Origin of the sequence: Anabaena sp. CCY 0017, assembly GCF_963920885.1 — a bacterium.
GTDB lineage: Bacteria > Cyanobacteriota > Cyanobacteriia > Cyanobacteriales > Nostocaceae > Nodularia.
Map to the genome: position 1 here is coordinate 403,700 of NZ_CAWUDG010000001.1, position 57,671 is coordinate 461,370.

Annotated in this window: 44 protein-coding genes and 1 pseudogene; 21 read left to right on the forward strand and 24 right to left on the reverse strand. The window is 40.8% G+C overall.

What is annotated here, in order from left to right; translation table 11 throughout:
* Window positions 1-565 precede the first annotated feature (565 nt).
* From ACM0OW_RS01745 to ACM0OW_RS01760, 4 genes are all read left to right on the forward strand, one after another.
* On the forward strand, window positions 566-3,148 hold the full coding sequence (locus ACM0OW_RS01745) for an ATP-binding protein (protein WP_414548299.1): 2,583 nt from the start codon (window positions 566-568) through the stop codon (window positions 3,146-3,148).
* A complete protein-coding gene (locus ACM0OW_RS01750; protein WP_414548300.1) occupies window positions 3,145-4,980 on the forward strand; it encodes an EAL domain-containing protein in 1,836 nt (611 codons plus the stop codon). The genes ACM0OW_RS01745 and ACM0OW_RS01750 overlap by 4 nt, the downstream gene beginning before the upstream one ends.
* A gap of 228 nt (window positions 4,981-5,208) precedes the next feature.
* The gene (gene ldpA, locus ACM0OW_RS01755; protein ID WP_414548301.1) at window positions 5,209-6,354 is read left to right on the forward strand and encodes a circadian clock protein LdpA; all 1,146 of its coding nucleotides are present in this window, start codon (window positions 5,209-5,211) and stop codon (window positions 6,352-6,354) included.
* 64 nt (window positions 6,355-6,418) lie between these two features.
* A complete protein-coding gene (locus tag ACM0OW_RS01760; RefSeq protein WP_414548302.1) occupies window positions 6,419-8,155 on the forward strand; it encodes a R3H domain-containing nucleic acid-binding protein in 1,737 nt (578 codons plus the stop codon).
* A gap of 130 nt (window positions 8,156-8,285) precedes the next feature.
* Here the strand turns inward: ACM0OW_RS01760 and grpE are convergent, their stop codons facing one another.
* The 3 genes from grpE to ACM0OW_RS01775 all read right to left on the reverse strand — a co-directional run bounded on the left by grpE (window position 8,286) and on the right by ACM0OW_RS01775 (window position 9,909).
* Window positions 8,286-8,954 (reverse strand): nucleotide exchange factor GrpE, encoded by a 669-nt coding sequence (gene grpE / locus ACM0OW_RS01765; RefSeq protein ID WP_414548303.1) that lies wholly within the window; start codon window positions 8,952-8,954, stop codon window positions 8,286-8,288.
* 143 nt (window positions 8,955-9,097) lie between these two features.
* Window positions 9,098-9,589, reverse strand: a complete 492-nt coding sequence (locus ACM0OW_RS01770; protein ID WP_414548304.1) for a Dps family protein — start codon at window positions 9,587-9,589, stop codon at window positions 9,098-9,100.
* 56 nt (window positions 9,590-9,645) lie between these two features.
* Window positions 9,646-9,909 carry a ParB N-terminal domain-containing protein gene (locus tag ACM0OW_RS01775; protein ID WP_414548437.1) on the reverse strand — a complete coding sequence of 88 codons (264 nt, stop codon included), beginning with the start codon at window positions 9,907-9,909 and terminating at the stop codon, window positions 9,646-9,648.
* Window positions 9,910-10,146: 237 nt separating this feature from the next.
* Here ACM0OW_RS01775 and ACM0OW_RS01780 point away from each other — a divergent pair, with 237 nt between their 5' ends.
* From ACM0OW_RS01780 to ACM0OW_RS01790, 3 genes are all read left to right on the forward strand, one after another.
* The gene (locus ACM0OW_RS01780; RefSeq protein WP_414548305.1) at window positions 10,147-11,367 is read left to right on the forward strand and encodes a DNA cytosine methyltransferase; all 1,221 of its coding nucleotides are present in this window, start codon (window positions 10,147-10,149) and stop codon (window positions 11,365-11,367) included.
* Entirely contained in the window at window positions 11,358-12,335 is a 978-nt protein-coding gene (locus ACM0OW_RS01785; protein WP_414548306.1) for a Bpu10I family restriction endonuclease, read from the forward strand. Before ACM0OW_RS01780 ends, ACM0OW_RS01785 begins: the two co-directional genes overlap by 10 nt.
* A 94-nt stretch (window positions 12,336-12,429) precedes the next feature.
* A complete protein-coding gene (locus ACM0OW_RS01790) occupies window positions 12,430-13,182 on the forward strand; it encodes a TspO/MBR family protein (RefSeq protein ID WP_414548307.1) in 753 nt (250 codons plus the stop codon).
* A 444-nt stretch (window positions 13,183-13,626) separates the two neighbouring features.
* Here ACM0OW_RS01790 and ACM0OW_RS01795 read toward each other — a convergent pair whose 3' ends face one another.
* The 3 genes from ACM0OW_RS01795 to rimI form a co-directional block, all read right to left on the reverse strand.
* Entirely contained in the window at window positions 13,627-13,830 is a 204-nt protein-coding gene (locus ACM0OW_RS01795) for a hypothetical protein (protein WP_414548308.1), read from the reverse strand.
* Window positions 13,831-13,977: 147 nt separating this feature from the next.
* A complete protein-coding gene (locus tag ACM0OW_RS01800) occupies window positions 13,978-16,449 on the reverse strand; it encodes an ATP-dependent Clp protease ATP-binding subunit (protein WP_414548309.1) in 2,472 nt (823 codons plus the stop codon).
* 428 nt (window positions 16,450-16,877) lie between these two features.
* A complete protein-coding gene (gene rimI / locus ACM0OW_RS01805; protein ID WP_414548310.1) occupies window positions 16,878-17,423 on the reverse strand; it encodes a ribosomal protein S18-alanine N-acetyltransferase in 546 nt (181 codons plus the stop codon).
* A 297-nt stretch (window positions 17,424-17,720) separates the two neighbouring features.
* On the opposite strand from rimI, the gene lysA reads away from it, so the two are divergent.
* From lysA to ACM0OW_RS01820, 3 genes are all read left to right on the forward strand, one after another.
* Window positions 17,721-19,136, forward strand: coding sequence for a diaminopimelate decarboxylase (gene lysA / locus ACM0OW_RS01810; RefSeq protein ID WP_414548311.1), 1,416 nt, complete (start codon window positions 17,721-17,723; stop codon window positions 19,134-19,136).
* Window positions 19,137-19,362: 226 nt separating this feature from the next.
* Window positions 19,363-20,286, forward strand: a complete 924-nt coding sequence (cdaA, locus tag ACM0OW_RS01815) for a diadenylate cyclase CdaA (protein ID WP_414548312.1) — start codon at window positions 19,363-19,365, stop codon at window positions 20,284-20,286.
* On the forward strand, window positions 20,283-21,032 hold the full coding sequence (locus tag ACM0OW_RS01820; protein ID WP_414548313.1) for an isoprenyl transferase: 750 nt from the start codon (window positions 20,283-20,285) through the stop codon (window positions 21,030-21,032). The genes cdaA and ACM0OW_RS01820 overlap by 4 nt, the downstream gene beginning before the upstream one ends.
* A gap of 352 nt (window positions 21,033-21,384) precedes the next feature.
* Here ACM0OW_RS01820 and ACM0OW_RS01825 read toward each other — a convergent pair whose 3' ends face one another.
* The 7 genes from ACM0OW_RS01825 to ACM0OW_RS01855 form a co-directional block, all read right to left on the reverse strand.
* On the reverse strand, window positions 21,385-23,277 hold the full coding sequence (locus ACM0OW_RS01825; RefSeq protein ID WP_414548314.1) for a response regulator: 1,893 nt from the start codon (window positions 23,275-23,277) through the stop codon (window positions 21,385-21,387).
* Complete coding sequence (locus tag ACM0OW_RS01830; RefSeq protein WP_414548315.1) at window positions 23,274-23,663, reverse strand: response regulator; 390 nt, start codon at window positions 23,661-23,663, stop codon at window positions 23,274-23,276. The genes ACM0OW_RS01825 and ACM0OW_RS01830 overlap by 4 nt, the downstream gene beginning before the upstream one ends.
* Window positions 23,664-24,323: 660 nt before the next feature.
* A complete protein-coding gene (locus ACM0OW_RS01835; protein WP_414548316.1) occupies window positions 24,324-27,320 on the reverse strand; it encodes a PAS domain-containing protein in 2,997 nt (998 codons plus the stop codon).
* 271 nt (window positions 27,321-27,591) lie between these two features.
* Window positions 27,592-29,241 (reverse strand): ATP-binding protein, encoded by a 1,650-nt coding sequence (locus ACM0OW_RS01840; protein ID WP_414548317.1) that lies wholly within the window; start codon window positions 29,239-29,241, stop codon window positions 27,592-27,594.
* Between the two features lie 457 nt (window positions 29,242-29,698).
* A complete protein-coding gene (pyrR, locus tag ACM0OW_RS01845; protein ID WP_414548318.1) occupies window positions 29,699-30,241 on the reverse strand; it encodes a bifunctional pyr operon transcriptional regulator/uracil phosphoribosyltransferase PyrR in 543 nt (180 codons plus the stop codon).
* A gap of 86 nt (window positions 30,242-30,327) precedes the next feature.
* Entirely contained in the window at window positions 30,328-31,293 is a 966-nt protein-coding gene (gene cbiB, locus ACM0OW_RS01850; protein ID WP_414548319.1) for an adenosylcobinamide-phosphate synthase CbiB, read from the reverse strand.
* 39 nt (window positions 31,294-31,332) lie between these two features.
* A complete protein-coding gene (locus ACM0OW_RS01855; protein WP_414548320.1) occupies window positions 31,333-31,776 on the reverse strand; it encodes an Rrf2 family transcriptional regulator in 444 nt (147 codons plus the stop codon).
* Window positions 31,777-32,398: 622 nt separating this feature from the next.
* Here ACM0OW_RS01855 and ACM0OW_RS01860 point away from each other — a divergent pair.
* Window positions 32,399-32,812, forward strand: coding sequence for an AbrB family transcriptional regulator (locus tag ACM0OW_RS01860; RefSeq protein WP_414548321.1), 414 nt, complete (start codon window positions 32,399-32,401; stop codon window positions 32,810-32,812).
* Between the two features lie 114 nt (window positions 32,813-32,926).
* On the opposite strand, the gene ACM0OW_RS01865 is transcribed toward ACM0OW_RS01860, so the two are convergent.
* Window positions 32,927-34,798: a chloride channel protein gene (locus ACM0OW_RS01865; protein WP_414548322.1), complete on the reverse strand. Its 1,872-nt coding sequence runs from the start codon at window positions 34,796-34,798 to the stop codon at window positions 32,927-32,929.
* Window positions 34,799-35,416: 618 nt separating this feature from the next.
* Between ACM0OW_RS01865 and ACM0OW_RS01870 the strand changes: the two genes are divergently transcribed.
* Window positions 35,417-35,794 (forward strand): hypothetical protein, encoded by a 378-nt coding sequence (locus tag ACM0OW_RS01870; protein WP_414548323.1) that lies wholly within the window; start codon window positions 35,417-35,419, stop codon window positions 35,792-35,794.
* A 114-nt stretch (window positions 35,795-35,908) separates the two neighbouring features.
* On the opposite strand, the pseudogene ACM0OW_RS01875 reads toward ACM0OW_RS01870, so the two are convergent.
* Window positions 35,909-37,228: pseudogene (locus ACM0OW_RS01875) on the reverse strand (ArnT family glycosyltransferase); the annotation flags it as partial.
* 397 nt (window positions 37,229-37,625) lie between these two features.
* On the opposite strand from ACM0OW_RS01875, the gene ACM0OW_RS01880 reads away from it, so the two are divergent.
* Both ACM0OW_RS01880 and ACM0OW_RS01885 read left to right on the forward strand, forming a co-directional pair.
* Entirely contained in the window at window positions 37,626-39,221 is a 1,596-nt protein-coding gene (locus ACM0OW_RS01880; protein WP_414548324.1) for a hypothetical protein, read from the forward strand.
* Window positions 39,222-39,392: 171 nt separating this feature from the next.
* The gene (locus ACM0OW_RS01885) at window positions 39,393-39,680 is read left to right on the forward strand and encodes a PTPA-CTERM sorting domain-containing protein (RefSeq protein WP_414548325.1); all 288 of its coding nucleotides are present in this window, start codon (window positions 39,393-39,395) and stop codon (window positions 39,678-39,680) included.
* A 13-nt stretch (window positions 39,681-39,693) separates the two neighbouring features.
* Here the strand turns inward: ACM0OW_RS01885 and ACM0OW_RS01890 are convergent, their stop codons facing one another.
* Both ACM0OW_RS01890 and ACM0OW_RS01895 read right to left on the reverse strand, forming a co-directional pair.
* Window positions 39,694-40,986, reverse strand: a complete 1,293-nt coding sequence (locus tag ACM0OW_RS01890) for a recombinase family protein (protein WP_414548326.1) — start codon at window positions 40,984-40,986, stop codon at window positions 39,694-39,696.
* Window positions 40,983-41,342 carry a VOC family protein gene (locus ACM0OW_RS01895; RefSeq protein WP_414548327.1) on the reverse strand — a complete coding sequence of 120 codons (360 nt, stop codon included), beginning with the start codon at window positions 41,340-41,342 and terminating at the stop codon, window positions 40,983-40,985. Before ACM0OW_RS01895 ends, ACM0OW_RS01890 begins: the two co-directional genes overlap by 4 nt.
* A 477-nt stretch (window positions 41,343-41,819) precedes the next feature.
* On the opposite strand from ACM0OW_RS01895, the gene ACM0OW_RS01900 reads away from it, so the two are divergent.
* From ACM0OW_RS01900 to ACM0OW_RS01920, 5 genes are all read left to right on the forward strand, one after another.
* On the forward strand, window positions 41,820-42,299 hold the full coding sequence (locus tag ACM0OW_RS01900) for a DUF4383 domain-containing protein (protein WP_414548438.1): 480 nt from the start codon (window positions 41,820-41,822) through the stop codon (window positions 42,297-42,299).
* 259 nt (window positions 42,300-42,558) lie between these two features.
* The gene (locus tag ACM0OW_RS01905) at window positions 42,559-42,804 is read left to right on the forward strand and encodes a hypothetical protein (RefSeq protein ID WP_414548328.1); all 246 of its coding nucleotides are present in this window, start codon (window positions 42,559-42,561) and stop codon (window positions 42,802-42,804) included.
* Complete coding sequence (locus ACM0OW_RS01910; RefSeq protein WP_414548329.1) at window positions 42,785-43,003, forward strand: hypothetical protein; 219 nt, start codon at window positions 42,785-42,787, stop codon at window positions 43,001-43,003. The genes ACM0OW_RS01905 and ACM0OW_RS01910 overlap by 20 nt, the downstream gene beginning before the upstream one ends.
* 340 nt (window positions 43,004-43,343) lie before the next feature.
* Window positions 43,344-44,063 carry a rhomboid family intramembrane serine protease gene (locus ACM0OW_RS01915; protein WP_414548330.1) on the forward strand — a complete coding sequence of 240 codons (720 nt, stop codon included), beginning with the start codon at window positions 43,344-43,346 and terminating at the stop codon, window positions 44,061-44,063.
* Between the two features lie 113 nt (window positions 44,064-44,176).
* A complete protein-coding gene (locus tag ACM0OW_RS01920; RefSeq protein WP_414548331.1) occupies window positions 44,177-44,848 on the forward strand; it encodes a rhomboid family intramembrane serine protease in 672 nt (223 codons plus the stop codon).
* Between the two features lie 40 nt (window positions 44,849-44,888).
* On the opposite strand, the gene ACM0OW_RS01925 is transcribed toward ACM0OW_RS01920, so the two are convergent.
* The 5 genes from ACM0OW_RS01925 to ACM0OW_RS01945 all read right to left on the reverse strand — a co-directional run bounded on the left by ACM0OW_RS01925 (window position 44,889) and on the right by ACM0OW_RS01945 (window position 51,913).
* Window positions 44,889-47,051, reverse strand: a complete 2,163-nt coding sequence (locus ACM0OW_RS01925; RefSeq protein ID WP_414548332.1) for a GumC family protein — start codon at window positions 47,049-47,051, stop codon at window positions 44,889-44,891.
* A gap of 293 nt (window positions 47,052-47,344) precedes the next feature.
* On the reverse strand, window positions 47,345-48,721 hold the full coding sequence (locus tag ACM0OW_RS01930) for a polysaccharide biosynthesis/export family protein (RefSeq protein ID WP_414548333.1): 1,377 nt from the start codon (window positions 48,719-48,721) through the stop codon (window positions 47,345-47,347).
* Between the two features lie 150 nt (window positions 48,722-48,871).
* Entirely contained in the window at window positions 48,872-49,594 is a 723-nt protein-coding gene (locus ACM0OW_RS01935) for a cyanoexosortase B system-associated protein (RefSeq protein ID WP_414548334.1), read from the reverse strand.
* A 213-nt stretch (window positions 49,595-49,807) separates the two neighbouring features.
* The gene (gene crtB / locus ACM0OW_RS01940; protein WP_414548335.1) at window positions 49,808-50,707 is read right to left on the reverse strand and encodes a cyanoexosortase B; all 900 of its coding nucleotides are present in this window, start codon (window positions 50,705-50,707) and stop codon (window positions 49,808-49,810) included.
* A gap of 48 nt (window positions 50,708-50,755) precedes the next feature.
* Window positions 50,756-51,913: a DegT/DnrJ/EryC1/StrS family aminotransferase gene (locus ACM0OW_RS01945; protein WP_414548336.1), complete on the reverse strand. Its 1,158-nt coding sequence runs from the start codon at window positions 51,911-51,913 to the stop codon at window positions 50,756-50,758.
* 770 nt (window positions 51,914-52,683) lie between these two features.
* On the opposite strand from ACM0OW_RS01945, the gene ACM0OW_RS01950 reads away from it, so the two are divergent.
* Both ACM0OW_RS01950 and ACM0OW_RS01955 read left to right on the forward strand, forming a co-directional pair.
* Window positions 52,684-54,237: a histidine kinase dimerization/phospho-acceptor domain-containing protein gene (locus ACM0OW_RS01950; RefSeq protein ID WP_414548337.1), complete on the forward strand. Its 1,554-nt coding sequence runs from the start codon at window positions 52,684-52,686 to the stop codon at window positions 54,235-54,237.
* A 337-nt stretch (window positions 54,238-54,574) separates the two neighbouring features.
* Window positions 54,575-55,996, forward strand: coding sequence for an IctB family putative bicarbonate transporter (locus tag ACM0OW_RS01955; RefSeq protein ID WP_414548338.1), 1,422 nt, complete (start codon window positions 54,575-54,577; stop codon window positions 55,994-55,996).
* Between the two features lie 241 nt (window positions 55,997-56,237).
* Here ACM0OW_RS01955 and ACM0OW_RS01960 read toward each other — a convergent pair whose 3' ends face one another.
* Both ACM0OW_RS01960 and smpB read right to left on the reverse strand, forming a co-directional pair.
* Window positions 56,238-56,513 (reverse strand): WGxxGxxG family protein, encoded by a 276-nt coding sequence (locus ACM0OW_RS01960; protein ID WP_414548339.1) that lies wholly within the window; start codon window positions 56,511-56,513, stop codon window positions 56,238-56,240.
* Window positions 56,514-56,646: 133 nt separating this feature from the next.
* The gene (gene smpB / locus ACM0OW_RS01965) at window positions 56,647-57,114 is read right to left on the reverse strand and encodes an SsrA-binding protein SmpB (protein WP_414548340.1); all 468 of its coding nucleotides are present in this window, start codon (window positions 57,112-57,114) and stop codon (window positions 56,647-56,649) included.
* Between the last annotated feature and the right edge of the window lie 557 nt (window positions 57,115-57,671).

Sequence of the window (57,671 nt, forward strand, 5' to 3'; positions counted from 1 at the left end):
TGGGAGATTCCAAAGGACGTAAAGAGTTGGGTTACTTAAATTAACCATATTGCAATTTAACACCCCAGCCCCTCCCCACAAGTGAGGCTACGGTATACGCAAAAATGGTTAAATTACGTAAAAATTTTTATACAAGTTTTTGTAGTTTTACTGCTGAGTAGAAACCAAGTAGGGGTGGGTATGGCTACGCCACGCAAGCTATAGCAAAGTGCTGAGTGCTGAGTAGAAACCAAGTTAGCTTAAGGCTTTCAGCAATCAACAATGTCCTAACCTCCTTGGCAGTTGCTGTAAATGATAGAAGTTTAAAAAGTCAAAGTCAAAAATGTATATATATTAATTGCTCATACTCGCTTATACTAGTATCAGTTATTTGCTGGTTATTTGGCAAAACTGAATCCAGTAATATCACTGAAAAAGACAGTAATACAAACAGAGCTAATTTTGCTCAATTTTAGCGTTGGGGAAAAATTAAACCACAATGTTGTCTAAACTTCAGTCGGTTAAATTGTTTAACTGCTTAATTAGCAGATTCTCTGCGAAGGTGCAACTCAGATCGGTTCTGATTGTGCCTCCTGTCTTGCAAATTTGTGGATTAATGGTGTTTGCCTGCTACCTGTTATTGCAGAACGGAGAGCAAGCGGTAAAAAAGCAGGCTATTCAATTACAAAATGAAATTGGCGATCGCATCGAACAAAACCTCAATAGCTACTTAACGAGTTTTAAACAAACTAATCAAATCAATGGCGTGATGGCTGTTGATTTAATGTTGCCACAAATCAATAAATTCTTAAGTAATTTAAAAATTGGACATTTGGGAAAAGCTTTTATTGTAGACCGTTATGGGCGAATGATCGCTACTTCTAAAACAGAGGCAAAATACAACTTTACTGATGGTCAAAAACAACGCCGTTTAGGATCACAGAGCCAAGATTCTTTAATTCTACTCACAAATCGGCATTTAATTCAACGCTTTGGTAGCTGGAAATTTTTGCTAGGTAATCAAGAATTCCAATTTACTGAAGCCGGAGCGCGTTATTTTGTACAGATCAAGAATTGGCAAGATGAAATTGGTTTTGATTGGCTAGTTGTTGTAGTGATTCCTGAAGCTGAATTTATCGAAAAAATTCATCAAAATCTTCTTATTACTATTCTTTTAAGCGTAGCTGCATTACTAGTGGCTATAGAAATTGGCTTTTTAATTGAGCGATGGATCATTAAACCAATTGTGCAATTAAACATAGTCAGCAAAAAAATTGCTTCAGGGGAATGTCCCCAGATCACAGCCATGCAAAGATGTGCCGAATTAGGAGAAATAGGTAATTCATTTAACATCATATCATGGCAATTACAAAAGTCTTTAATGCTATTGGAATCACAACGTGCTGAAATGAACGTTTTAAATGAGGCGTTATCTACAAGTCAGAGTCAATTAACTCAATTACAAAGTACTCAAGAAAAACTGATTCAATCTCAACACATCTCCCAGCAGCAAAACCACGCCAAAAGCGAATTCCTCGCCAACATGAGCCATGAACTGCGTACCCCACTCAACGCTATTCTCGGCTTTACTCAAATTATGAGTTATGACAATTCTTTATCCTGCGAAAATAAACGAAATTTGGATATCATCAATCATGCTGGTGGACATCTCCTCAACTTAATTAACGATATTCTGGAATTGTCGAAAGTTGAAGCCGGTAAAAGTACATTGAATATGAGCAATTTTGACTTAGTTCGTCTTTTGGATGGACTAGAAGATATGTTTCATTTTCGTGCTATTTCTCAAGGAATAAAACTAATATTTGAATATACACCTGATATCCCGCAATATGTGCAAACTGATGAAAGCAAACTACGTCAAGTCTTAGTCAACCTTTTAGAAAATGCTTTCAAATTCACCAAAATAGGAAGTGTAACATTACGTGTTTCAATGGAGACTGAGGAGCAGGAGATCAGAGGACAAGAAGAGAATGGTGGTATAAATTTTAGCCAATCCCTGATTTTTGAGGTAGCAGACACGGGTTCTGGTATTTCTCCCCAAGAAATTAACCTGCTTTTTGAAGCTTTTCAGCAAACCGACAGTGGAATCAAATCTCAGGGGGGTACAGGACTTGGTTTAGCAATTAGCCGTAAATATGTGCAACTAATGGGTGGTAATATTAGTGTCAGTAGTATACTGGAGATAGGAAGTAAATTTACTTTTAATATTCAAATCACTCCAGTTTCAGCTAGTCAAATTACCATCCAGCAACCTCCACAACAAGTAATTGCTTTAGCCCCAGGACAGCAAGTATACCGAATACTAGTAGTAGACGATGTATTAGAAAGTCGTTTAGTTGTAGTTAAACTACTATCATCTATTGGCTTTATTGTCCGAGAAGCGGATAATGGTCAAGAAGCGATCGCCCAATGGAGGAAATGGCAACCACACCTGATTTTTATGGATATGCGGATGCCTGTAATGGATGGTTACGAAGCCACAAAAATCATTAAAGCTAGTGTGGTGGGTCAACGAGTCAAGAAAACTCTCAAGACTGATAATGACAGGCTAGAAAAAATTTACCTACAGCTTGCTGCTCAAGCAGATACCGACACCGGATATAAGTGTTTGTCAAACCAAGCACTTCACCCTCATGGCAATTCTTCAGATATTTATGAGTCGGCAAAACTAAATACTATTCCATCGATGAAGGAAACCCAACAGCAGCAATGTGTTCCCCCGGCTGATACAGTGATTATCGCTCTAACTGCTAGTGCTTTTGAGGAAGAACATCAGAAAGTTTTATCAGCTGGTGGCGATGATTTTATTCGCAAGCCATTTACACGGGAAGTATTACTAGATAAGGTGAAGCAACATCTCAGTGTAAAATATATCAGCCAGGGAGAAATTACTAAAACAGCAGATGTTCATCAAGAAAGACAGATATTATCCCAAGCACCCGAAATTCTCAGGGAGTTGTCACAAATGTCACCTACTTGGCTAGAGAATATCCACCATGCCGCAGCCATTTGTAGCGATGACTTGATTTTTGAATTACTCCAGGAAGTACCGCCAGCTAAAAGTCAACTTTTCCAATTGTTCAGGGATTTAGCCAGCGAATATCAGTTTGAGAAAATTATGGAATTGACCAGAACAAAGGCAGAATGAATTACAAGCCATTAAATCCTGATAAAAAAGATATTTTGATCATTGACGATACGGCAAACAACCTGCGCGTATTGTCCTCTATCCTCACAAAAGAAGGATATAACGTTCGTAAAGCTTTAAATTGGCAAATGGCTTTGACTGCTTGCCAATCAGCGTTACCGGATCTGATCTTACTTGATATTATGATGCCGGATGTAGATGGTTATGAAGTTTGCCAACGTTTAAAAGCGTGGGATTTAACAGCAGAAATTCCGGTTATATTTATTAGTGCTTTAGATGATATTTTCGACAAAGTGAAGGCTTTTCAGGTTGGGGGAGTTGACTATATCTCCAAACCCTTTGATTTTCAAGAAGTTTTAGTCCGTGTCCAAAATCAATTGGCGTTAAGGACAGCAAAATTAGAAATATTAACACTAAATAATGAACTAGAGAACAGAGTAAAACAGCGCACCTTGGAACTGGAGAAAACTTTAGAAATATTGCAAAAAGAAATTGCTTCTCGTCAGCAATTGCAAGGTAAACTGTTGGATATGGTATTACATGATTCTCTCACTGGTTTACCAAACAGATTTATGTTTAGTAAGCGACTTGAGAAAACTTTAAACCTCTCTAAGCAAGAATCAAATTATAAATTTGCTGTATTATTTTTAGATTGCGATCGCTTTAAAGTTGTCAATGATTCTTTAGGGCATTTAGTAGGAGATGAATTACTCATCGCCATTGCTCGTCGGCTACAATTATGTCTGAGAGCAAATGAGACTTTAGCAAGATTGGGTGGTGATGAATTTGGCATTATTTTGGAAAATGTACCAGATATTGATGCCGCAATCCAAGTCGCTGAACGCATCTTAGAACAGTTATCACTTAGTTTTAAACTTTCCAGATACGAAGTTTTTATGAATGCTAGTATTGGCATTAACTGGGGGAGTAAAGACTACGAGCAGCCAGAGTATTTACTGCGGGATGCTGATACGGCAATGTATCGTGCTAAAGCTTTAGGAAGAGCTAGATACCATCTTTTTGACCCAGCCATGTATCAAGAAGCTATTCAGCTTTTAGATTTGGAAAATGATTTGCGTCGAGCTGTAGAACGGCAAGAATTTGTTGTCTATTATCAACCCATTATTTCTTTAGCTACAGGGAAAGTGTCTGGATTTGAAGCACTTGTACGTTGGAAACATCCAGTTCGTGGTCTAATTTATCCCACAGAGTTTATTCCCATAGCCGAAGAAACAGGTTTGATTAATTTTATTGATAAATGGGTACTGCGGTCAGCTTGTAATCAATTACGTATTTGGCAAGCTTACCCTGCTACACCAAAAAACTTAACTATTAGTGCTAATTTGAGTGCGCGGTTATTTTCACAACCCAACTTAATATTTGAAATCGATAAAATTATTAATGAAACACAAATCAATCCAATTTATTTAGAATTGGAAATCACAGAAAGTGTGATCATGGAAAATAATCATGCTGTGAAGCAGATTATTCAGCAGTTAAGAGATAGAAATATTAAATTAATTATGGATGACTTCGGTACTGGTTATTCTTCTTTAAGCTATCTACATAATTTTCCTTTAACTAAACTAAAGATTGACCAATCATTTGTAAAAATCATGGGAGAACATCCCGAAAATATGGGACTATTACCAGCTATCATTAGTATCGCTGAATCAATGGGAATGATTGTGATTGCTGAAGGGGTTGAAACGAGAGAACAGTTAGAAAAACTCAGAACTTTAAATTGTGGTTTTGCTCAAGGATATCTATTTTCTAGACCAATAGAAGCAGATTTAGTCCTCAATTTTCTCAATGCAGCACCTCAATGGTAATCACAAAATCTCAACAATATCTAGTGATAGCTTGCGTGGCGTAGTCATAGCAGCCTCTACTTAGACTTTTTGTGGTATATAACCTAGCAGTAGAATCTCTGACTATAGGGGGTTGACAGACGATTCCTAGAGTGAGACTCTAACCAGTAAGAACTCAGGATGAGAAAATCAAGACTTTTTCTATATTAGAGACTACTATTTTTAGTTTCGTAAACGCATAATAGAAATGTGACTGATTTGTTCGCCCCTTTACAATCCTTGAAAGAAGGACACTGGTTCAAACTGATCTGCGGAGCCAGCTTCCAACATCTGCCAGCTGTCAGAAGTTTAACATTGGCCTATACATTGGCAGGTGCTGACTGTATAGATGTGGCAGCTGATCCGGCAGTAATAGCAGCAGCGCAGGAAGGGATAGAAGTAGCCAGGCATTTGGTGCAGGATGCCAACGCGCGGGGTTATGCCTATCAAGGCAATTTACCTTTTTTGATGGTCAGCCTCAACGATGGCGAAGACCCCCACTTTCGCAAAGCCGAGTTTAACGCTAGTGAATGCCCCACAGATTGCCCTAGACCCTGTGAAAGCATTTGCCCAGCCCAGGCGATCGCATTTAACCGGATAGATGACATTTCGACTGCGTTCACTTCGACTCCGCTCAATGTAAACACTTCGGGAGTCGAAGCCCAAAAGTGCTACGGCTGTGGACGTTGCATACCCGTTTGCCCTTATGGTAAAATTTATACAAAATCATATATGTCCACTGCGACAGCGATCGCGCCATTGGTAATGTCAAAGGTCGTAGATGCCGTAGAAATTCACACAAAAGTCGGACATTTGGCAAAATTTCGCCAATTATGGCAAACAATCTCCCCGTGGGCTGACCACCTCAAGGTATTAGCCATTAGCTGTCCCGATGGCGAGGGCATGATTGACTACCTACAAGCAATTACTGAAATCATTAGTCCATTACGTGGGTGCTTAATTTGGCAGACAGACGGCCGTCCTATGAGTGGTGATATTGGAGATGGCACCACTTTAGCAACGGTGAAACTAGGGCAGAAAGTTTTGACAGCCAAGTTACCGGGATATGTGCAGTTAGCAGGTGGCACTAATAGCTACACCATTGTTAAGTTAAAGGCAATGGGACTGTTGAAAAGTGCAGAGTCTTATCCTCAGCCCCATGTATCTGGAATCGCTTACGGTAGCTACGCCCGTGTGTTGCTGTCACCAATTCTGGAACAATTAGAAAATAAGGAGGTGAATTCAACCAGTGTCAAGGCGAAAATTCGCCTCGAAGCAGAACCCGAATTACTCTGGCCAGCAGTAAAGCTTGCCCATTCCCTGGTTTCTCAAATCAAGTCACAGCAGGAGCGCTAATTGCTCGTTCACTCCGGCTGCGCTCAGTGTAAACGTTATCTCTAAAAACGTCACCATAGAAAGCATGACGATTAACGAAGACCTTCAAAAGTTATTAGACATTTTGCCCCAAGACCTGCGACAAGTCCTGGAGAGTCATCCGCAACGAGATAGTTTAGTTGAAGTGGTCTTGGATCTAGGTCGTTCCCCAGAGGCTCGCTTTCCTAATCAAGCTGAGTATCTGAGCGAAACACCCGTCACTCAAGCCCAAATCGATGATTGCATTCAGCGAATTGGAACCTTTAGCGGAGATAATCGAGCCGGAATTGAGCTAACTTTGCATCGCATCAGCGCTATCCGTAACCGTAGTGGTAGAATTATTGGCTTGACCTGTCGTGTAGGTCGGGCAGTGTTCGGCACTATTGGCATGATCCGCGATTTAGTAGAAACTGGTAAATCAATTCTCATGCTGGGACGGCCAGGTGTGGGTAAAACTACTGCTTTAAGAGAAATTGCCCGTGTTTTAGCAGATGATTTCCATAAGCGGGTAGTCATCATTGACACCTCCAACGAAATCGCTGGGGATGGTGATGTACCTCATCCGGCTATTGGTCGCGCCAGAAGGATGCAAGTTGCACAACCTGAATTACAGCATCAGGTAATGATTGAGGCTGTGGAAAACCATATGCCAGAAGTCATCGTGATTGATGAAATTGGTACGGAATTAGAAGCTTTAGCGGCGCGTACCATTGCTGAACGGGGTGTGCAATTGGTTGGTACTGCCCACGGGAACCAAATTGAAAACCTGATTAAAAACCCCACGTTGTCTGATTTAGTTGGGGGTATTCAGGCTGTGACTTTAGGGGACGACGAAGCTAGAAGGCGGGGTAGTCAAAAGACGGTTTTGGAACGCAAAGCCCCCCCAACTTTTGAAATTGCTGTGGAAATGTTGGAACGGCAACGCTGGGTAGTACACGAAAGTGTGGCGGATACGGTAGATACTTTGCTCAGAGGTCGTCAGCCTAGTCCACAAACTAGAACTGTGGATGAGCAAGGGAAGGTGGCTGTTACACGGCAGTTATCAGTGGTTAATGGTCGAGGTGGGCAAGTTTCCCCCAGAGCGGAATCGTTTCCACCAGCGCGACCGACTAATGGCTGGCGTTCATCAGGACAAATGGTAGCATTGCCACCTTTGTCTTTAGAACGGGAGCGCACGACTGGACGTAGTGAGTTTGATCGCTTGCTGGATGAATCCTTCAACTATCCAGAAAGTATTGAGGTCAAGACGAGTAGACACGCAGGGCCAAATGGCGAAGATTTGCCATTACACATTTATCCTTATGGTGTGAGTCGCCATCAATTGGAACAGGTGATTGGTGTACTAACTTTGCCAGTGGTCTTGACAAAAGACATTGATACTGCTGATGCAATTTTAGCATTGCGATCGCACGTCAAAAACCACGCCAAGTTACGGCAAATGGCTAAAGTTCGTCATGTGCCAATTCATATCATTAAGTCCAGTACAATTCCACAGATTACCCGTGGTTTGCGGCGGCTATTGAACATTGAAGATCCGGAAATGACCGATGACCGGGAACTGCAATTGTTTCTGCACGGTGGCTCAGATGATGAAATGGATGCTCTGGAAGAAGCCAGACTAGCTGTAGAGCAGATTGTAATTCCCAAAGGTCAGCCAGTGGAGTTATTACCCCGTTCTTCCAAAGTCCGCAAAATGCAGCATGAGTTGGTAGAACACTATCGACTCAAGTCTGATAGTTTTGGCGAGGAACCAAATCGCCGTTTGCGGATTTATCCAGCGTAAAAGAGGCGGAGGGGCAGGGGGGAGGGTGCAGGGGAGAAGAGGAAAGGTTGTTAAGTAACCGGAAGTTTAAAGTAATTTCTCACTCCCCCTTGCTCCCGTACCCTTTGGGAAGCTTCGCTAACGGCTACGCTCACGGCAAGCCGGCTCCCTGCGCCCCTGCTTCTTCAACTGGACTAACTTTGGCTCGATACAGTAGCTTGTCGCCTTGTAGATAGCCTGTGTAACGTACTTTCACTGTTTCACCGGGTTGGGCTGTTCCTGCTATTAATTGGTGCATTTGGGGATTATATGGTACTTCTGCTCCCACTTGTGCGATCGCTTGTATTTCCCACTCCTGTAATAATCTTTCTAAGGGCTTCTGCACCAAAGGCACAATTTTAATAGCAGCTAACTGGGGATTTTCCTGAGCTTTCTGGGCTGCTGTCGGCCATTGTAATAATAAAGATTCCAGCAATTGTAAACTCGACTGCTGGAATTCTTGTTTTAATATTTCTCGCTGTTGTGCTAGTTGCAGTTGCGATCGCTGGTACTCTATTTTTAAATCCGCAATCTCTTTTTCGCTAGGGAGTGGGGAATGGGGAGTAGGGAGTGCTGAAAAAGTTTCGAGTAATTCACTCAATGAAATCTGGAAAACTTGGCATAACTTCAGCAGCACATCCACCCGCATCTGTTCTAGTTTGCCTTGTCGCAGTCGCAAAATTTGCCGTTCTGAGACACCAGCATCTCGACTCAACGCTTTAAAACTAGAAATATTTACACGTTGCATCAAATTTTGCAACTTCTGGGAGTCATTAGCCATTAGTCATTAGGGGTAGGGTGGGTTAGACGGCTAAAAAACTTTACAAAACACTAAAAATGTATTTTCGTCGTAACCCACCTTTACAGCTATAAATGTTTGCACAACAAGAAAAATGTATTTCCGTCGTAACTCACCGAAACATCCTATTCTTCCAGTAAACTTCTCAACATCCAAGCGGTTTTTTCGTGGACTTGCATCCGTTGAGTTAATAAATCGGCGGTGGGTTCGTCGTTGACTTCTTCCAATAGAGGAAAAATAGAACGTGCAGTTCTGACTACGGCTTCTTGTCCTTCCACCAGCAAGCCAATCATTTCTTTTGCTTTGGGAACTCCTGGAGTTTCTGGAATTGAACTCAGTTTGACATATTCGCTGTAGGTTCCTGGCGCAGGGTGTCCCAATGCTCTGATTCTTTCGGCTATCAAATCAACGGCTAAAGCTAATTCTGTATACTGAGTCTCAAACATTAAATGCAAAGTTTGGAACATCGGCCCTGTAACGTTCCAATGAAAGTTATGAGTTTTGAGATACAGTGTATAGGTGTCAGCCAATAGGCGAGATAGCCCTTCGGCAATTTTAGCCCTACTTGCGTCATCAATACCGATATTTACATTTTTGGCTGTTGCTTGAGGTGACATATTTTTCTCCTAATTGGTTATATGTTTGAGAAATTTAACATCTAACATCTATTAACTCATGCTAAGTGCATCTTGAGGACGCTACGTGGCGCTTTTCGGACTCTGGCGATAATTGTTTCTTTGCCTAAGCGCTGACAAGCTTCATAACGGTGACAACCAGAAAAGCCATAATACTCTCCTTCCACTTCTAGAACATCAATGGGTTCTTGCTGACCAATAGCTGCAATGGATTCCATTAAGGCTTGAACTTTATTGGGATCGTTTGCACGGGGTAAAGGCCGCTTAATTTGATTTAAGGAAATTTCTTGAACTCTCATGATCAAAAGTTTACTTAACTCGTTTGTTTTGTATCCTTTCTTAAATCATAGTCGTTATGACTTTAGTTTGCAAGGTACATTTGGTTAGAAGTTGATGAATAGGGAATTGAGATGCGATCGCTTTCACAAAAATTAACTTGACAATTTCCATAAAGCATAGGCGTGTTAAATTTAGACTTACGTTAACTAAAAATAGAAAATTTTATACTAATGTTCAACATTTCTGGTAACTAAGATTCTATGAAAACAGAAAAATTTGTGGCTATTGATTTATTTGCTGGTGCTGGAGGCTTTAGTTTAGGTTTTGAGATGGCAGGTTTTTCTATACCTCTATCTGTGGAAATTGATGCTTGGGCTTGTGACACGCTGCGTTATAACCACCCAGAAATGACAGTGATTCAAAATGATATTCGTGAATTTAATACTTTAAGTAGTGTTAAAAAAATCTGTCTCTACAAGCCCGATGTTATTATTGGTGGTCCACCATGTCAAGGTTTTAGTATTGCTGGACCAGCACAAAAAGATCCAAATGATCCAAGAAATACTTTATTCATTAACTTTGCTCAGTGGATCGATTTTATTCAACCAAAAGCATTTGTGATGGAGAATGTTAAAGGTTTGCTATCACGTAAAAACAGTGAAAGTATAAAAGTCATAGATATTCTCAAAAGAACTTTTGAGGAAATGGGATATTGCATAGAAATATGGTTACTTAATTCTGCTGAATATGGCGTACCTCAAATTAGAGAGCGTGTCTTTATTGTCGGAAACAAACTAGGTAAAAAATTAGGTATTCCGCCAAAAACGCACTCTCTAAATTTATTAACTAGTAATAGTTATCAATTATCATTTGGAGACATAGATTTAATTCCTGCAATTAAATTATGGGATGCTATTTCAGATTTACCTCCACTTAATGCGCGAGAAGGACAAGAGGAGCAACCCTTGATATTAGACTCTCAAAATCACTATCAGCACTGGATCAGAAATTGTAGTAAAATTATCTATAATCATGTAGCAATGGAACATTCACAGAGGTTGGTAGAACGTTTTAAACAAATCAAATGGGGACAATCTAGTTCAGATGTACCAAAAGAATATGGTGCTAAACTCCGTAGTGGAAATGGTGAATTATCAAATAAAACTTACGACCAAAATAACAGGCGTTTAAATCCTCATAAACCAGCTCACACCATAGCAGCTTCTTTTTATGCAAATTTTATCCATCCTTTCCAGCACCGTAATTTAACCGCTCGTGAAGGTGCACGTATTCAATCTTTCCCTGATACTTATCGTTTTTTAGGGAAAAAAACCGTTGTATCTCATAAATTATTACAAAGAGAAAATAGATTAAATGAGAAGTTTCTTTGTCAATACAATCAAATAGGTAATGCTGTACCACCTCTTCTTGCTAAAGCAATTGCAGTTCATCTTAAAGAGAAATTAGAACTATGTCCGTAACTGAGAGAAACCCTTTAGTTCACGGTTCAAATTTGGAACAAAAGGAGAATCATCGTAAAAAATATAGAGATGCTGAAAGTAAAAAATATCTCCAAGAAATTAGAGTTCAATATAATATATGGCATTTAGCTAATGTTCAATTAGTCGGACCTACATCAATACCTACTGATAATGATGCTGAAACTATTAACAAGCGAGTAGAACTTTTCTCAACATATAAGGATTTTTTAGATCAACAACATTTTGCTGAGAAGTTTGACTCTCGCTCAAATCTTCACTCCAGTGTATTGGAAGAATTTCTTTATTATTTATTTCGAGATTTAGCAAAAGATTTCGGAAAAAATGCTCTTATTGGAAAATCTCATACTTTCAAAGATATTTTCTTTGTTCCTCCAAAATATGCTGAGATGCTTAAACGCCCCTATGCGCGTATTGAAAAGAAAGACCATGATTTTGTGATTGGTGCAACTATTGAAGCATCGTTTGAAGCAGTTACACCACCGGAAGAAGAAGAAAATCCTGGGGAAACGATTACAATTATGAAAGAAGAACCAGAAAACTACTCAGAAGTTACAATCACAGGTAATACGGAAACTCATATTTTTGATATTCCAGTTATTGTTATTGAATGTAAAACATATCTGGATAAAACTATGCTGGAAGGTTCATCACGAGCAGCAGAGGACTTAAAAGCAAGAAATCCAAATAGTTTATATATTGTACTAATGGAGTGGATCAAGTTAACCAGTGATGTCAATCTTCGGAAGTACAAAGTTGATCAGATTTATGTACTACGTCAGCAAAAAAACACTGACCGAGAATTTAGATATGAAGACACTTATGTTAAAAATGCAATTAATCCAACTGTTGTTCAGCATTTATTTCATAAAGTGCGAAAGCATTTAATAATGGATTGGACTGGAGGAATTGAATATGGGATAAAGCGCGGTTGGTTAATTGAAGAATAGTTATATGTTTGATAAATTGCTGCAATATTATAAATAATACAATGTATAAATAATACAATGTTAATAGTTACAAACTACTCACAACCTCTTCATTATGAACCAATCCAACAATACGGGAATACTGGAAAAGTTTGTCAATACAGTAATGGGGTTGAAACCTGGTAAAGAACAGCTTCCCAATGCATCAGTAGCTACTACACAAGAACTCGATATCAACGCAGTTTTAGTTTATAAACTAGGAACTATCCTGCAAATAGGAGTGATGATTCTTGTGTTGATGGGAATGGAAAAATTGATCATGTTCATTGATAACAATTCTTCCTTTCCTAGTTGGTTTAGCACTGTATTGACTGCATTATTTTTTGCGGTGTTAAGTATCCGTTCCCGAATTTTTTCCCTTTTAGATAATACCCGTTCTCGCACAACTTATGACCAGGTAATTAGGCCAAGATGGTCTCCTCCACCTTTAGCATTTCCCATAGTTTGGATGATAATTGCAGTGTTACGGGTAATTTCTTCTGTATTAGTTTGGCAAGAAATGAATCACCAATTTTTAGTATTACCTTTAATTCTGTTTGTGGTACATCTGGCTTTAGGCGATACTTGGAATACGATTTATAGTGTAGAACGGAGATTAGGTGCTGCTGTTCCTGTAGTAATTTTAGGCCCTTGGTTATCTGCTCTGGTGGTGACAGCAGTGTATTGGCAAACAGTTCCTTTAGCGGGAATGATTTTATCTGTTTCCTGTGTCTGGATAACTGTAGCTGCTGCATTGGTATTTAGAATTTGGCAATTAAATGGCGCTGAACCATTGTATCCTTTAAAGCTGACACCTGGGGAAAACTAAATAATTAAAATTCACAATCAAAAACGGTAGAGAAAATACATCCTCTACCGCTTGTCATCAGCATATATGAAGTATATAATATTGAATCTATTGATTGTTCCGTAAAGTCGAATTATTCTTGAGTAGGTTTGATGAGGAGGATAATATTATATTGGTTGTCTGCATTAATTTTTTCCTAATAAACTTCATCATGACTACCAATATCTACAAATACAGCACCTCCATCATCAGTGAAGTAAAATATCACCCTTGCATCATAATCTATGCTAAAACTCCAGGAATTTTGCAAATTTCCTGATAATTTGTGAGTTTTTAAAATTGGTTCAAAAGGATCTGCTGTAAACTGCTCTAACTTTTGCCAAAACCGTGCTTCTAAATCTACGTTACCTTTAATACGTTTTTTAAATGCACGTTAAAATGCAGAACTAAAACTTACGACTATCATCACTCTTCTATCAGTTGTTTCAGTTCATCAATATTTGCAGAAAATCGAAGTTCACCATTTTCTTCTTGCTTCGCTGCTTGCAAATTTTGAGAAATTTCCTCCCGACCTTCCTCCCTTAAATATTGCTGCAATAACAATTGAATATGTAACTTTTCTTCAGTTGAAAAACATTTTATCGCTTCAACTACATCACTAAACATCATAACTGTCAATACCTATGATTACTATACTTAACATTTTATCCTAGACTAAAACCCCTCTTCCTCCTCTGGTGCGCCTGGTGCGTGACACAAAAAAAACGGTAGAGAACCAAAATTCCCCACCGCTTATTTAAACTTTACAAATTTTAACTAAGACTCAACGCCTTGGGGTAATAACTCCCGTGTTTGTTGAGAACTAACTTGGACAATGCCATTTTCATCAACATCGACTAAGGCTGTATCGCCATCCTTGATGCGACCAGACAGAATCTCTTCTGCTAGACTGTCCTCTAACAAGCGCATAATCGCGCGACGTAACGGCCTTGCACCGTAACTGGGACTGTAACCTTCCTCAATCAGGCGATCTTTAAAGCGATCGGTAACTTCTAAGACGATACCCTTCTCAGTTAGACGACCAAATACTTCCTTGAGCATGATTTCGGCAATTTCTGTCACCTCTGGCTTACTCAACTGACGGAAGACGATAATCTCATCTAGACGGTTGAGGAACTCTGGACGGAAGTATTGCTTCAGTTCTTCGTTCACCAAAGAGCGAATGCGGTTGTATTGAGTTTCGGTAGCATCATCGGCGAATTCAAAGCCGATACCGCCGCCGCCTTTCTCAATGACCTTAGAACCAATGTTGGAAGTCAAGATCAGCAAGGTGTTCTTGAAGTCTACCGTGCGACCTTTGGCATCGGTTAACCGACCATCTTCCAAAATTTGCAACAGCATATTGAAGACATCGGGGTGGGCTTTTTCGATTTCGTCGAATAGCACCACTGTATAAGGTCGCCGTCTGACAGCTTCAGTTAATTGACCGCCTTCGTTATATCCAACATAACCAGGAGGCGAACCAATCAGCTTACTAACTGTATGGCGTTCCATATATTCCGACATATCCAGGCGGATCATTGCTTCTTCGGAACCAAAGAAGTAAGAAGCCAAGGACTTGGCTAACTCGGTTTTACCTACACCAGTTGGACCGGAGAAGACAAAACTCGCGATGGGTCGATTAGGATTCTTCAAACCGACACGAGCTCGGCGAATGGCTCTTGACACTGCTTTCACCGCATCTTCTTGACCGATTAAGCGCTGATGCAAGGTGTCTTCCATGTGCAGCAACTTCTCGGATTCCGATTCGGTGAGTTTGTTCACCGGTACGCCTGTCCAGGAAGCGACGATGTGAGCAATGTCCTCTTCGCCAACTACAGGTTCGTCACCTTCAGTCCCGGTGGCGCTGGTTTTACTTTGAGCGATCGCCCGGATTTCACCTTTGATTTCCATTTCGCGATCGCGCAGTTCGCCGGCTTTGTCAAAGTCTTGTCCGCGAACAGCGTCGTCTTTTTCTTTTAAGATTTGACGTAGTTCTTTGTCTAACTCTTTGGCTGCTGGGGGCAATTGGGAGTTCATCAAACGTACCCTAGAACCAGCTTCATCGATTAAATCGATGGCTTTGTCTGGAAGGTAGCGATCGCTGATGTAACGGTCTGATAATTTAGCCGCCGCAACAAGAGCTTCATCGGAGATTTTCAACTTGTGGTGTTGCTCGTAGCGTTCGCGCAACCCGTGCAAGATTTCAATAGTTTCATCAACTGACGGTTCACCTACCATTACTGGCTGGAAGCGTCGCTCTAAGGCTGCATCTCGCTCGATGTGCTTGCGGTACTCATCTAGGGTTGTGGCTCCAATACACTGCAATTCGCCTCTAGCCAAAGCTGGCTTGAGGATGTTTGCTGCATCAATGGCTCCTTCCGCCGCACCTGCACCAATTAGGGTGTGTACCTCGTCAATCACCAGAATGACGTTACCCGCAGAACGGATTTCATCCATGATTTTCTTGAGGCGTTCTTCAAATTCACCCCGGTACTTGGTTCCTGCTACTAGCAAGCCAATATCTAGAGTGACTACGCGCTTATCTTCCAGGATATCGGGGATATCTTTGTTGGCAATTCGCGATGCTAAACCTTCAGCGATCGCTGTTTTACCAACCCCTGGTTCACCAATCAATACTGGATTATTTTTAGTCCGGCGACCCAGAATTTGGATCACTCGTTCAATTTCTTTGGCGCGTCCTACAACTGGGTCTAGCTTGTTGTCTACGGCCATTTGGGTCAGGTTCGAGCCAAATTCATCCAAGGTTGGAGTTTTGGTGCGTCCCGATGGACCAGTGGCTGAAACCTCTGCTGTTTCTCCCAGCATTCGGATAACTTGGGTTCGTACTTTCGATAAATCTACCCCTAGATTTTCTAGCACCCTGGCTGCCACACCTTCCCCTTCCCGGATCAGGCCCAACAGCAGATGCTCGGTGCCAATGTAGTTATGCCCTAATTGGCGCGCTTCTTCCAAGGATAGTTCTAAAACACGCTTTGCCCGTGGCGTAAACGGAATTTCCACAGCCACAAAGCCCGAACCCCGGCCTATGATTTTTTCTACCTCAATGCGGGCATCTTTAAGATTGACACCCATTGATTTCAACACTTTGGCTGCAACTCCCGTTCCTTCCCCAATCAGACCCAAGAGGATCTGTTCGGTTCCGACGAAGTTGTGACCTAAGCGGCGGGCCTCTTCTTGGGCCAGCATGATTACCTTAATGGCTTTTTCTGTGAAGCGTTCAAACATACATTTTTCCCATCACCTGCGTCGTGCCGGTATGCTGATTTTAGCACAGGCTCGGCTTTTGGATGCCTGTATAAAGATTATAGGCGACCAAAAAGTTTCGCCGGAGATGATGGCGTAATTGTTAGTTCTTTATTACTTTTTCTGTGGTTGCTATACTGAGGGGCTTGAGTCTACCAGTGTTTCTGGGCTTAACTCCTATGCAACAGGCCACAATGATTGAGGATCTGTTCAACCATTTACAAACATTCACTTGTATCATATTCATCATCATTTAGTCAAGAATATCGCCGACATATATATTCTTCTTAACTAAAATTATTTATTGATTAAATATTTTAATGAATATTTTCCCCGGAAACCTGAATTTTTTCTCGTTAATGTGATCCTGATCGCGGTTTGCTGATTTTCCGCGACAAATTACCAATGACTCAAAGCATCTGCCAATCAGACTGGCGCAAGCGATCGCTCACGGTAATATACCAATTGTCCAAAGTTTCTGTAAACTGCGGATATTGTAAATCTGACAGCCATAGCACCAAAGCATCTTCGCCGTTATCTTGGTAGTAACCTTTGCGCCGCCCCGCTATTTTAAAGCCAAATTTTTGATATAAGCATATAGCCGCTGCATTAGAAGCTCGAACTTCGAGGGTAGATCGCTCTAAGCCGCGATCGCAAGCAGCCTTCAACAAAGAATATAGTAAAACCTGTCCCAAACCTTGGCGGTGATATTGGGGATGAATCGCCAAAATTGTAATGTGTGCTTCGTCTAAAATTGCCCAAAAACAGCCCAGACCTAGGAGTTTGGACGGAGCAAGGGGGAAAAACAAACCCAATAATTCACTGTTAGGACTGTCTAACTCTCTTTGATAGCCTTCCATAGTCCACAAACCGCCGAAACAGGCTTGATCTAATTCCAGAATTGCACTCAGATCGTCTGAAGTCAGTGTTTTAAGCTTTAATTCTAATGAAGTCACGTTTATGGGGAGTGGGGAATGGGTAGGGGCGGGTTGAAGCAGTGAGTCTGTGGTATGTCGAAATTTTTAATAAACCCGCCCGGACACCGAATGGGGAATGGGGAATGGGTAGGGGCGGGTTTACTAATATCCTCGTTGATATTGAATGATATCTATGAACCCGCCCCTACTTTTGACTTTTGACTTTTGGCATATCTTCTGTTGTCGCGATATTTTCGGTAAACTGAGGATCGGGACACTTTATTACGCCACGCCCAAAACACTTTGAACTTTGAGCAAGGAAAATTTATAAAAACTATGGTATCGACTCACCCCACAGAGGTTCAATATACTGGTAGTCAGTATTTACCTCAAAGGCGCAGCCAAAACGCAAATGTTTCGCCCAATCAAGAACTTTTGCCTTTGACCGCCAAAGTTAATAGTCAAGACATCCTGGAAATTGGTGGGTGTGATGTCACAACCCTAGTGGAGCAGTTTGGTTCGCCTTTGTACATTTTAGATGAAGAAACGCTGCGTTTAGCTTGTCAGCAATATCGGGATACATTTAAGCAATATTACCAGGGGGAATCTCAGGTATTATACGCCTCAAAAGCCTGGAATTGTTTAGCTGTTTGCGCGATCGCAGCCTCTGAAGGTTTGGGAATAGATATAGTTTCAGGCGGCGAACTCTACACAGCCCTGAATGCTGGTGTTAGTCCTGACAAACTCTACCTCCACGGTAATAATAAATCTCGTGAAGAACTCGTTTTAGCCATCGACTCTGGTTCCACTATTGTGGCGGATAACTGGCAAGAATTGCGGACTTTGGTGGAGATGGCAGCAGCAGCACCGAGTACATCTGCCCCCATTCGCATCATGTTGCGGTTAACACCAGGGATTGAATGCCATACTCACGAATATATTCGTACTGGACATTTAGATAGTAAATTTGGTTTTGACCCCAATGATTTGGATGAAGTATTTACCTTTGTTAGTCAACAACCTTCCTTGAACTGCGTAGGGTTACACGCTCACATTGGTTCCCAAATTTTTGAACGTCAACCCCATCGCGATTTAGCGGCTGTGATGGTGCAGTGGTTAGAGAAAGCCGCAAATTACGGTTTAAACGTCACAGAATTAAATGTTGGCGGTGGTTTAGGAATTAGATACACCGAATCTGATGATCCCCCCAGTATTGAAGAATGGGTGAAGGCAATTTGTGAAGTCGTTCAATCAGCTTGTACAGCCGCAAATCTGCCTTTGCCAAAACTGCTGTGTGAACCAGGGCGATCGCTTATTGCCACAGCCTGCATCACGGCCTATACTATTGGATCATCGAAAGTCGTACCCGAAATTCGTACCTACATCTCCGTTGATGGCGGTATGTCTGATAATCCTCGACCTATTACTTATCAATCAGTTTATCGTGCAGTCGTTGCCAACAAGGTATCTGCTCCACTCACCCAAACAGTGACAATTGCGGGTAAGCATTGTGAATCAGGGGATATTCTGATTAAAAATGCCCAACTGCCAAAAACTGAACCTGGGGATATTCTGGTCATTATGGGAACTGGTGCGTACAATTACAGTATGGCATCTAACTATAATCGCTTACCCCGGCCAGCAGCCGTTGTAGTAGCCAATGGCGAAGCCAATTTAATATTGCGCCGCGAAAGTTATCAGGACTTGATTCGACAAGATTGTTTACCAGACAGACTAAACGCGCAGAAGTAACCAGTTGAAATCAGTTAACAGTTAACAGGCGTATGTAAGGAATTGAAACCCGCCACCAAAGCTTTTCACTAATTGGTGTGGTCTTTCACTAGTTATAAAACTGATAACTGATAACTGTTAACTGATAACCGATAACTGTTAATGCCTCAAGCGTCAACCTTTGGGGCATGAAAATGACAGCGAAATGACAGAACATTGAGGGAGAACAAAGAGTAATCCAGATGTCATGAGAGATTCGTGGAAGCAATGGCTGACAAACCTAGGATGGTCGCAGTCCTTGCTGCTTGGGACTCTGGATATCTTGTTAGTGTTAGCGCTGACTTATATGATACTAGTTATTATTAGTGAGCGCCGAACACTTTGGATGGTGCGGGGTTTTATTATCTTAATGCTAGCGTCAGCAATTAGCGGCAGAATGGGTCTACCACTGCTAAATTTTGTTCTAGAAAAGTTGGTGATTGGCTGCGCTGTGGCGATGGCAGTTGCTCTCCAATCAGAGTTTCGCAGATTTTTGGAACAAGTGGGACGTGGTGAATTCCAACAGTTATTTAAGCCATCCAGTTTAACAATCCCTAAGTCTGATAGTGTGATTGATGAAATTGTGGATGCGGTTAAAGAACTTTCCAAAAACCGCATAGGAGCTTTGCTGATTTTGGAAACAACTGGTCCGATTCACGAGCGAGATTTTTCTGTACCTGGAGTCAAGCTGAATGCTGATGTTTCTAAGGAACTTATCCAAACAATTTTTCAACCAAAAACTTTACTGCACGATGGGGCAACCTTGATCCGTGGCTCGCGGATTGTTTCATCAGGTATAATTTTACCACTTTCGGGACGCACAGCCTCGCGCCAGTTGGGAACACGCCATCGGGCGGCGATGGGAATTACTGAGCGAGTCGAAAATTGTATCTGTGTCGTTGTATCAGAAGAAACGGGTTCTATTTCCTTAGCGGAACGAGGAAATCTCAATCGACCACTGACCATTAGGACACTCAAAGAGTCTTTAGAGGTTCGATTATCTCCTACTGTAGACCGGGAAGCTGTGGCTCCTAGTCTGTTAGGTTTGGGTTCTCAGGTGAGTCGTAAGGCAATAGGATTAGTTTCACGTGTACTCGGATTACCATCGACCGCTTCTCGAAATAAAAAATGACAGCACAACAAACTCAATTGCAAAATTTACCCTCTGACTTAAAACGAGAACTACTGCCAAAACACGTCGCAGTGATTATGGATGGCAATGGTCGATGGGCTAAACGTCAAGGTCTACCCAGAATTATGGGACATAAGCGCGGAGTGGATGCTCTCAAGGATCTGCTGCGCTGTTGCAAAGATTGGGGTATTCAGGCACTCACGGCTTATGCTTTTTCTACTGAAAACTGGAAAAGACCCCAGGAAGAGGTAGATTTTTTAATGACTTTGTTTCAAAGGGTTCTCCGCCAAGAACTGCGGGAAATGGTTGAGGAGAATGTGCAGATTCAGTTTGTGGGCAATTTGGAGGCTCTGCCGCGATCGCTACAAGCAGAAATCTCGCGTTCAATGGCAGAAACAAGCCATAATCGTGCGATTCGCTTTACGGTCGCTACTAATTATGGCGGACGGCAGGAAATTTTACAAGCTTGCCGAGCGATCGCTCAAAAAGTCCAGCAAGGTATCATTCAACCTGATGAAATTGATGAGCAGTTATTTGAGCGTCACCTGTACACAGCCGGAATTACTGACCCCGACTTATTAATCCGTACCAGTGGCGAAATGCGGCTTTCCAATTTCCTCCTCTGGCAAATGGCTTATGGGGAAATTTATATTACTGATGCTCTCTGGCCAGATTTTGACCGGACTGAGTTTTACCGCGCCTTGTGCGCCTATCAAAAACGAGAGCGTAGATTTGGCAAAGTCTAGAACAAGAGGTTGAAAACGAATTGAAAGCTTTTTGGACTTATCCATTCCCCCTCTCCTTGGTAAGGAGAGGGACAAGTTTTGCACCGCAAAACCAGGGTGAGGTTCCTGCTGCTTTAAATTTACTGAGACAAAAAGCCAGTAATTATCAACGGTAAGAGAATTAAAGCCGACACAATTAAAACAAGTGTTGCCGGATCTATTTTAATATGATTTTTCTGTGGATCTCGCATTTGCTACCATCTCCAACAAGTTAAATATATATATCCAGCCTATAAGATATTTGCTCAATATTCCCAGTGTCTCTAGATTGAGAACTTAAATTATTTGGCTGATTATCTTCCTGACACTGGCACTAATCCTGACTTTGAACAGCATTAATAGTTTGCAATAACTGATTAGCTGTGTAAGGTTTGGCTAAAAAGGCTTTGACACCAGCATCACGAGCCGCATTAACTTTATTAGTAGTCGCCAGTCCACTCACAGCAATAATTTTTACCTTGGGGTTAATCTTTTGCAATGTCCTAATAGTTGTCATCCCATCCATAGACGGCATCACCATATCAGTTAAAACAAGAGATATTTTATCTTGATTTTCTACATATAAAGCTAGAGCCTCAATCCCATCACAGGCAGTGATAGCTTGGTAATTATGGCTTTCTAAAGATGTTTTAGTAATATCTCGAATAGTAGGTTCATCATCTACAACTAATATTAATTCTCCATTCCCTTGAGGCAAAGTCTGTTCTACTGCTTCTATAGTTGCTGTTATCTCTTGTGCTGGTAAATAAACCTGGAATTTACTGCCGTTTCCTGGTTTGCTGTCTACCTTGATAAAACCATTATGGCTTTTAATAATCCCCATGACTGTAGAAAGACCCAGCCCAGTCCCTTTCCCGGTTTCTTTAGTTGTAAAAAATGGTTCAAATATTCGATCTAATATTTCTGCGGTGATTCCCATACCTGTATCGATGACAGTAATAATTATATAGGAACCGACTTCAGCATCAATGTTCATCTTGGCGTAATTTTCATCTATGAACAGATTTTCCGCCAATATTTTTAACTTCCCGCCATCGGGCATGGCATCACGAGCATTAACACACAAATTCATCAACACTTGATGTAGTTGTGTCGCATCACCAGAGACAGTCCAAAGATTAGAGGAAATTTGACTACTAACTTCTATTGATTTGGGAAAAGTTTCTTTAATAACTTGCTGAATTTCTATAATTAAATGTCTGATTTGTAAAAGGGTACGCTCTCCCTCTAAACCACGAGTAAATGATAATACTTGATTAACTAAACTGGCTCCACGTTTAGCATTGGATATTAAAATAGGCAACAACCTCCGCGATCGCTCATCATGCATTTGCGACTCTAACAGTTGGGCTGTCATCATAATTGGAGCGAGAACATTGTTGAGGTCGTGGGCGATACCGCTTGACAAAGTACCAATACTTTCTAATCTTTGCGCCCTGAGAAACTGAGCTTCTAATTGTTTTTTTTGTGTAATATCGGTATTGACAACTAGGATAGATTGTGTTGTATTACCGAAGTTTTGAACTAATGTCCAACGGCTTTCAACAATGATTTCTTGGCCGGATTTGGTTCTTTGATGTAATTCTCCTTCCCATGAACCATGTTCCATCAGATGCTGAAATGCTATTTGTAATAGCGGTTCATTGTTTTCATGCCAAAGCTCTTGTGTTTTCTTGCCAATGGCTTCTGCTTTTGTCCAACCGTATAGGCTTTCAGCAGCTTTGTTCCAAAATAAAACAGGGTCGTCTATATCATGCACAAAAATGGCATCGGTAGCAATATCGAGTAAAGCAGCTTGTTGGCGAATTTTCTGCTCTGTTTGTTGACGTTCCATAGCGTAACGAATGGAACGCTCTAGTAGAGGGGCGTTTAACTGGTTTTTTTCTAGATAATCTGCTGCGCCTGCTTTCATCGCTTCTAGGTCTATTTCTCTGTCTCCCTGACCAGTTAATAAAATGATCGGAGATGAGCAACCGTTAGCGATCGCTTCACGCAATAGCTCTAATCCATTGTTAATTCCTAAACGATAGTCTACCAGATAAACGTCATGATGATGATGAGCGATCGCATCTTTTCCCGCTTCATAACTAGCTATCCATGACAACTCGCAGCCAGCCACCTGAAATTCTCCAAACCATTCACGAGTCAAGATATAATCATCTTCATCATCATCCACTAATAAAACTCTGATCGGCTTGTCGTTCATTGATTCCTCGCCATGCCTTCTGTTGGCAGTTGCACTATTTCAAACCAGTATTTTCCAATACTTTTCATCATCTCAACTAAACCAACAAAAGTTACTGGCTTGGTAATGAAGGAATTTGCACCTAAATTGTAAGTATGGTATATATCTTCTTTGCCATCAGAAGTAGACAGTACGATCACGGGAATATTCCGCAGGATGGGATCTGTTTTAATATCTTGAAGGACTTCAAGACCATTCTTTGTGGGCATATTTAAGTCTAATAAAATTAACCCTGGACTAGGGGCTTGGTTTTTGTCAGCATATACACCACGATTATACAGATAATCTAGCAACTCTTCACCATTGTTCACAATATGTAGATTGATTGGTAATTGGCTTTCTGCCAATGCTGCACGAACTAATATGTGATCATCTTCGTCATCTGAAGGGGTGACAACTTAGGCTCAAACCCTTATCGAATAAGGATTATGAAAGAGTCAGCCTTGAAAAGATTAAAACAAATGGGGAACCTATTCCAACATAAAAATTAGACTTGTGGGGTTTAGTTATTGACAATAGAATCAATAAAGCCAGAAAATGATGTTTACTTTTTCAAGGCGCAAACCTTCAAAACCCTTGCTGCGTATGTAATTCCAAGGTTTTTGTCACCCCGTCAGCTTCGTCATCATCTGCCATTAATATTGTGACAGTTTTTTGGTCATCCTTCACCCTGAATTATCTCCTCTCAATTAATTTAAAAAAGCCTTAATTTGTAGGTTGGGTTGTTCGCGGTAGCGTTGCGGAGCAATCAGCATCAAACCCAACAAATGCTTTGGGTTGCGCTGTCGCTTAACCCAACCTACAAAAAATTGCTAAAGTATTGTAAATAAGAACATATTTTCACATATAGCTAGACTATTTTCTCAAAATCATCTTTTTCCGGCTTTGCGCCCTCTGTGGTCAGTGCCTTGATCTCAAACACTAAGTTGACAGAATAGTAATCATATCTATTAAGTTAGAAGATGCCATTTTGGAATATTTTAGTAATCCCTCTCTAGGAAGAATAATTATAAGTTGTAATGTATCGGTAATGTAACCATAAATTTTGCACCTTCCCCTGGTTTACTTTCTACTGTAATTATCCCATGATGTCGTTCAATAATTTTGCGGCAGATGGCTAAACCCACACCAGTACCCGGATATTCCTGACGACCATGCAAACGTTGAAAAACGTTAAAAATGCGGTCAACATATTTTTGGTCAAAACCAATTCCATCATCCTCAACAGTGATTTGGCAAGTGTCATAAACTACAGAAACTTGATCGGATTGACTCTGCAACATTTGACTGTAAACTTTAACCACAGGCGGTATTTGGGGACGGTGAAATTTTAGGGAATTACCAATAAGATTTTGCAGTAATTGGCGCATTTGTAAAGGGTCAGCTTTAATAGTGGGTAAATCACCTACCTCTACACGTCCATTGCTTTGCTGAATAGTTATTTCTAAATCAGACAATACCTCTTGGATTATTTGTGTCAAATTCACCTCCACAAAAGGCTGCGCCCTAGTAGTAACGCGTGAAAGTGTCAATAAGTCTTTAATCAACGTCTGCATCCTCATAGCAGCGTTCTGCATTCGTTCTAAATAATCGCGTCCTGGTTCGCTTAAGTCGTTCTCGCAGGTAGTTTTGAGTCGCTCGCCAAAGGTGAGAATTTTACGTAGTGGTTCTTGTAAATCATGGGAAGCAATAAAGGCAAATTGTTGTAATTCTTCATTAGAACGGGCAAGTTCTTGGCGTTGACGAGTTTCTTTTTCTAAGATTAAACTCTGATCTAGAGCGATACCTATTTGATCTGCTAGTTGTCTCAACAGTTCTATTTCCCATTTATTCCATTCACGGGGACGGTAACACTGATGAGTAATGAGTAAACCCCAAAGTTTATTTTCACGGAATATCGGAACAATTAAGTTAGCCTTAACGGCAAATTCTTGTAACCATTTCACATAGCTAGGTTGGAGTCCAGCCTGTTCTATATCAGAAATCGCACTAATTTTTCCCTGGCGATATTGGTCTATGTAACCTTTTCCTAAAGAAGGTTCGTCAATATGCTTTCCTAAGACAACACGTAAACCGGGTAATACTGCTTCTTGGCGTACTTTGTAAGCACCATCGCCACATATTCGCAAAATTAATACCCGGTCGGCCTGTAGTAGCTTTTGGACTTCTGTCACGCTGGTTTGCAGAATTGTGTCAATTTGTAACGACTGGCGAACTTTTAGGGTGATATCGGCGAATAATTGCGATGCGGAAGCCGCCGCAAGGCTTTGCAAGTTTTGGCGTTTTAATTCTGTTTGTACCTGTTCGAGTTCGCATAATGCGGCGCGTCGTTGGCTAATGTCCATCATGCCGCCAATCATCCGCACTACATAACCATCTTCATCCCACACAGCCTGACCACGAGCCAAAATCCACTTATAAGAGCCATCCTGACACCGAATTTGATGCTCGCTAATAAAGAATGGAGTTTTTTTCACGCTGTGGTTAGCAATTGCTTGTTGCACAGCATCAATCTGTTCTAGATGTATCCTAGAAAACCATTCATGAACATTATGGGAAATTTCGTGATCTTCATAACCAAGCATTTCCTTCCAGCGTTGCGAAAAAAATACTTCATTAGTTTTCAGGTTCCAGTCCCAAATGCCATCATTGGTACTCCGTACAGCTAAATACCAACGTTCTTCACTCTTTTTTAGTGCATCCTCAAATCTTTGACGCTCAATAGTTGTTGCTAAGATATTAGCTACAGATTGGATAAAATAAATATCATCTTTAGTAAAAGTACGCTCCTTGGTTGTATGTGCGCCCAATACGCCAAAAGGAGATTCTTGTCCATCAATTACCACACTGATGCCACTGATCACTTGATGCTCATTTAGTAGTGGTGGGCTGTGGAATCGCGTTTCTTGATCAAGGTTAGTCACAATTACTGGTGACTGAGAAAGTAAAGTATAACCAGCTTGGGAATTTACATCAGTGCTGACTCTTGCTTGTCCCACTAGACCAGATTGCCAACCGACTCCCGCCCGCAGTAGTAACGCGTCACCATCTGGTAACAATTCTAAAATCTTGCAATATTCCACCTTTAGCAGTTGGGCAACAAGAGTTACACAGGAATCCATCAGTATATTCAACTCTGTACCAGCTAAAGCCTGTTGACTCAGTTCGGCCACAGCCGCTTGTTGATTAGCACGAGTTTCCAGTGATATCCCGACTTCCTTTGATTGGGTAATATCGATTTCTACCCCAGTCATCCGCACAGCCAAACCAGCATCATCAGAAAAAACTGCTCCTTTGCTAGCTAACCAGCGAATGTTGCCATTCGGCAGAACTACACGAAATTCAATATCATAATCTAACCCTTCGTTAATCGCTCGCTGATCCGTTTCCCTGACAAAATCCTGGTCTTCAGGATGAATGCAATTAAAAAAAGTTTCATAATTACCATCAAAAGTGCCTTTCTCCATGCCAAAGATAGTTTCCAGGGTATCAGACCAAGTAACTTGGTTGGTCAAGAGGTTCCAGTTCCAAATACCCATCTGAGCCGCCTCCAATACCATCGCCATTTCTTGCTCTCGCAATAGCGCTGACTTGGTTTGCCGTCGTAATTCCTGTATGGCATAATTAGCTTCCAAGAGACGGTATAATCTTTGAGATAAGACTGCCCATTGAATTGGCTTGGTAATGAAATCAGTTGCACCCACAGCAAAAGCTTTTTCCACAGATGCTTGATCATAAAGAGCAGTCATGATTAACACAGATGTGTTTTCAGCACCTGCAAGTTTTTGTAATTCAGCGCAACAAGTAAATCCATCCATGACCGGCATCACGGCATCCAGCAAAACTATATCTGGGCGTAGATTAGTATAGGTAGCAAGTGCCTCTAAACCATTACTCGCTTCTGCTAACTGATATCCAGCTTGTTTGATTAGATGGCACAGCTGCATTCGGGTAAAAGCATCATCATCTACAACTAAAATCAGGGCAGAATCTTTCTTTAACATACAGTTATTGAGTGCTGAGTGCTGAGTAAATAGACCACGGGATAGGGGCGCAAGGCCTTGCGCCCCTACAGACAGCGACTTTCGCCCCTACGTACAAATGTGGTTCAAATATATGAGAACTGATGTAAACAATACAACTATGACTAAGTAAGTCGGCGTGAAAATTTCAATATATTTCATTGCGAGTGTAACCGAGTGGAACGAAGCAATCACAAGGGTTTTGGAGTTTTTCCATTCTGTTACATAGTTAGGTTTATTTGTGCCGACTTACTTATATCTTCTCAAGGTCATTGCTAACTGCTGGCAAATATACCTGAAATTTTGTCCCTTTGCCGACACAACTTGATACTTTAATAAATCCATTATATTCTTTGATAATGCCTAAAACTATCGATAATCCCAATCCAGTACCTTTACCAACTTTCTTGGTTGTGAACAATGGTTCAAATATTTTGTCTAATAATTTCTCATTGATGCCTAAACCAGTGTCAGTAATTATCAGGAGCAGATAATCACCAACTTGAGTATTGGGATACATCTGGGCATAGTTTTGATCTATAAAAATGTTGTCAGCAGATATTGACAAATTACCTCCATGAGGCATTGCGTCACGAGCATTGAGACATAAATTCATCAATATCTGATAAAATTTCGTCTTATTTCCATAAATTGGGCATAAGTTTGGTTTAATTTCTATGGAGAGGCTAATTGATTTCGGAAATATTTGTTGCATCATTTGCTGCATTTCTAAAATCAAACCTTTGATCTGAATTACTTTGGGTTTAAGTACTGCTACTTTTTCAGGAATACTACCTTCGATTTCTGGGACAACAGACAAAACTTGTTTGATTAAATTAATGCCATGTTTTGTGTTATTTTCTATGATAGATAAAATTTTCTGAGTGTCGCGATCGCTGTATTTACGTTGTAATAAATGTGCTGACATTAAAATGGGTGACAAGACATTATTTAAATCGTGGGTAATCCCACTCGCAAGTATACCAATTTTCTCTACCTGTTGAGCGCGTAAAAATTGCTTTTCCAGTTCTTGGCGCTGAGTAATATCTGTATCTGCTATCAGGATAGATTTAACTTTAAAATTTTGATCATGAAGCAAAATCCAGTGACTTTGAACTGTAATTTCTGACCCGGATTTACGCTTTCTTTGCAACTCTCCCTGCCAAGACCCATACTCTAAGACATTTCGATAAATTTCTAAATAATTTGGCAAAGCTTCGTTGTGCAGAAGTTCCATCGCATTCTTACCAATAGCTTCTGCGGCTGACCAACCATAAATGTTTTTTGCACTTTTGTTCCAAGCTAAAATATTGTGAGATAAATCTTGCACAATTACAGCATCTGTTGCGATGTCTAGGAATGCTGTTTGTTCGCAGATTTGCATTTCGGCTCGTTGACGTGCAGAGATGTTTATGGAGTTACGCCGGACTTCTAGCTGTGTAACTACGAGGCGGCTAATGGCTTGCAGCGCTTCCACCTGTTTTGTAGTAATTTGGCGTGGTATGCGATCTACTATGGATATAGTCCCAATGGCCTGACCTCCTGGTACTATCAAAGGTACGCCAGCATAAAATCTCGCATAAGGTTGTGAAGTCACTACTGCGTCTGTAGCATACTCTTCATCGGCTAAGGTGTCAGGAATAATTAAAATTTCTCTTTGTTGAACGCAACGTCTACAGAAACCAATATTCATGGGTATTTGTTGAACATCCAACCCAATTTTTGCTTTAAACCATTGACGATTTGCATCAAGCAAATTAATTAAAGCTATTGGTGTATCACAAATTTGTGCGGCTAATAATACCAGATCATCGAATACTTGTTCTGGTGCAGAATCAAGAATTTCATATTGATTGAGAGCCGCAATTCTTGCTAGTTCATGATTACACACAGAAGATTTCATGAAAATTTTCCTACTAATACTAAGTTACAACCTGCCCAGAAGTGTTAATTATGGTTTGGTCAAGTTATAACGTAGGGAAGGTATCCAGATGATGCTGAATTACTGCCCGTGTTCAGTTTTTTTGCAAGTGCCATATAATTTACAAAACATCTGCTAATTCGGACTCCAGATCAGTTAAGTCTGAACTGCACTTGATCTGGATAAAATTAGGATAAAAATTATCTCAAAGGTGTCAGCAGATAACCTTGTGATCATTATAATAGTATGCCTTAAGGAGGATGACATATCAATTGGAAAAAATAAATTTTTAGCCTGCTCTCCCCTTCTCTTGATCAGATCAGGAGTATTCTATTTCAGGTATTTTCAGGTCAATAGACGACACGGTAGGGGCGCAAAGCCTTGCGCCCTAACAACAGATGTGGTTCAAATACATGAAAACTGATGTAAATCAGCATTCCTAGTTATTTGCCGCCATCAACTCAACTGCGTCTCTTTCATCCCAATCTTGTAAATACACTTTTACTATTTCTTCTTTAGCGGTAGGTAGTTGCTTACCAATAAAATCGGGGTGAATTGGGACTTCTCGATGACCTCTATCTACTAAAACAGCCAAACGAATTACTTCGGGTCTACCATACTCAGTAACGGCATTCAATGCAGCCCGAATCGTGCGACCTTTGAAAATTACGTCATCTACCAGCACAACTGTCTTCCCGGTGAGGTCAAAAGGGATATTAGTTTTGGCAGGAGTTCTTAAGCCAATTTTATCCAGATCATCTCGATAGAATGTAATATCTAATGCTCCCACTGCCACGTTCACACCTTCAAGTGTTTCTATTTGACGTGCCAATAATTCTGCTAACAGCGCTCCTCTAGTATAAATGCCAACGAGTACCAATTGGGATAAATCACGGGACTTTTCCACAATCTGAGAGGCTAGGCGAGTTAAGGTTCGACGGAGGTCTTCTGAGGAAAGAATTTCAACTACTTTGGCAGACATAGTTTAGATGGGGGAATGAGTAGAGAGCCGATGAATCGCATCTGTACAAGGAGACGGGGCGAGAAAATGTCCCCATGCTCAATGTTTTATCTTATAAGTAGGATTAATATAGCGATCGCGATCGCTAACCACAATAAAAAACAATATCGAGTTAATAATAAGGCCGTTTCAATGGTGGTTGGAGTAATGGGATGAATCGCATCTCCTAATAGTGGTTTAGGTTTAGGTATTCCCCCATACCAGTTTGTTCCTCCCATTTGTACACCCAGAATAGCAGCATAAGCGCATTCACTCCAGCCTGAGTTAGGACTGGGATCTTTGAGTGCATCTCGGCGGCACATTTGCCAAACATATCGGGGTTTACCTGATAACAGTGCCAAGGTAATCACCGTTAAGCGGCAAGGTAGCCAAGTTAAATAGTCTTCAAACCTAGCACTAAACCATCCTAAATAAGTATAGGGTGCTTGCCGATAGCCCACCATAGAATCCAGGGTACTACTAGCTTTGTATGCTAAAGCCAGAGGAATTAAACCCACACCAGGCACACAAGCACCCACAATGGCATAAAAAAGTGGAGCCATAACACCATCAGTCGCATTTTCGGTCACAGTTTCTAACACAGCCCGCAAAATTTCTGATTCTGAGAGCTTTTGTGTATCTCGACCTACATAATTACTTAAAGTCTGACGAGCTGATTCTAAATCTCCGGCTGTTAATGGTTTTAAAACGTGATTCGCAGCTGTGCGGAGACTTTTAAAAGCGAAACAACTAGCCAGAAGAATGCTTTCTAAGACAATCCCCCACAATGGATGCAGCGCTTGGGCTGTTTGAATTATTAACCAACCTACACAGCCACTACCAAATATTAAAATTATCGCTAAAAAAATTCCCGCTATCCGTTGTGTGAGAGAATTCTGACAAACTTGAATAAAAAATTTAGTCAGGCGAGAGATTATCCACCCCATAACTTGCACGGGATGAGGCCAACCCCAAGGATCACCAATGAAATAATCTAATAGTGCAGCAACGATCAAAACTACAGATGATCTCATTTGTCTTGTGTGTGAAAGCGAATGACTAATAACCACTGACTAAACAACAAAACTAGCTTCTTCTCCCAGAGACGCTTGCCAACTTCGAGCATCGTAATAGAGATCAGCTAGAGTAATACTGTACAAAGCTTCTTTGAGCTTTTGGTTGAGTCTTTTCCAGAGAGTGAATGTTACCCAATCTTCAGTTTGCGCCGGCGTTGGTGTGTGATGGGGTAAACGAGTAATATTTTCGCCGACGGCTTCTAAAATTTGACCTATTGAAATTTGTACAGGCTTTAATGCTAGTTGATAACCGCCAACGCTACCCCGAATTGATTTAACTAATCCAGCCCGACGCATTTCTATGAGTAACTTTTCTAGGTAAGGGGCGGGAATATCTTGACGAAGTGCGATCGCTCTCACTGATGCCGGACCATAACCTGGCTGTAAACTTAAATCTAGCAATGCCTTTACACTGTAGTGTCCTCTGGTAGTTAGTTTCATGCGGGCAAATTTTTTTATTTATGCTCAAAAAAAATAAATATTGATGTCGAGATGCAAAGCAGAAGAAATAATGCGTCCTTGTTTGGGAGAAACTAAATTTAGGGATTTCCAGAAAATAAATTGCCCCATTTCATCAGACCATATTTGTTCTTTATCCCCCCTGCTCCCTGCTCCCTGCTCCCCTGCCTACCTCAGCAATGGAATATTTTTTTAATTGTCAGTCCCTGATATATGGGTTCTTCGCCTCTGCCCCCTGCCCCCTGTTCCCTTTCCTCTCTTTCGACCAGTGAATAATTGCTAATGGTAATGATTAAAGGATCAGTTTTGCTGATCATCTTATGTTCTCATTATCAAGCTTACCAGCTATACAAGTTTTGAGCGTGGCTTTAGGAAACTTAAACAAATATAGTCTAGCAGAGATCACAAACTGGATATAGTTATGAAGATTATAGAAAATAGATTGTCTTGACAATATTGATAATTGTGTAACAATTTCATATCAGAGTGTAATATACTTGGCAAAGCTGAGATCAAAACTAAAGGATTCTGTTCTTACTAGTTCAACGTCAGCTAAAATAAAATCGATTCAACTACTTCAACCATTCATTTCTCATCTAAGTTGATGCCTAAACTGAAAAAAATAGAACCCCTACTGGGTGAAGAACTGCTCAAAAAAGTTAAAGAGCTAGAGAGCCTTAGCAAAGAAGATAAAGCCAAGCAGTGCGGCTACTCTACCATCACCAAAAATGGTATAGAGCGTGTGAATATGATGAAATTCTTGAATGCCCTCATTGATGCTGAAGGCATTCAGTTAGACAGTTCACCCAGTGCCAATGGACGTGGCGGGCGCAGTGCTAGCTATAGAATTAGCGTGCAATCCAACGGTAATTTATTGATAGGTTCAGCTTATACAAAACAGATGAATCTTGAACCAGGAGATGAGTTTCTCATTACCTTGGGGAAAAAACATATTCGTCTCAGACAGGTAGACGCAGATGAGAAGGAAGGCGTGGAAGCCCTAGAGGCTACAGCTTAATAATTTGTCAGTTGTCAGTTGTCAGTTGTCAGTCGTTAATTTTTTCGCTGGCCACTGACCATTGGCTTATAACTAATGACCAATAACTAATGACCAATGACTAATGACCAATGACTAATGACTCAATTCCTGAAGTGCCTTGTGCGTTACAGCCAAGCTGGATATTAATGTAACTTGCTCCCGTTCTAGTAAGCCTAAAATATATTCATAATTATCTCGTGCTACCACTGGTAACTGGTGTAATCCTCTAAGGGTCATGCGATCTAAAGCTTCAGACAAGAGTTCATCTCGCCAAGCATAGATAATCTCAGTTGTACAAATATCAATCAGAGTTTGATTAACTAAATTGCTGGAAATTTCACTAGCAGAATGGGACTGATTTTGCGGTAGACGCAGAACACGATTAATATCTTCTATAGAGAGTATACCCACTAATTGTTCTGCTTCATCAATTACTAAAGCACTACGACAGCGATCGCGGATCATTTCCAGCGCTGCTTCTAACACTCCCAAGTTTGCCGGCAACTTTTTTGGAGAAATCAGCATAGCATCTTCTACCAAAAGTTGTTGCACAATTTCCGCCTGTTCGTCTTTCAACTCAGAAAGACCAATTTGTTGCAAATTAGAATTAGAGTTAAAATTGGGCTTAAACTGTTCTATTACCCATACACTTAAACCCACTGCTGCCATTAAAGGTAAAACAATGCGGTAGTCACGGGTTAACTCAAATAACATCAAAATAGCTGTTAATGGCGCTCTCACACTTGCGGCTAAAACTGCTGCCATCCCCACCATTGCATAGGCTGGGGGAGCCGCCATCACTGCACCAACAGCCGGAAATAGGAGGGTGACGGTTTTAGCGTAAGCAGCTCCAAAAGAAGCACCCAGAAACATCGCTGGTGCAAATAAACCACCCACAAAACCACTACCAGTACTGATGGCTGTCAGCAATAATTTCAATACCAACAATACAACCAATAATTGCAGAGAAAACTCTACATCCTGAAGCATAGCTTCCACAGTTTCATAGCCGATGCCTAAAATTTGGGGAACTTGTAAAGCGACTCCACCGAGAATTACGCCACCAATTAAGGGATGAATGGGTCTAGGGATGCGTTTAAACAAGCCAAAACCAGGAATTAACCCAGCAAAGCCAGCTTTTGCTAACCGAATTGTGCCTGTATAAGTCAGAGAAACTAAACTTGCGCCTAAACCTAACCCCAGATAAAGCGGTAATTCCAAAAGACTACGGACTTGGTAAACAGGTAAATCAAACGCAGGTTGTGCGCCCAAACCAATTTGAGCAATTAATGCTGCTACGACTGCGGCCAGCAGAACTACACTCACAGCCGAAGTAGCAAAAGATGTTGCCCCCATGACTACTTCTAGAGCAAAAAATACCCCCGCGATGGGCGCGTTAAATCCAGCCGCTAATCCAGCCGCCGCACCCGCACCTAAAAGTAACCGTTGTCGCTCTTGAGAAACTTTGAGAATTACAGATAACAGCATCCCAAAATTTGCCCCAATTTCGACACTTGGCCCTTCAGTCCCCAAGGAAGCACCACTTCCCAAAGAAACAGATGCAGCTAACATTTTTGTGACAGGCCGTAATTGTTGCTTAGTCCCACTTCCCTGAGAGGCCGCAATCATTGATGTCAGTCCAGGGCCAAAGTCTTGAGCATACCAACGCATTAATCCCACGATTAACCCACCCAGAATAGGAACACAGGCAAAAGTCCAGTTACCCCAGACACTAATTGCATCTAGAAACTTTTCTCGCATTAGGTGATGAATTAGCTCAATTAAATAGTGAAATGTGACTACGCCCATCCCCGTACCACCGCCAATGAGTAGAGCTAAAAATAGTACAACAGTCTCTGGGGATAGTTGAAAACGGTTAATCAGTTGTGTTAAACGAGTAGAAGGTGTAGGAAATATAGGTTGTTCCGTTACCTTCCTCAGTTCGCTGGGAGGCAGGAGAGTCATGGAGATATGGGATAAATGTCAGAGAAAACTTAAATTTTTAGCTGCTACTTCTTATTGTCAGCCATTCTTGATTAAGCAAACAAGTTAAGTGTAATTTGATGGATTTACAAAGCTTTAGTAAAAAAACATGAGGCTTGTTAAAATTTTTATCATGACAATGGTTAAATAAGAGAGAATTAATGGTCAACGGTCAAACAATTTGGGATTTTCGATTGACTGTATTCCCTTGTGGATACACCTTGGGGATTTTAGATTGATCAATTAGGTATAGCCGAGGGGCTTGAACCAAAAAAACAATCCAAAATTCAAAATCCCAAATTGGCGCGATCAGATTGCTATTTGGGTGGGAGTCAGGGCTAACTTATTTATCTGTAGAGAAAATATAGTTTCTGTAAACTGAATGAATGCACCATCGGCAAGCAGGAAAAAACAGCCATCTTCAACCAAATCTAGCTATACTCGTGTTGTGACCATTGAGCCATGCTTCGTAGGAATACAATTACACAGATTGATTCGTGGCTGATGTCAGATCACACTGTGAGGTCTACTAAGTATTTTTCAAAAATGCAATATAGCTATTGTTATAGAGCGAGTAAATGGACTAAGCGGACGAGGTAGATGAATATACACACCTTTGATAATGATTATGTTGCTTGCCCAATTTGTCAAAGAAATGCCAAGCAAAGACTGGCCGACTCACATATTGGCTTGTTTAGCTGTCCGTATTGTCAGCAAAGGCTAGTCGTCTGTCGCAGTGGCCATTACGTCCGCGATCCGTTTATGCTTAAACAGATTATGCTTTGTTCGTCTCTACGTCGTCAAAGTAGCCCTTTAGCTAGAATTATACGAGATTTTATTCTAATTAAGCGTCCAGTATTAAGCTTGGTTGTGGGTCTGGCTATTTTCTTGAGCATGATCACAATGACGCAGCAAAATACAAAATACGATCCGCAACTTCCTACAACGGAAGAAATTCAACCAGGGGAGTCTTTCTGAGTGCTGAGTGCTGAGTGGGGAGTTTGGAGTGCTGAGTGCTGAGTGGGGAGTTTGGAGTGCTGAGTGGGGAGTGTAGAGTGTGGAGTGGGGAGTGGGGAGTGGGGAGTGTCAAGAAATCCAGTAGTTTGATCTCATCAATAGCAGTAGAGAAAGATAACTTCCCCAACACAAAATTTTCAGGAATTCTCCATTACCTCTTTCTGCCAAAATAGCCGCTAACGTCATAGTTAAAGCTACGGCCGCAAAAATCAGCTGTAAGTCAGTTTTCTGTACTGTGCCGCTACTGAAGTAAATGCTACCAGCCGAAGCGACTACAGCTAGTATTGACAAACCAGCCACCCAAGACCGTGGATAGGATGATCCGATGGGCAAATTTTCTACTTCTGCTAACTGAGCGCCAAAAGCTAAGGCTAAACTAGGGTAAGTTGGCAATACGTACCAAGGTAGTTTGATACTCAATAAGGAAATGATTACTAAATAGACAAGACTCCATACCAACAGGAATTTTGCCCAGCTGAGATTAAGATTTTCCCAAATTAAGCGCAGAGTTTGGGGTAAAAAAATCAACCAAGGCCATGTCCACTTCAGGATTTCAATCACATAGTACCAGGGTGATGCAGAATTTCCTTCAATGGCTGTGTTGATTTTTCTTAAGGATTGATTGACAAGGCCAACTTGAGCAAAACTATAACCGTAATGCAGTAGTTGGGCGCTATACCAAGCAGCTACAGGTAAAATGCCAATGAAGATGCCGATCCAGAAATAATGACTGGTGAGCAATCTTGGGGTATCCCAAAACAAAAAGACAATGGCGATCGCACTGAGTAATATACCGAATAATCCCTGAGTTAAACAAATCAAACCCAGTCCGATGCCAATACCAAGACAGTAACGTAAGTCCCGGCGCGATCGCAACACGCACAGCATCATCACCATTAAAAAACTGACAACTGCGCCATCTAAAATCGCCAATCGACCATGACGCACCACTGGCAGCATTGTGAGATAAATTACAGCACTATAAATAGCTGCCCAACGTTGACGAAATATCTCCCGACCAATACAGTACAGTAATGGTACGGAAAATGCCGTGAGAATTGCACTAGGTAAACGAGTTGTCCATTCATTCACACCTGCGATAGAATAAGCCCCAGCAATCAACCAATGTATGAAAGGTGGTTTGTAATGATACGGTTCACCGCCTAGGGTTGGGTAAAGCCATCGCATAGAACCTGCGGGAGCATTCCAAATTTCCCTAGCCACCTGCGCCACAGTAGCTTCATCCCCATCTCGCAGAGGCAATTCTCCTAGATTGATACTAAACAGTAACACTGCGGCCAACAGCAATACTATTAGCCACAGCCAATCAATCCATTTATTAACTACACGATGCTGTTTTTCTAGATGGCCCCAAACAAAGCTTCCTTCTTGCATATTCTATGATCATCATTTTACTTGCTGGTTTGATTACGTCGTCATTAGTTGTTGGGGGTGCATACCCCAGTGGTCGTAAAAACTCCAGTAAGAACTGTTAAAACTATATCTCTTCTGAGTTTGTTTAACTAAGGACTAAAGACCAATAACTAATGATTCCGCCTAGGGATTTGATTACATAGAGACTAAAACCAATCTCCAATGTTGCCACCCTGTGAAAATATATATTCTGCACAATTGCTAAGTTCTCAGGTTAGCTTATTTTTCTCTGGAGAACGATAAAAATTTGGCAAATTCCGCTAAATTTTCTTCAAGTTATTTAACAATTATTCTTGGGTAGAAATGATACAAATAATAGCAATATAAATATGCTAGTTACCTGTTGAGGAAAATGCCCATGAGTTTACCTTTTATTTTAGATATAACAATTGGTTTAATTTTTATCTACTTAATTTTAAGCTTGTTAGCTTCCGAAATCCAAGAAATGATTACTACCGTTTTACAATGGCGTGCAGTCCACCTAAAAAAATCCATTGAGATTCTTGTAGCTGGTGATGCCAGCAATTCTGACAATGATCGTGTAATTAGCTTTGTCAATGACTTGTACAACCATCCCTTGATTAAAAGTGTCAACCAAGAATCCAAAGGATTTTTGACGAATTTACCTCGCAAGTTGATTTGGTTCTTATCATCTCTTCCTGTAAAATTTTCCCTATCTGGAGAAAAAAGAACTAAAAGTATTTTTGGATATACACAATATAAAACAGAAGATATTAAAGATGACAATACCAAGTCGATGAAACACAGTGCGCCGTCCTATATTCCGGCGGAGACTTTTGCGACAACTTTAATGGAAACATTAGGGATACCAGTACTTGTTCAAAAGTTGACTGAATCCAGGCTGATTAATTTTAAAAATGAACAGTTACATGAGATACAAAATATCTTATTAAAGTTTCATAACCAGGTAAATAATATAGATGATCATATAAATACATTTTCTGTGAATAGCTACCATGATTTTACAGAAATAGTGGAAGAAAGCTTTGCCAAAATTATTGTTGATTTTGAAAAAAATAAAACTGACTTAGCGACTAGTATAAATCGGATGCAGCACAGTATAGATAGGTACATAGAAGTTTTTCAAGAAGATATGCCAGATGATTTTTTTGCTGGCAAAACTTTGCAAAAATTAAAATTTTTTAGAGAAGATGTTTTTAGCAATATTGAACAAACTATTTCACTTAAATGCTTAAGACCGAATATTCATGAAGTTGTACAGTTAATCAATATCGGTAGTGATGTTCACCAAGGATTACGCAATGAATTTCAAGACAAAGATAGTGAGGTCTATCAAAAATTTCAATATTTTAGCGAAAAATTACAAATTTTTACACAAAGTTTGCCACCATCTGTAATCAATAACATGGCTACCTTATCAAAACGTGCCGAAATAAAAGCTAAAACTACAGAGGAAGGAATTTATATATTACAACAAGAGATAGAGCAAACTTTTGATAAATCAATGGAACGAGCTGCTGGTGTTTACAGACGAAATGCCAAAGGAGTGGCACTTTTAATTGGCTTTACCATTGCCATACTTGCCAATGCTGATGCGTTTCATATTGTGAGCAGATTATCAAAAGATTCTTCTATACGGATTGCCATCGTTAATAGTGCTGGGCAAATTGTGCAGAGTAATAATTTAGATTCCTCGAACAATTTAGCTAATTTAAAACAACAAACTGAAGAAGTTTTGGGAGATATTGCTTTACCCATTGGTTGGAGTGCTATTAATTTAGAACAGCAAATTGATTGGCATGAAACTAATAAATATAATTTTTCTATCTGGAAAGCTATAACTATGATTTTCGGCTGGTTTGTCAGTGGTATTGCGATTTCGATGGGTGCGCCCTTTTGGTTTGATTTACTGGGTAAATTTGTAAATGTGCGGAATGCAGGGAAAGCACCGATTTCTGCGCCTAAAAAATAAAATCGTAGAAGTTACGCATTGATAACTAACATTAAATATGTATCGTCAAAAACCATATCTTTCGTAGGGGTTTAGCAATGCTAAACCCTAATGCTGGTCTATTTACAATCAAAATAATCAAGGATAAAAGTCTGAAACGACGTATTTTATGGAAATCATACTCTGATTAAGTTGATTGGCAATACCGCGATTCAATTAACTGATAATGGTGCTGATGATCAAACAGGAATCTTCTCCCAGTCAGTCTCGGCAGGCCAGTTAATTGGATTTCAGATTACCACAAACGATAATCGCTTCGGCCGTGCAAGTGTTACCATTTCTGACTTCAGCGTTGCCGCCGATCCTGTTGATACAGTCATTCCCACACCTGCGATGCTACCCGGTTTAATAGGCATGGGCATCGCGGCTTGGCGTAAAAAGCGCCAACAAAATGCCTCTAAATCAGGGTTGTCGGATTAATTCCACTCTGCGCCTAAAAAATAAAAATTATCCGTAATTCCCAGGCTTTTTCTTGGCGAATAATTTCAATTTGTTTGATAAATTCTCGCAAATAAAACCTGCGTTCTGCTTCTGACAAGTCGAACCAAAATTGCGGAATAGAAACAGCTTGAGCGACAGAACGCAAGTTGACTGGGGGAAGTGTGGCTAGTTTGGCTTGGAGTTGAGAAATTTCTGTGCGGAGTTTGTAAGCTCTTAATTGCGCGGTTTCATCATCTAAAATCCCGGTGGTGATTAAAGCGGGTAACTGCTGGAGAATTTCTTGCTGACGGGCGATCGCTTGCCCTAAACTGTTCTTAATGCTATCCAACTGCGGAAAATCCATTCCGGCTACAGCTAGAGGTAAGTCACGACACACAATCCTAATCGTCTTTTCTAATACATCCTGATAGGGAATAGCCCGACATTTGGGGTTTTGAGGACAGCTAATAGGACGTAAATAAAGATACTCTTTATCTTGGTAGCGCTGGCTAACACGGGTGACAGTTGTATGTGATTGACACTGACTACAAACCACCAACCCGGCTAAAGAACGGGGGGCGCTAGCAGTTCGAGATGGTAAACGACTGTTACGGCGTAAAATTCGGTCAATTTGAGCGGCTTCTTCTCTAGAAATTATGGGAATATGGGTATCAGAAATAATTTGCTCATCCTGATAAGCCGTATCACCACGATAAACGGGATTAGTCAGCCAGCGTCTGCCGGTAGTGACAGAAATTTTTTTCCCATATTTTTTCGCCAAGTGACGCACTGCACCACGTAGGGAACCATAGAGTAAAAACTGTTCAAAAAATTCTTTGACTACTGGTGAGGTACTGCGATCAATTGTATATTTTTCTTTACTCCGACGATAGCCATAAGGCACTTTACCCGGAGGTGGTGAGGCTTTCAGACGATTATAGGCGTGTGCTTGACGGATACTGCGGCTATGGTGCTGTCGTTGGATTTCGTGTAGCAATTTCCACAAATCAGAACCAAGATGGGAATTTTCCGAAGTGTAGGGTTGTTCGGTAGCTATGATGATTATCCCCATTGCCTCGATTTCATGCAAGCGATCGCTTACTTCCTCCAAACTATCTCCCAGTTCTTCTAAACGATGGATGAGCAGATAATTTGCTGGTTCAGTTTGACAATCTGTGATTAATTTTTGTAACTGCGTTCTTTTGCCCAAATCTTGATAAACTCGATCCACCTCCCATCCCCAATCATTGACATCAACAGAAGATTCTAGTAAAGGATTACTGTAAGAGTAAGCAATAATTTTCATTGCTGACTTAGTTCGATAATATTCCCATCCGGGTCTTGAGTGAAGAGGGCAGCGCGACCAGAAGCACTCACTTGAATGGGATAATTTTGATTGAGTAACTCTTGTTTAGCAACATCCAAATTAGCAACAGAAAAAGCAACGTGAGGATTGCGTCCCCATTTTTGATCAGGCTGATCTGTAGGGACAGTAGTTACAACTATCAGGTGAATTTGATAGTTACCCACTTGATACCATGCACCAGGATACTTTAAAGAGCGGTCTATTTTGGATAATCCCAATACATTGCCATAAAAATTTGCGGATTTTGCTAAGTCAGTCACGAGAATCGCTGTATGGAGAGACTGGATAATCTGCATTGTCTATCTGCTCAGTAAAATAAAATGCTCAGTGCTTTCCACTGAAAGGCTCAGATCCCTGACTTATTTAAGAAGTCGAGAATCTAGGTATCATATTTACTTATTATATTCCGTGAATTCAAAAAATTCTTTAAAAGTCAGCCATTTGAAATGCTTAATCCTGACTTGCGATAGAGTTATACGCCCAAAATTTGAGTTGAATAGAAAGTGTGATCTTTGACAATCAACTGACTATAGATAAACCGTTGTAATTTGTTTAATAAATTAGTTGCAGCGACATTTGAGCTAACAACTAAGTTTTTCATCAAGATTTATAGCGGTTTTCATAAGAGTGAAAACCGTGTTGATAGCTTGAAGTCCTTGATGTAGGGGCGGGTTTACAGATATGATCAATTACCAACAATAATTTTCATAAACCCCCCCCTACTGGCTTTATACTCAACACTTTGCCATTACATACCAGAGGTAAAAATGAATATAGAAAACGTCAACAGAGCAAGAATGACTGAGCGCTACTGCGCTTTGAGCATCGGCGTTATTTATTTGCTATTAGGTTTAGCTGGATTTATCCCAGCGTTGGTTTCATTACCAGGGACAAGCGCATCTTATATCCCGGCTGATATATCTCCTAACGCTTATGCTGCCGGATTTGGTTTGATATTTGGGGTAATTCCCACTAATTTCTTGCATAATCTTGTCCGTTGCGCTGTAGGATTTTGGGGAATTGCTTCCTATAACAACGCTAACAGCGCTCGCATATTCAATCGTGTTTTTGCAGTTGCTTATGCTGTACTAGCAATTATGGGATTTTTACCATTTGCTAAGTCATTTTTTGGCTTAATGCCTATTTTTGGAATTAATGCTTGGCTGAATGCTCTAGCTGCTATTGCGGCTGGATATTACGGTATTGTCATCCCAGCAAAAATTATGGGTGTTAATGTATCCCAAAACGTCTAAGCAAAAACAAGCAAAAATACTGAAAAATGAATTTATTATGAATTTTGTTGAAAGCTCTAGAGGTACTATAACCATTCTGGAGCATTTTTTTGGTGAATAATTGGGAAATTGAGAGAAATGATGACTCTCGTTGCTAGTCTTTACGCAAATGCGCTGACATTTTTTATGTTCCTGCTTCATAAATCTCGCATAAATACGGTTACGCTAATTTGTACTTATGAGCAAAACTGCATTTATCGAGTTTATTAGGGTGCATTTTATGAACTACCCTGCAAAGACTGTTATTAGAGGCAATTGGGATATAGCCAAAGAAGTTGCAACTCAGTGGGAGCGAGCCTCACTCATGGAAATCCGTGCTTATTGTTTAGAGATTTTGCAAGAAATAGGATGTTCTAATACCGAACTTCCCGTTAACTTACAAACTCGTGAACAGCAGTTAAATTTTATTGCTGGTTTTGCATCTTTTGCTTTTGGGGAGGTACAAAATGTCGAAAGTATTAATTGAAAATGCCTGGGATGAACCAGAATGGGCGGAAGAAGCTGTTTTTCCGGCAACTGAGCAAGAATTGTTGTTTTTAACCCAAAAACTTGCAGAATTGGAAATTCCCATTAAGGTTTTCTTACAAGCTGTATCTATAGCTGCTTATGACTGTTTATCAGCTTTTCGTTATGCTGATAAATATTTGAATCTTTCCCAGAAATAATCATAAAAGCGCTTTCACCCTCAAACAATGGCAACTATAGCAATCCGGTTTGATTGATGAAAAAATTAAGTATTGTAGTGGATTGGACGTAGGTTGGGTTAAGCGCAGCGCAACCCAACGCTACCAATGATGTTGGGTTTCCTTATGTCAACCCAAACTACAATTTTTTGGATCATTTTACGCTTGTCACGCCACTACGTGTCTTTAAGCGCCAAGCGCAGGCTACGCCAACAAAAATCAAATAGTAGCCCTATATGAAAAATTGAAACCACAGATAGAAGAAAATACTGAACAAATTCAGTAATCTGAGGCTAGTAACTCGAAGATCAGGAAAATAGCAGTGGTTCCAATTAAAGATAAAAACCCTACAGAAATTACGCCTTATGTAACTTATGCACTGATTGCAGCTAACGTTTTAGCTTTTCTTTATGAAGCAAGTCTTCCTCCCCAAGCATTAAATCAGTTTTTTCATCTAGCGGCCGTAATTCCCCAAGAACTGAGCTTAAGTTTTTCTGGAATCTCTGTCAATCAGCCGGTACCAGAATGGGCAACTTTAATTACCGCCCAATTTTTGCATGGTGGTTTCTTGCATCTAGCCGGCAATATGCTGTTTCTTTGGGTTTTTGGGAATAATATTGAAGAAAAGTTAGGACGTGCTAAATATTTACTATTTTATTTATCTTGCGGTGCTTTGGCATCCTTGGCACAATGGTTCTTCGCTCAAGATTCTACCATTCCTTCATTAGGAGCAAGTGGTGCGATCGCTGGCGTGATGGGAGCATATATTTTGCGGTTTCCCCAAGTTGAAATCATCGGTGTCATACCTTTAGGATTCTTCTTTCCCTCTTTCCGGGTTCCAGCATATTTCTTTTTGGGATTCTGGTTCATCCAACAAGCTTTTTACGGAATAGCCAGTTTAGAAGCGCCCACAAATATCGGTATGGAAAGCGGTGGTATTGCCTATTGGGCCCATGCCGGAGGTTTTGTATTTGGGGCAGTTCTTGGCCCACTGCTGGGCTTATTTAACGATAAATCTCAACAAGAATCTTTATCTGGGTAAGTAGGTGCTAAAATCTCAGCAGTTTTTTTTCAGACGTGATTTGTCGCATTTTAGCATCTTGCTATGGCAGCACAGGCTATATTGCAAATAATCAATAATTAGGAAAAACACCTGTGTTTCCCCTCCATGACGAAAACCCAATACGCATCACCCCATACTTTACTTATGGGTTGATTGGTTTGAATATTGTAGTCTTCCTTCACGAAGTAAGTCTATCCAGTGAACAATTAGATCAATTCTTTCGGATGTATGCGGTAATACCGCGAGAGTTAACCAATAACTTTGCTCAAGAGTGGACAACTTTATTTACGTCACAATTCTTGCACGGTGGTTGGTGGCATCTGATCTCAAATATGGTGTTTCTCTGGGTCTTTGGTAACAATATTGAAGACCGGATGGGTCATTCCAAGTATTTGATTTTTTATCTAGCTTGTGGTGCTTTAGCTGCTTTGTGCCAATGGTTTATTAGTATGGATTCCACTATACCTTCTTTAGGAGCAAGTGGTGCGATCGCTGGAGTTCTCGGTGCTTATGTGATTCGTTTCCCGCAATCTAGAATTCTCACCTTAGTCTTTTTGGGTTTTTTCATCACTACAATCAGGATTCCAGCAATGATTCTGATCGGGATTTTCGTAGTCCAGAATGTGATATCAGGTCTTCTCAGTCTACAAGCTGCTGCTAATATGGCTGTGGAATCAGGTGGAGTTGCTTACTGGGCGCACATTGGCGGCTTTGCTTTTGGGATAATTCTGGCTCCATTATTCGGGTTATTTCGACACGACTAAATGAGTGATAAGTCATATAGCAAAACTCAGCACTCAGCACTCAATTCTGGTTCACACTGGCTGAAACTTCTGGAAAAATTAAGGCTTCTTCTTCAGGTAAGACAGGCGGAGGTGAGGACACGAAAATATCAGCACCATTGACAATTACTCCTAACAAGCCCAGTTCAGCTTCAACTAATTGGTCAATAGCTTCTCCTAACATATTTTCTTGTGTACGGTTGGGACGAGCTACTAATACTATGCCATCGCTATAGGGTTGGATTAACAAAGGATCGTTGGATAAACTGAGGGCATTAGTATCTAAAATTACTAAATCAAAGCGTTCCCTGACATCCTCTATCAGCCTTCGCATTTCGCTTGATTCAAGAATAGCGGCAGATTGACGCAAAGGACCAGGGCTAGGAATAATGTATAAATTTTCCACATCAGGAACTAAACGAACACATTCATTCAATCTGGCATAGTAGCGCAGGGGTTCAAAACTGGCATCGGAATCTGGGGTAACATTCAAGGATGAAGCATGAGAAGGCGATCGCAAGTCTGTTTCGATGATCAAGGTTCTTTTACCAGCTAGGGCAGAAGCGATACCTAAGTTATAAGCACTGACTGTCTTACCTTCTTGGCTGCTAGTGCTAGTAATCAATAGCACTTTGAAATCTCGACCACCAATCCGACGCAAATTGCTGCGAAACTTTTCATAAAACTCCAAATAGGGAGAATCAGGGGAAAGTACTACAGGCAAAGCTGTTGTATCCAAATCATCAACAGGCATTAACGGCAGTTCTCCCAACTGAGCAACTTCCCTTTGTCTGAGGCTGTCGCGGATATCTTCCTTGGTTTTGAAAGTGCCTTCCAGGGAACCCAACAAAAATATTACCCCACCACCAACTAGCAATCCAAATAAACCACCAATACCTAAAGTCAGAGGCACACTCTGAGGTTTAGTGGCATTACTGACAACCTTAGGCGCTCTGGCAATTGTTAAGCTAGTAACTGTTTCTGCTTCTGCGGCTTTAGAGTCGGCCAGCTTAGACTGCATTTGGTCGAAAATCGCTTTTTTCAGTCCTAATTCCTGTTCTAAACGCGATCGCGCTAGTTGCTTGTTGGGTATTTGAGAATACTCTTGCCGCAATCGCTCTTCTTCTCTAGTTTGTTGAGCTAATTGTTGTTCGAGTGTTTCTTTTTGGGTTTCCAAAGCTACCATCTGATTAGCCAGTTGTTGTCGAGCTGGGTCTAAGTTGCTTTGGGCGCGGATACCGGAAACACCCCCACCAGGTAGAGGAGCCGCATTACCCCCTCCTCCTACTACCTCAGCAGCGCGTTGTTGCAGCAATTCTTCAATAGATTGCTTCTGACGCACCAATTGAATCATGGTGGGATTTTCAGGTCGGAAATCTTTACTGAGTAAACTTATTTGTGATTCTATTTGATAGATTTGCGATCGCAAGCTAGAAAGAATGGGATCGGCACTCAACGCCGAAGAAACATAGGCTTGTGCCACAGTTAAACCCAACTTGTCTTGCAAACTGCGAATTTGGGCATCAATTCCGGCAATAGTTAGTTGAATTGACCTTTGCTGATTTTGACTACTAGTTACTGCACCCAGCAAACTACCATTCTCAGCCGCCAATATTGCCGGACGCTCCAGGCGGTCATACTGTTCAAGCTTTTGTTCTGCTGCTTCCAGTTCTGATTTCGCCTGCGGTAAGCGCTCATTAATTTTTTCAATAATTGCGTTTAATCGCCCACTATTAATCTCACCACTCAGGGCAATCATCGCTTGCATTAATTCCTGCAAAACTTGCTGCGATCGCTTAGAGTCAGTATCTTGATATTTTAACTCAATGATTGAGGATTGCCGTTGTCCTGTCGGACTTCTGTCCGGTAGACGCAGAGCTACATTTGCCCCAATAATGTTTGGTTTTACACTGACTTTCGCGGCTACACGTTCAATTATCTGGTCTGACAGCAAAACTTGCTGAGTCAGTTCTTGCCCTTGTTTTTGAATTTCACTACCAGTCGCCGAAAAGGAAACTGGTGGATTAGTGTAAGCAAGTGCGGCATCTGCTACGTAGCTGGGTGGTGGTTCTGGCTGTGTCGCCACAATTGTTGACCCTGCAAGTATTAAAGCAAAACTGCCCAATCCAATCCATTTATATTTCTCAAAAGCAATTAAATAGCGCTTAACAATTGGTGGAGTCATAATAAACAATTCAAAATTTAAAATTGAACACTGTTCTCGACCTGGATTTGAACACCGACTAATACATAAACTACTTGTAAAACTCAATTCTTGGCGTTATGTATAGGTAGAGGTTTTAGACTCTTTATTGACTGACAAATTAGATAGTGGTTCCAGAATACAGCTTGGCAAAAATCAACCCCACACCCATGAACCCCATGCTATTCCCCCATTACGAATTACGAATTACGTTCGCGCAGCGTTTCCGATAGCGCAGCGTGGCGTTAGCCATAGGAAATATTACGAATTACGAATTACCTACCACTACCACCAAAGTTTTCAAAGAAATTCAGGAAAGAGCGTATATTGAAAAAAGGCTGTGTAATGGTATTAAGAAGATTAGAAAGTCTCCCAACTAAATTGCGTCCTACAACAATTACATCATTATCTTGAAGTGGCACATTTTGAGATGCATCGCCAGCCAGAGCCTTTCTCGCATCCAATTTTTGGGTTACAGCTCTACCTTGTTCAGCATCGAAGCGAACTAGGGCAATGTCCCGAAGATTAGCACTATCTAGATTTATTCCTCCTAAAACATCGATAAAAGTACTGCCATTAGGTAATGCTTGAGTCACTATTCCCGAAGAAGTGTAATTTAAAACCCGGACGCGAATTTGTTGTACAGCTAAGGATGAACGAGCAACTAAGTTGCGATCGTAACCGTCATTAGTACCAATCTCTTGACGTGGGATAATAACCGCATCTCCATCTTGTAAGCGTAAGCTTGGTATTGACCCGTCATTTTGCAATACTGCATACAAGTCAACAGTTTGTGAAATCACCGAACCATCAATCAACCGCCGACGGACTTGCACTTGCCGTAGGTCTGCCGTCACTGTAGAACCACCAGCGATAAATAGAGCATCAGCAACACGGGGTGTTGCGGAATTAACAGGATAAATTCCTGGTCGAAACACCTCACCGCTAATGCTAATTTGAACTGGTCGTGGTGTTGCTAGTGACACCACCAAAAGCGGTTCCACCAAAATACTGCTTAAACTCAAACGAATTTTTTCTTGTGCTTCATTTAAACTCAAGCCTTGTAAAGAGACTGTTCCCACCTGCGGAACAACTATATTGCCTTCTAAATCAATTTGAGCTTGAAAACTCGAATCTGGACGCTGCCCTATTAAAGATAAAACGATTACAGGATCAATGACAAAACGATCCAGCGACACTCGAATTTTTTCTTGTGCTTCTTCAAAGGTTAAACCTTGTAGCGACAACGTGCCAAGTAGCGGCACAATAATATTGCCTTCTGGATTGATTGAGGATTGAAAACTCAAATCAGGGAAACGTTGCACTGCAACGCTAATTGTATCTCCGGGGCCTAAGCGATAGGGGCCAGGTGGGCGCTGAAACGCAACGTTAATCACATCTCCAGAACCCAAAAGATAGCGGTTGAGTTGAGGGGAAACCTCGTTATTCAAACTCTCATTACTGAGTGGAGGGGAAGGTGGTTGTAACGGTGGTTGTACTTTAACCGCATCGGATGGCCGAGTCGGTAATAATTGCCCTATCAAATTTCTCGAAGACGATAAAGGTTGGGCAGTAACAGGTTGAACCGCAGTTGTCAAAAAAATACTTACTTGAAAACTAACAAAATATAGGGCGCTGAATGATGCACGCATATTAGAAATAGAATCCTGGTAAAACTGAGTTCAAAGTAAATCCCACCGGTTGATGATTTTACTCTGAAGATATTTTAAATCTTTAACTGAATAGTGACGCTTATAATTTTGTGCTTGATTGTTGCTGCACAAACGCACTTGTGAATTTTTCTAAAAATGACTAGTCATCAATGTAGCTTGTACTGTTTCACCAATAGACTGAGCTAAAGCCCAAGTAGTTTCCACTTGCCCTAAAGGTTCCATCGGAATCAGGATACTGACACTAACCCAAGGAACGCGAGTTTGAGACCATTGTGCCAATTGATCTTTGAGAAACCACCGAAATGGTGAAGAATTTCCACCATTTGGCGTTGCATACCATTGTAAGACGGCGAAGGTTTCCTGCTGGGTAGAGACGCGAAAGAACCTTGCTTCCACTTTAGATTCAGTATTTTTACTCAATTGGGGGGGGTGTTTGACAGTAAATTTCGCAGAGCGAAATTGAGCTATATCCCATCGCTGCCAGCGATTTTTTCCCCAGCTATTAATATCAGTCCATTCCACTTCGGGTTGATCTTTTGGACCGTTTTGTGGATGCAAAAGTAATATTGCCCGATTTTGAGTATCTTGTTGCTGCAAAATTTGTAATGACCATTTACTTGTGCCTACCAATTGTTCTGCTTGTTCAACAGTTTGCCAATTAGGAAGGGTGATTCCGATTTGACGTATATTCCTCAATGCTGTTAGGTTGGGAACAGGTGGTGGTTGTTTCCATTGCCAGCGTCCTGTCAGGTATCCAGGAACTCCTTTAATTAGCAATAGGAATAGTAGCAATAAAAGCACTGATACATAAGTCAATTGCTTTTTTTGGAAAAACTTAGATAAGGGCTTCATTCGGAAAAATTACCATATTTACGCCAGATATTTTTGAAACCATGATCCGAAAGTTTTTGGATCAAATTGCTGAGTGTAACAGGAGGAGCAGAAGGGAAATTTTGGCAAGTCTTTTCCCTTCTATTGGTCATACAATGTGGGATTTTAAATTTCGGATTTATCCCATAAATAAATTGTGTGGCTTGTACCATTGAGGAAGCATTGGTTAATTCCTTATTCAGCAATTTCGCCTGATTCCTGAAGTTCTAGACTTGGAGAAAAATAGTTATTCATCCAATTCAGTAAGGGTACTAATAACAGCAGCAGACAAGCAGAGTAAAGGTCTCCACCCCAACTGTCATGTAGCCATTTAAAAGCTGCTTCGCGACCAGTGCCATGAAAGAAACTCAGTAAAGTGTTGCGAATGATATTGGCAATAACACTAAGGAGTAGGGCAAAAGATAAAAACCAAGTAGTAGTCCGGCGGGAAGATAATGCACCCGTCCAATAAAGCAGCATCAAGCTGACGTAAAAAGTAGTAAACAACATTTTTAGCCCCGCACAATAGGGAGCAACTTCGACAATGCGTCCATTGACATATATATTGATGCCATCCACAACTACTTCCATTCCCAATTGATTCAGGATGAAGCCTGCTGTACCAGCAATGAAGCTTTGCAGAGGTAAGGTGTAGGGAACGAGGAGGTAGGGTAAGGCAGTTGGAGTTGCTAAAAATATCAGCAGCAAAGCAAATGCTTGCAGTCGGAAACCAGCTATGCCTTTGAACCAGAAGCACAAACCTATGAGTATTGTCGGTAGGGAAATATTAACCCACTCTGGAACACCGCTCAGATAAAAGACTCCTCCTATTGACAGTAAAACAGCACCTAAAGGATGGGTTTTATCTTCCAGACGATGCCACTTTTTACGGTTTAACCAAATTAGGTAAGCCGCAAATGGGAGACCGATAATACCGTGGCTAAAGTATTCGTGTTCGAGACTAATGCTTTTGTTTAGCCAACCATCCAGCCAGTGAAGCAAGACAGGCGCATATAGCAGTACCAAAAATCCCAAAATTGCTATGTTGAGCAATTGTCCTGTGTTTCTTTGTTTTAGCTGTTGCCGAAGTACCATGATTTAAATCAATGTCAATTACTGAATTACCGAACTAAAGAATGTAAATTAAATACATAATAGCTTCTTTGGTTCGTCACTGAGAGCAGATGTAATTGCCGCTACAACATTTTTGATTTGGTTACTGCTTAAGCCTGGGTACATGGGTAAGGACAGTATTTGATTTGCGAGCTTTTCAGATTGGGGAAAGTCGCCTGGTTGATAGCCTAAGTCGGTGAAAGCTGGTTGTAGATGGCAAGGAATGGGGTAGTGAATCCCGGTTTGAATTCCCACTGCTGTGAGTTTGTCTTGGATTTGCTGGCGTTCTAGAGGACAAGAATCATCAATTTTGATCACATACAGGTGATAAACGTGTCCGGTGCTGCTATGGTTTTGCATCGGAATAATCCCAGCCGATGCTAAGGGTGCTAGTTCAAGATCATACTGCTGGGCGATAGTCAGGCGATCGCGATTCCATTGCGGCAAATGTGGTAGTTTTTCTAATAACACTGCTGCTTGCAATGTATCTAAACGACTGTTTGTCCCTGGTTCTACATGAAAATACTTTTGGGATGAACCATAATTTCGCAAGCGTTTCATCTTCTGCGCGACATCCGAATCTCCGGTCAGCAGCATTCCTCCATCCCCAAATGCACCTAAATTTTTGCTGGGATAAAAACTAAAAGCCGCACCTATACCTACGGAACCAGCGCGATATCCTTCTCTTTCGGCTAAATGTGCCTGGGCTGCATCTTCAAAAATCAGTAATTTATAGGTATCTGCCAAGTCTAAAAGCTGTTGCGGTGATACCATCTGCCCATAGAGATGTACGGGGATAATTGCTTTAGTGTGTGGGGTAATTGCTTTTGCAGCTGCTTCTAAATCAATTAAAGCTGTTTGCGGGTCACAGTCTACAAGAACAGGCTTGGCCCCAGCTCGTAAAACTCCAATCAACGTGGCCACAAAGGTGTTAGCCGGTAAGATCACTTGATCTCCAACACCAATATTACACGCTTGTAAACCGAGAGCGATCGCATCGGTTCCAGATGCCACACCTACACCATATTCTGTCCCAGATGCTGCGGCAAAAGCGGTTTCAAAATCTGTCAGGGCTTTCCCTAAAATAAAATCTCCCTGTGCCAATACAGCCTGTATTGCCTGTTGCAGTTGATGTTCAATCGGCTGGTGTTGTAAATTCAGGTCTACAAAAGGAATGTTACTATTCATATTTTTTTGTTAGCTATCTTCAAAAATAGATATCAAATTTTTGACTACCAATACAAGCCTTTACTGATGAAGTAATAGTAAAGTCTAAATAAAGTATTTATTTGGTTGATAAATTTTATTACATAAACTGGTTTATTGTTTATATACGACGATTGTATTGTATACAGAAAATAAATATTTTAGTAATTTCAAGTAAAAATACGTAAAAAAAGCCCTAAGTTTTATATAAGTTTGTAAATATTTATATAAAATATCTCAGTTTAATATTAATTTAGTGACGTATTTCATACGCAGCAATCCCAGATTAATTGATGAACATCCGCGTTCTGCTTTTTTTGAAAACTCTTTTTATCCGTTGCGGTTCCTTAAACAAGATTATCTGTACAACCGGAAGAAGATTGACGTAACTGCCTATTTGGGCAGCACATATCTATATTTAAGTACAAAGAAAGCATCAACACTTCCAACATCAACGCTGAAATTAACAGCCATTTTACAGGGGTTGCAGTGTAAAAGTGAGATGAATTTTTTGTTTGTTTTTGTATTTAGTCTTATACTACCCTTATCCCAGATAAAAAATAACGCTATTTGCCATCAAAACCTCAAATAAGGCAAATTACACTAGCTGTTCACCAATGAGATATAAAATTTTTGTTCACAGCTTGTTGATTAAGAGCAAAATTGGGGAATGCTTAAAAATAGAAATCATAACCCTAGACACAGGGGTTATATAAATTACAAGATTGAAAAATATCAAGGTAGCAATGGTAATGGTAGAGCCTGAAAACAAATTGTTTGGCTTTAAAGATGGTTGGGTTTCTCAAGAATTTACCGAGGAACATCGCCTAGAAGCATTGTCTGAATTAGGTTTGCGGCAACCAGAAACAATTCCGGTGTTTGAAGAAGCCACTCAAACTGCGGCCCACTCCTTAGAAGCGCCAATTTCCATATTGGGATTTGTAGACCAAGAATGTCATTGGTTCAAGTCAGCAGTGGGTTTATCTAGGCTAGGGCTAATGAATCATCTAGCACAAAACCGTCAGCTGTTACGCGACGAGTCTTTTTGCACCCAAGTGGTCGAGACCTTACAAGTTTATGCAATAAATGATACCCATAAACTTCCGAATTCATTATTGAGAAATGGTAAGTTAGTACAGGATTATGGCATCCGTGCCTACTTAGGCGCACCACTGATTGATGCTTCAGGGAATTGCTTGGGTGCATTGGCAGTCATGGATCTAGTACCACGTAAATTTACAACTCGCGATATTGAATTTTTACAAATAATAGCTCGTTGGTGTATGAGTGAATTTGAGCGCAACCTCATGGTGCTGCAAAAAAATACCGAAAAAACTAATTCACAAAACGCAGCCACGAAATCACTCAATGATCAACGCACAATTGGCATAAAAGCTACCCCAGCTAATTTAGAAAAAGAATCTAGTTCTACTAAGCAAATAAAACTGCAACTCTTGGGACAGATAACTCAAGAGTTACGTACACCCTTAACATCTGTACTAGGCATGGCTAGCGTTTTAGGACGTGAGATTTATGGGCCTTTGACAATGAAACAAAGAGAATATTTGGACATCATTCAACATAGTGGTCGATACTTACTCTCTTTAGTCAACGAAATGGCTGAACTGGGAATATTGGATGAAAACACCTCGGTGCTGAATATAGCCCCTGTAGATATTGAAATGCTTTGTAAACAAGTTATTAATACTCTAGAAGAGGCCGCTAACCGCCGGGAACAAAATATGCGCCTGTCCATAGAACCAGGACACAGCCGCATTTGGCTTTTGGATAAAGACAAAGTGCGGCAAATTTTATATCACTTAATTTTTAGTGTCAGTCAACTTTCTGCTACAGGTAGTATTGTCCGTATTCATGTTTCTTATAAGGAAAATACGCTGAATATTACTGTTTGGGTCTCTCATCCTTGGCTAGGAGATGGGATGACTGAGGTTGACTCCTATTTTCATCTAAATTCGTTGTCCAAGGTTGAATTAAAAGGCGACGCTGCAACCTACAGCAATTCTCCAGAAAGTGAGGAGGAGTTAGTGATACCTGTGGGAATGGAAAAAACAATGAATTTGAATGATTCCCAGTTAAACACATTCATGATGAGTTCTGAGCAGGGTTTATCTGGAGATCATAGTAACTTAACGCGTGAAAGCTTGGGTTTGTTGCTGAGTTGTCAGCTGGCAGAACTTCACGGGGGACAAATTTTGATTCAAGGTTCACCGGAATCAGGACACCGCTATGTGATGTCTTTGCCATTACAGATGGTTGCTGCTTCAGAAATCAACGGTTCTGATTAATGAGTGCCTTTCTAAGTGCTGAGTGCTGAGTGGGTAGGGGCAGGGGCGGGTTTAAGCAGTCAATCTGTGGTTTGTTGAAATCCTTAGTAAACCCGCCCGGACACCGAGTGCTGAGTGCTGAGTGGGTAGGGATGGGTTAAAGCAGTCAGTTTGTGGTTCGTCGAAATCCTTAGTAAACCCGCTCGGACACCGAGTGCTGAGTTGGGAGTGAAAAGACTACCAAGAATTCTTCGCATAGCATCAACCAGACGCGAGTAAAATTGCAGTGTTAATCCCAATTTGGAATTTACGTTATTACGTTCTGCGCGGATGTGCTAAGTGAAGAGAAACTGCGTTTATGAATTTAGTTTGGCAAAGATTTACTTTATCTTATTTACCTCTGAAACAATATCTTGCTACAAGCTACTTACACCGTTTTTTGGTGGGGATATTGCACTCTTGGCGGCAAAGTAGCATCTTAATGCAGTGGGGAGACGTAATCGCCGTGGCTTTACTCAGCCTGGTGTATGCTCTGGCCCCCTTTGTATCGAGTAGCCTAGTAGGATTATTGTTAGTAGCTTGTGTGGGGTTTTGGCTACTGTTGACTTTATCTGATGACTCTGCACCATCAAGTACGCCGTTATTTACCCCCATTCATCTGCTGGTGTTACTTTACTGGGCAATTGCGGTAGTTTCTGCTGCATTGTCACCAGTCAAACAGGCAGCGTTTAAAGATTTGGTCGTATTGACACTTTATCTATTGCTGTTTGCCCTTTGTGCGAGAGTATTGCGATCGCCTCGCTTACGGTCTTGGCTGATTATCTTGTATTTACACGTATCTTTAATCGTGAGTATATACGGATTGCGGCAATGGTTTTTTGGTGCTACTGCACTGGCAACTTGGGTAGATCCCCAATCTCCTCTGGCTAAGACCACCAGGGTTTATAGTTATTTGGGTAATCCTAACTTATTGGCTGGATATCTTGTACCAGCAGTAATTTTCAGCTTGGTGGCTATTTTTGCTTGGCAAAGCTGGATTAAGAAGGCTTTAGCGTTAACGATGTTTATTGCTAATGCTGCTTGTTTGGTGCTGACATTTAGTCGTGGTGGCTGGATTGGTCTAGTGGTGGGTGTATTGACTGCGATCGCCTTATTAGTTTATTGGTGGAGTGTGCAAATGCCGCCTTTTTGGCGTACTTGGTCACTACCAATTATTTTGGGAGGTATGATTGGCTTATTGTTACTAGCAGTCATATTTGTCGAACCAGTCCGCCTGAGAGTTTTGAGTATTTTTGCAGATCGCCAAGATAGCAGTAATAATTTTCGCAGAAATGTTTGGGATGCTGTGTTCGAGATGATTCGCGATCGCCCAATTATTGGAATTGGCCCTGGACACAATTCTTTTAATCAAATCTATCCCCTCTACCAACGCCCTCGTTTTACGGCTTTAAGTGCATATTCGGTTTTTTTAGAAATAGCTGTAGAAACTGGTTTTGTGGGTTTAGCCTGTTTCCTGTGGCTGATAATTGTGATCTTCAATAACGCATTTATACAAATGCGACGATTGCGCCAATCTAGAAGTGTGGAGGGATTTTGGTTGATTGGAGCATTGGCTACTGTGGCGGGGATGTTGGCTCACGGTATTGTTGATACTATTTGGTTTCGTCCTGAAGTCAATAGCCTTTGGTGGCTAATGGTAGCTTTAATTGCTAGTTATTGGACACCTATAGCTCAAAATCAAATTCAAGATTTTAATCACGGAGAACCTACCGCAAGCTAAAAATTTGCAAAAAATAGCAGAATTCAGGAGCCACAATCCAGTTGGGATTTGTAGCTCCTGAAAATCAAATCGGCTTTTGTCGGTCATTCTGAATTCTGGTAACTTAACGTGGTGTAGTCCATGTATCGCTACCGTCGAGACGGTGAAGACACTGTTAATTTCACAAAGTCTTGGAGCAACTGGGTTTGCACTCAGCACTCAGCATCCCACACTTAGCACTCAGTACTTTGCTATAAATAGCTTAGTCTCTATATGTTGTACTTCCAGTACTAGTCGGCTCACGATAAGCAGTAGGTTCGCCACCACGCTTTTTCCCAGCTAAACCAGCTAAACCAAATAAACCAATTAATCCTAACCAACCCCAATCGAAATCTTGGCGTTCGTAAACTGTAGTCCTCGGTACAGTTTCAACTCTGGGGTCAGTAACTTGGGCATTTACAGGTAGAGTTAAAGGCAGCATGGCCATACTCAAAGTGAGAAAACCAGCGCTAACTGCTTTGGTAAAATTACGTGTCATGGTGAAAATCTCTTAATCTCTTCCAACGTCATTCACCACTGTATCGAGTCCCATAACTAATCAAATCAATCTGCGGCTATAAACTGGGCTTTATCTAAACTCACACCGAAGATATAGAACATAGTTTCCATATCTAATAAGTTTTCATCGCCCGTTGCATATCACGTTGATCTTGTCTTCGTTTCAGGGATTCGCGTTTGTCATGGAGTTTTTTACCTTTACCAAGGGCTATACTTACTTTTACCCACCCTCTTTTGAGGTACATTTTTAAAGGTACAAGTGTTAAACCCTCCTGTTCTACCTTGCCAATTAACTTACGAATTTCTCGGCTATGTAGTAACAGTTTGCGGGTGCGACGTGCTTCATGATTAAAATATTGACTACTAGCGTTATAAGGAGAGATATGAACGTTGATTAGCCATGCTTCGCCATTGCGAATCAAAGCATAACCATCTTGGAGATTGACTCTCCCGGCGCGAATCGATTTCACTTCTGTTCCTACCAATTCAACCCCAGCTTCAAAGGTTTCTAGGATTTCATACAAATAACGGGCTTGACGGTTGTCACTAATGACTTTGTAACTTTGACTCTTTTCGCTCATTGAAAAAATTTGTGTGCTTTAAATGTGCTGCAAAATATTGGGACTGTGCCAATGTTAGATTTTAGGTTGCCGTTAGCGCCGCCGAAGCAACGCAGCGAGTGTTTTAGATTGAAATCCAAAATTGAGTAATCCCAAATTCCTAAGCCTCGAACCCTGGTGGTAGAGGTCAATCCAAACTCCAAACTCCAAACTCCAAAATCAATTGACTAACTTGGGAATTTTTAGAAAAACATGATAATTCGTAAATGTGACAGCAAGTGTGATTCTATAATCTTTTATTTTAACTTTTATTTCTCAAGGGCGAAGGTTGCAGAAAAATTATGACAAATTAAATATTAATTTACACTACAGTCAGTATTTTTTGTATATATGGGTTAATTGTGAAGAATTAAAAAGCTAAATGTAGTTTTTTTACATTTTTTACCCAAATTGTGTTACGCTTTGTGAATATTTTCTCATGATTTAAGATTTTATTCATAAATCAACCTCCGGGCAGTCATTAGCTGGTAATCCTGTCATAGTATGAAACATAAGGACACTATTTCTGCCTGTGTTTA

Excerpts from the sequence above, each read along its gene's own strand:
- ACM0OW_RS01750 (WP_414548300.1), top strand. The coding sequence starts at position 3,145 with ATGAATTACAAGCCATTAAATCCTGATAAAAAAGATATTTTGATCATT.
- ACM0OW_RS01760 (WP_414548302.1), top strand. The coding sequence starts at position 6,419 with ATGACGATTAACGAAGACCTTCAAAAGTTATTAGACATTTTGCCCCAA.
- grpE (WP_414548303.1), bottom strand. The coding sequence starts at position 8,954 with ATGGCTAATGACTCCCAGAAGTTGCAAAATTTGATGCAACGTGTAAAT.
- ACM0OW_RS01770 (WP_414548304.1), bottom strand. The coding sequence starts at position 9,589 with ATGTCACCTCAAGCAACAGCCAAAAATGTAAATATCGGTATTGATGAC.
- ACM0OW_RS01780 (WP_414548305.1), top strand. The coding sequence starts at position 10,147 with ATGAAAACAGAAAAATTTGTGGCTATTGATTTATTTGCTGGTGCTGGA.
- ACM0OW_RS01785 (WP_414548306.1), top strand. The coding sequence starts at position 11,358 with ATGTCCGTAACTGAGAGAAACCCTTTAGTTCACGGTTCAAATTTGGAA.
- ACM0OW_RS01790 (WP_414548307.1), top strand. The coding sequence starts at position 12,430 with ATGAACCAATCCAACAATACGGGAATACTGGAAAAGTTTGTCAATACA.
- ACM0OW_RS01795 (WP_414548308.1), bottom strand. The coding sequence starts at position 13,830 with ATGATGTTTAGTGATGTAGTTGAAGCGATAAAATGTTTTTCAACTGAA.
- ACM0OW_RS01800 (WP_414548309.1), bottom strand. The coding sequence starts at position 16,449 with ATGTTTGAACGCTTCACAGAAAAAGCCATTAAGGTAATCATGCTGGCC.
- lysA (WP_414548311.1), top strand. The coding sequence starts at position 17,721 with ATGGTATCGACTCACCCCACAGAGGTTCAATATACTGGTAGTCAGTAT.
- cdaA (WP_414548312.1), top strand. The coding sequence starts at position 19,363 with ATGAGAGATTCGTGGAAGCAATGGCTGACAAACCTAGGATGGTCGCAG.
- ACM0OW_RS01820 (WP_414548313.1), top strand. The coding sequence starts at position 20,283 with ATGACAGCACAACAAACTCAATTGCAAAATTTACCCTCTGACTTAAAA.
- ACM0OW_RS01825 (WP_414548314.1), bottom strand. The coding sequence starts at position 23,277 with ATGAACGACAAGCCGATCAGAGTTTTATTAGTGGATGATGATGAAGAT.
- ACM0OW_RS01835 (WP_414548316.1), bottom strand. The coding sequence starts at position 27,320 with ATGTTAAAGAAAGATTCTGCCCTGATTTTAGTTGTAGATGATGATGCT.
- ACM0OW_RS01840 (WP_414548317.1), bottom strand. The coding sequence starts at position 29,241 with ATGAAATCTTCTGTGTGTAATCATGAACTAGCAAGAATTGCGGCTCTC.
- pyrR (WP_414548318.1), bottom strand. The coding sequence starts at position 30,241 with ATGTCTGCCAAAGTAGTTGAAATTCTTTCCTCAGAAGACCTCCGTCGA.
- cbiB (WP_414548319.1), bottom strand. The coding sequence starts at position 31,293 with ATGAGATCATCTGTAGTTTTGATCGTTGCTGCACTATTAGATTATTTC.
- ACM0OW_RS01855 (WP_414548320.1), bottom strand. The coding sequence starts at position 31,776 with ATGAAACTAACTACCAGAGGACACTACAGTGTAAAGGCATTGCTAGAT.
- ACM0OW_RS01860 (WP_414548321.1), top strand. The coding sequence starts at position 32,399 with ATGCCTAAACTGAAAAAAATAGAACCCCTACTGGGTGAAGAACTGCTC.
- ACM0OW_RS01865 (WP_414548322.1), bottom strand. The coding sequence starts at position 34,798 with ATGACTCTCCTGCCTCCCAGCGAACTGAGGAAGGTAACGGAACAACCT.
- ACM0OW_RS01870 (WP_414548323.1), top strand. The coding sequence starts at position 35,417 with ATGAATATACACACCTTTGATAATGATTATGTTGCTTGCCCAATTTGT.
- ACM0OW_RS01880 (WP_414548324.1), top strand. The coding sequence starts at position 37,626 with ATGAGTTTACCTTTTATTTTAGATATAACAATTGGTTTAATTTTTATC.
- ACM0OW_RS01890 (WP_414548326.1), bottom strand. The coding sequence starts at position 40,986 with ATGAAAATTATTGCTTACTCTTACAGTAATCCTTTACTAGAATCTTCT.
- ACM0OW_RS01895 (WP_414548327.1), bottom strand. The coding sequence starts at position 41,342 with ATGCAGATTATCCAGTCTCTCCATACAGCGATTCTCGTGACTGACTTA.
- ACM0OW_RS01905 (WP_414548328.1), top strand. The coding sequence starts at position 42,559 with ATGAACTACCCTGCAAAGACTGTTATTAGAGGCAATTGGGATATAGCC.
- ACM0OW_RS01910 (WP_414548329.1), top strand. The coding sequence starts at position 42,785 with ATGTCGAAAGTATTAATTGAAAATGCCTGGGATGAACCAGAATGGGCG.
- ACM0OW_RS01925 (WP_414548332.1), bottom strand. The coding sequence starts at position 47,051 with ATGACTCCACCAATTGTTAAGCGCTATTTAATTGCTTTTGAGAAATAT.
- ACM0OW_RS01930 (WP_414548333.1), bottom strand. The coding sequence starts at position 48,721 with ATGCGTGCATCATTCAGCGCCCTATATTTTGTTAGTTTTCAAGTAAGT.
- ACM0OW_RS01935 (WP_414548334.1), bottom strand. The coding sequence starts at position 49,594 with ATGAAGCCCTTATCTAAGTTTTTCCAAAAAAAGCAATTGACTTATGTA.
- crtB (WP_414548335.1), bottom strand. The coding sequence starts at position 50,707 with ATGGTACTTCGGCAACAGCTAAAACAAAGAAACACAGGACAATTGCTC.
- ACM0OW_RS01945 (WP_414548336.1), bottom strand. The coding sequence starts at position 51,913 with ATGAATAGTAACATTCCTTTTGTAGACCTGAATTTACAACACCAGCCG.
- ACM0OW_RS01950 (WP_414548337.1), top strand. The coding sequence starts at position 52,684 with ATGGTAGAGCCTGAAAACAAATTGTTTGGCTTTAAAGATGGTTGGGTT.
- ACM0OW_RS01955 (WP_414548338.1), top strand. The coding sequence starts at position 54,575 with ATGAATTTAGTTTGGCAAAGATTTACTTTATCTTATTTACCTCTGAAA.
- ACM0OW_RS01960 (WP_414548339.1), bottom strand. The coding sequence starts at position 56,513 with ATGACACGTAATTTTACCAAAGCAGTTAGCGCTGGTTTTCTCACTTTG.
- smpB (WP_414548340.1), bottom strand. The coding sequence starts at position 57,114 with ATGAGCGAAAAGAGTCAAAGTTACAAAGTCATTAGTGACAACCGTCAA.